This window comes from Kocuria sp. LHG3120, assembly GCF_049897445.1.
In the GTDB taxonomy this organism is placed as follows: domain Bacteria; phylum Actinomycetota; class Actinomycetes; order Actinomycetales; family Micrococcaceae; genus Kocuria; species Kocuria rosea.
This window is the reverse complement of record NZ_JAFCWG010000004.1, coordinates 330,765-385,350: the sequence shown is the minus strand read 5'-3', so window position 1 is coordinate 385,350 and position 54,586 is coordinate 330,765. Positions and strand designations below refer to the sequence as shown.

Annotated in this window: 51 protein-coding genes, 3 tRNA genes and 1 pseudogene (1 of these 55 running past the window's edge); 38 read left to right on the top strand and 17 right to left on the bottom strand. The window is 75.0% G+C overall.

Going from position 1 to position 54,586, the window contains the following annotated elements; translation table 11 throughout:
* The first annotated feature begins 158 nt into the window (after positions 1-158).
* The 5 genes from ACP7CD_RS10830 (at position 159) to ACP7CD_RS10810 (ending at position 3,719) form a co-directional block, all read left to right on the top strand.
* A complete protein-coding gene (locus tag ACP7CD_RS10830) occupies positions 159-476 on the top strand; it encodes a thiamine-binding protein (protein ID WP_017833001.1) in 318 nt (105 codons plus the stop codon).
* Between the two features lie 188 nt (positions 477-664).
* The gene (locus tag ACP7CD_RS10825) at positions 665-1,015 is read left to right on the top strand and encodes a GNAT family N-acetyltransferase (protein WP_426120177.1); all 351 of its coding nucleotides are present in this window, start codon (positions 665-667) and stop codon (positions 1,013-1,015) included.
* Complete coding sequence (locus ACP7CD_RS10820) at positions 1,012-1,911, top strand: spermidine synthase (protein ID WP_017833003.1); 900 nt, start codon at positions 1,012-1,014, stop codon at positions 1,909-1,911. The genes ACP7CD_RS10825 and ACP7CD_RS10820 overlap by 4 nt, the downstream gene beginning before the upstream one ends.
* Positions 1,901-2,800 carry a macrolide 2'-phosphotransferase gene (locus ACP7CD_RS10815; protein WP_426120176.1) on the top strand — a complete coding sequence of 300 codons (900 nt, stop codon included), beginning with the start codon at positions 1,901-1,903 and terminating at the stop codon, positions 2,798-2,800. The genes ACP7CD_RS10820 and ACP7CD_RS10815 overlap by 11 nt, the downstream gene beginning before the upstream one ends.
* A 43-nt stretch (positions 2,801-2,843) precedes the next feature.
* On the top strand, positions 2,844-3,719 hold the full coding sequence (locus ACP7CD_RS10810) for a helix-turn-helix domain-containing protein (protein WP_426120175.1): 876 nt from the start codon (positions 2,844-2,846) through the stop codon (positions 3,717-3,719).
* Positions 3,720-3,791: 72 nt separating this feature from the next.
* Here ACP7CD_RS10810 and ACP7CD_RS10805 read toward each other — a convergent pair whose 3' ends face one another.
* From ACP7CD_RS10805 to ACP7CD_RS10790, 4 genes are all read right to left on the bottom strand, one after another.
* Positions 3,792-5,681, bottom strand: a complete 1,890-nt coding sequence (locus ACP7CD_RS10805) for a pectinesterase family protein (protein WP_426120174.1) — start codon at positions 5,679-5,681, stop codon at positions 3,792-3,794.
* Positions 5,678-7,048 (bottom strand): pectate lyase family protein, encoded by a 1,371-nt coding sequence (locus tag ACP7CD_RS10800; RefSeq protein ID WP_426120173.1) that lies wholly within the window; start codon positions 7,046-7,048, stop codon positions 5,678-5,680. Before ACP7CD_RS10800 ends, ACP7CD_RS10805 begins: the two co-directional genes overlap by 4 nt.
* 330 nt (positions 7,049-7,378) lie before the next feature.
* Positions 7,379-8,314: an alpha/beta fold hydrolase gene (locus tag ACP7CD_RS10795; RefSeq protein WP_426120171.1), complete on the bottom strand. Its 936-nt coding sequence runs from the start codon at positions 8,312-8,314 to the stop codon at positions 7,379-7,381.
* A complete protein-coding gene (locus ACP7CD_RS10790) occupies positions 8,311-9,858 on the bottom strand; it encodes a flavin-containing monooxygenase (RefSeq protein WP_426120170.1) in 1,548 nt (515 codons plus the stop codon). Before ACP7CD_RS10790 ends, ACP7CD_RS10795 begins: the two co-directional genes overlap by 4 nt.
* A 54-nt stretch (positions 9,859-9,912) precedes the next feature.
* Here ACP7CD_RS10790 and ACP7CD_RS10785 point away from each other — a divergent pair, with 54 nt between their 5' ends.
* The 3 genes from ACP7CD_RS10785 to ACP7CD_RS10775 all read left to right on the top strand — a co-directional run bounded on the left by ACP7CD_RS10785 (position 9,913) and on the right by ACP7CD_RS10775 (position 12,324).
* Positions 9,913-10,953, top strand: coding sequence for an AraC family transcriptional regulator (locus tag ACP7CD_RS10785; protein ID WP_426120169.1), 1,041 nt, complete (start codon positions 9,913-9,915; stop codon positions 10,951-10,953).
* A 111-nt stretch (positions 10,954-11,064) separates the two neighbouring features.
* Positions 11,065-11,949, top strand: coding sequence for an SDR family NAD(P)-dependent oxidoreductase (locus ACP7CD_RS10780; protein ID WP_017833009.1), 885 nt, complete (start codon positions 11,065-11,067; stop codon positions 11,947-11,949).
* Positions 11,950-11,958: 9 nt separating this feature from the next.
* Positions 11,959-12,324 (top strand): VOC family protein, encoded by a 366-nt coding sequence (locus tag ACP7CD_RS10775; protein ID WP_426120168.1) that lies wholly within the window; start codon positions 11,959-11,961, stop codon positions 12,322-12,324.
* Positions 12,325-12,334: 10 nt separating this feature from the next.
* Here ACP7CD_RS10775 and ACP7CD_RS10770 read toward each other — a convergent pair whose 3' ends face one another.
* Together ACP7CD_RS10770 and ACP7CD_RS10765 are read right to left on the bottom strand one after the other, a co-directional pair.
* Positions 12,335-12,724: a YchJ family protein gene (locus ACP7CD_RS10770; RefSeq protein ID WP_426120167.1), complete on the bottom strand. Its 390-nt coding sequence runs from the start codon at positions 12,722-12,724 to the stop codon at positions 12,335-12,337.
* The gene (locus ACP7CD_RS10765; RefSeq protein WP_017833012.1) at positions 12,721-14,190 is read right to left on the bottom strand and encodes an NCS2 family permease; all 1,470 of its coding nucleotides are present in this window, start codon (positions 14,188-14,190) and stop codon (positions 12,721-12,723) included. Before ACP7CD_RS10765 ends, ACP7CD_RS10770 begins: the two co-directional genes overlap by 4 nt.
* Positions 14,191-14,478: 288 nt before the next feature.
* On the opposite strand from ACP7CD_RS10765, the gene ACP7CD_RS10760 reads away from it, so the two are divergent.
* The 8 genes from ACP7CD_RS10760 (at position 14,479) to ACP7CD_RS10725 (ending at position 23,698) form a co-directional block, all read left to right on the top strand.
* The gene (locus tag ACP7CD_RS10760) at positions 14,479-16,173 is read left to right on the top strand and encodes a nitrite/sulfite reductase (protein ID WP_017833013.1); all 1,695 of its coding nucleotides are present in this window, start codon (positions 14,479-14,481) and stop codon (positions 16,171-16,173) included.
* Positions 16,170-16,937 (top strand): phosphoadenylyl-sulfate reductase, encoded by a 768-nt coding sequence (locus tag ACP7CD_RS10755; RefSeq protein ID WP_017833014.1) that lies wholly within the window; start codon positions 16,170-16,172, stop codon positions 16,935-16,937. Before ACP7CD_RS10760 ends, ACP7CD_RS10755 begins: the two co-directional genes overlap by 4 nt.
* A 26-nt stretch (positions 16,938-16,963) precedes the next feature.
* A complete protein-coding gene (gene cysD / locus ACP7CD_RS10750; RefSeq protein ID WP_031282790.1) occupies positions 16,964-17,896 on the top strand; it encodes a sulfate adenylyltransferase subunit CysD in 933 nt (310 codons plus the stop codon).
* 2 nt (positions 17,897-17,898) lie between these two features.
* Positions 17,899-19,290: a sulfate adenylyltransferase subunit 1 gene (locus ACP7CD_RS10745; protein ID WP_017833016.1), complete on the top strand. Its 1,392-nt coding sequence runs from the start codon at positions 17,899-17,901 to the stop codon at positions 19,288-19,290.
* 1 nt (position 19,291) lies between these two features.
* Positions 19,292-20,428, top strand: coding sequence for an ABC transporter substrate-binding protein (locus ACP7CD_RS10740; protein ID WP_017833017.1), 1,137 nt, complete (start codon positions 19,292-19,294; stop codon positions 20,426-20,428).
* The gene (locus tag ACP7CD_RS10735; RefSeq protein WP_017833018.1) at positions 20,425-21,198 is read left to right on the top strand and encodes an ABC transporter ATP-binding protein; all 774 of its coding nucleotides are present in this window, start codon (positions 20,425-20,427) and stop codon (positions 21,196-21,198) included. The genes ACP7CD_RS10740 and ACP7CD_RS10735 overlap by 4 nt, the downstream gene beginning before the upstream one ends.
* Entirely contained in the window at positions 21,188-22,171 is a 984-nt protein-coding gene (locus ACP7CD_RS10730; RefSeq protein ID WP_035925516.1) for an ABC transporter permease, read from the top strand. The genes ACP7CD_RS10735 and ACP7CD_RS10730 overlap by 11 nt, the downstream gene beginning before the upstream one ends.
* 99 nt (positions 22,172-22,270) lie before the next feature.
* Positions 22,271-23,698 (top strand): FAD-dependent oxidoreductase, encoded by a 1,428-nt coding sequence (locus ACP7CD_RS10725; protein ID WP_017833020.1) that lies wholly within the window; start codon positions 22,271-22,273, stop codon positions 23,696-23,698.
* Positions 23,699-23,784: 86 nt separating this feature from the next.
* Here the strand turns inward: ACP7CD_RS10725 and ACP7CD_RS10720 are convergent, their stop codons facing one another.
* On the bottom strand, positions 23,785-25,146 hold the full coding sequence (locus ACP7CD_RS10720; protein ID WP_017833021.1) for a D-arabinono-1,4-lactone oxidase: 1,362 nt from the start codon (positions 25,144-25,146) through the stop codon (positions 23,785-23,787).
* Positions 25,147-25,326: 180 nt separating this feature from the next.
* Here ACP7CD_RS10720 and ACP7CD_RS10715 point away from each other — a divergent pair, with 180 nt between their 5' ends.
* Positions 25,327-26,406: a universal stress protein gene (locus ACP7CD_RS10715; RefSeq protein WP_017833022.1), complete on the top strand. Its 1,080-nt coding sequence runs from the start codon at positions 25,327-25,329 to the stop codon at positions 26,404-26,406.
* A gap of 10 nt (positions 26,407-26,416) precedes the next feature.
* Here the strand turns inward: ACP7CD_RS10715 and ACP7CD_RS10710 are convergent, their stop codons facing one another.
* Complete coding sequence (locus tag ACP7CD_RS10710) at positions 26,417-26,770, bottom strand: metallopeptidase family protein (protein WP_017833023.1); 354 nt, start codon at positions 26,768-26,770, stop codon at positions 26,417-26,419.
* Between the two features lie 156 nt (positions 26,771-26,926).
* On the opposite strand from ACP7CD_RS10710, the gene ACP7CD_RS10705 reads away from it, so the two are divergent.
* The 6 genes from ACP7CD_RS10705 to ACP7CD_RS10680 all read left to right on the top strand — a co-directional run bounded on the left by ACP7CD_RS10705 (position 26,927) and on the right by ACP7CD_RS10680 (position 28,575).
* Positions 26,927-26,999 (top strand) — tRNA-Glu (locus ACP7CD_RS10705).
* Positions 27,000-27,078: 79 nt separating this feature from the next.
* Positions 27,079-27,152, top strand: a tRNA-Asp gene (locus ACP7CD_RS10700).
* A gap of 63 nt (positions 27,153-27,215) precedes the next feature.
* Positions 27,216-27,288 (top strand) — tRNA-Phe (locus ACP7CD_RS10695).
* Between the two features lie 106 nt (positions 27,289-27,394).
* Positions 27,395-27,856, top strand: coding sequence for a hypothetical protein (locus tag ACP7CD_RS10690; protein WP_017833024.1), 462 nt, complete (start codon positions 27,395-27,397; stop codon positions 27,854-27,856).
* Positions 27,857-27,922: 66 nt separating this feature from the next.
* Complete coding sequence (locus tag ACP7CD_RS10685) at positions 27,923-28,081, top strand: hypothetical protein (protein WP_426120166.1); 159 nt, start codon at positions 27,923-27,925, stop codon at positions 28,079-28,081.
* Positions 28,078-28,575, top strand: a complete 498-nt coding sequence (locus tag ACP7CD_RS10680) for a hypothetical protein (protein WP_284563206.1) — start codon at positions 28,078-28,080, stop codon at positions 28,573-28,575. Before ACP7CD_RS10685 ends, ACP7CD_RS10680 begins: the two co-directional genes overlap by 4 nt.
* A gap of 143 nt (positions 28,576-28,718) precedes the next feature.
* Here the strand turns inward: ACP7CD_RS10680 and ACP7CD_RS10675 are convergent, their stop codons facing one another.
* Positions 28,719-30,425 carry a glycoside hydrolase family 13 protein gene (locus tag ACP7CD_RS10675; protein WP_284563207.1) on the bottom strand — a complete coding sequence of 569 codons (1,707 nt, stop codon included), beginning with the start codon at positions 30,423-30,425 and terminating at the stop codon, positions 28,719-28,721.
* A 70-nt stretch (positions 30,426-30,495) separates the two neighbouring features.
* The gene (locus ACP7CD_RS10670) at positions 30,496-31,512 is read right to left on the bottom strand and encodes a DMT family transporter (RefSeq protein WP_136341625.1); all 1,017 of its coding nucleotides are present in this window, start codon (positions 31,510-31,512) and stop codon (positions 30,496-30,498) included.
* Positions 31,513-31,745: 233 nt separating this feature from the next.
* Between ACP7CD_RS10670 and ACP7CD_RS10665 the strand changes: the two genes are divergently transcribed.
* Positions 31,746-33,272: a carboxylesterase family protein gene (locus ACP7CD_RS10665; RefSeq protein WP_081994317.1), complete on the top strand. Its 1,527-nt coding sequence runs from the start codon at positions 31,746-31,748 to the stop codon at positions 33,270-33,272.
* Here the strand turns inward: ACP7CD_RS10665 and ACP7CD_RS10660 are convergent.
* The 5 genes and pseudogenes from ACP7CD_RS10660 to ACP7CD_RS10640 form a co-directional block, all read right to left on the bottom strand.
* Positions 33,215-34,165, bottom strand: a pseudogene (locus ACP7CD_RS10660) (Gfo/Idh/MocA family protein); the annotation flags it as partial. The gene ACP7CD_RS10665 and the pseudogene ACP7CD_RS10660 sit on opposite strands and share 58 nt — an antisense overlap.
* 60 nt (positions 34,166-34,225) lie before the next feature.
* Positions 34,226-35,473 (bottom strand): MFS transporter, encoded by a 1,248-nt coding sequence (locus ACP7CD_RS10655; RefSeq protein ID WP_109221790.1) that lies wholly within the window; start codon positions 35,471-35,473, stop codon positions 34,226-34,228.
* 60 nt (positions 35,474-35,533) lie between these two features.
* Positions 35,534-35,839, bottom strand: a complete 306-nt coding sequence (locus tag ACP7CD_RS10650) for a DUF4193 domain-containing protein (protein ID WP_035925540.1) — start codon at positions 35,837-35,839, stop codon at positions 35,534-35,536.
* 313 nt (positions 35,840-36,152) lie between these two features.
* On the bottom strand, positions 36,153-37,025 hold the full coding sequence (locus ACP7CD_RS10645; RefSeq protein WP_241482840.1) for a hypothetical protein: 873 nt from the start codon (positions 37,023-37,025) through the stop codon (positions 36,153-36,155).
* A gap of 6 nt (positions 37,026-37,031) precedes the next feature.
* Complete coding sequence (locus ACP7CD_RS10640) at positions 37,032-37,838, bottom strand: exodeoxyribonuclease III (RefSeq protein WP_017833035.1); 807 nt, start codon at positions 37,836-37,838, stop codon at positions 37,032-37,034.
* A gap of 112 nt (positions 37,839-37,950) precedes the next feature.
* On the opposite strand from ACP7CD_RS10640, the gene ACP7CD_RS10635 reads away from it, so the two are divergent.
* The 4 genes from ACP7CD_RS10635 to ACP7CD_RS10620 all read left to right on the top strand — a co-directional run bounded on the left by ACP7CD_RS10635 (position 37,951) and on the right by ACP7CD_RS10620 (position 41,439).
* A complete protein-coding gene (locus tag ACP7CD_RS10635) occupies positions 37,951-38,349 on the top strand; it encodes a GntR family transcriptional regulator (RefSeq protein ID WP_017833036.1) in 399 nt (132 codons plus the stop codon).
* Complete coding sequence (locus tag ACP7CD_RS10630) at positions 38,346-39,269, top strand: ATP-binding cassette domain-containing protein (RefSeq protein WP_109268552.1); 924 nt, start codon at positions 38,346-38,348, stop codon at positions 39,267-39,269. Before ACP7CD_RS10635 ends, ACP7CD_RS10630 begins: the two co-directional genes overlap by 4 nt.
* A 13-nt stretch (positions 39,270-39,282) precedes the next feature.
* Positions 39,283-40,008 (top strand): hypothetical protein, encoded by a 726-nt coding sequence (locus ACP7CD_RS10625; protein WP_017833038.1) that lies wholly within the window; start codon positions 39,283-39,285, stop codon positions 40,006-40,008.
* A gap of 138 nt (positions 40,009-40,146) precedes the next feature.
* Positions 40,147-41,439, top strand: coding sequence for a CAP domain-containing protein (locus tag ACP7CD_RS10620; RefSeq protein WP_051063742.1), 1,293 nt, complete (start codon positions 40,147-40,149; stop codon positions 41,437-41,439).
* A gap of 264 nt (positions 41,440-41,703) precedes the next feature.
* Here the strand turns inward: ACP7CD_RS10620 and ACP7CD_RS10615 are convergent, their stop codons facing one another.
* Complete coding sequence (locus tag ACP7CD_RS10615) at positions 41,704-43,446, bottom strand: DUF222 domain-containing protein (RefSeq protein WP_426120165.1); 1,743 nt, start codon at positions 43,444-43,446, stop codon at positions 41,704-41,706.
* 115 nt (positions 43,447-43,561) lie between these two features.
* Positions 43,562-44,386: an ammonia-dependent NAD(+) synthetase gene (gene nadE / locus ACP7CD_RS10610; RefSeq protein WP_035925543.1), complete on the bottom strand. Its 825-nt coding sequence runs from the start codon at positions 44,384-44,386 to the stop codon at positions 43,562-43,564.
* A 153-nt stretch (positions 44,387-44,539) separates the two neighbouring features.
* Between nadE and ACP7CD_RS10605 the strand changes: the two genes are divergently transcribed.
* The 10 genes from ACP7CD_RS10605 to pyrE all read left to right on the top strand — a co-directional run.
* On the top strand, positions 44,540-45,403 hold the full coding sequence (locus tag ACP7CD_RS10605) for an enoyl-CoA hydratase (protein ID WP_229587642.1): 864 nt from the start codon (positions 44,540-44,542) through the stop codon (positions 45,401-45,403).
* 50 nt (positions 45,404-45,453) lie between these two features.
* The gene (locus tag ACP7CD_RS10600) at positions 45,454-47,808 is read left to right on the top strand and encodes a glycoside hydrolase family 65 protein (protein WP_126346904.1); all 2,355 of its coding nucleotides are present in this window, start codon (positions 45,454-45,456) and stop codon (positions 47,806-47,808) included.
* A complete protein-coding gene (gene recQ, locus ACP7CD_RS10595; protein WP_426120164.1) occupies positions 47,805-49,610 on the top strand; it encodes a DNA helicase RecQ in 1,806 nt (601 codons plus the stop codon). The genes ACP7CD_RS10600 and recQ overlap by 4 nt, the downstream gene beginning before the upstream one ends.
* A 61-nt stretch (positions 49,611-49,671) precedes the next feature.
* Positions 49,672-50,070 (top strand): TOBE domain-containing protein, encoded by a 399-nt coding sequence (locus ACP7CD_RS10590; RefSeq protein ID WP_017833044.1) that lies wholly within the window; start codon positions 49,672-49,674, stop codon positions 50,068-50,070.
* A gap of 7 nt (positions 50,071-50,077) precedes the next feature.
* Complete coding sequence (gene modA, locus ACP7CD_RS10585) at positions 50,078-50,836, top strand: molybdate ABC transporter substrate-binding protein (RefSeq protein ID WP_017833045.1); 759 nt, start codon at positions 50,078-50,080, stop codon at positions 50,834-50,836.
* Positions 50,833-51,639, top strand: a complete 807-nt coding sequence (locus ACP7CD_RS10580; RefSeq protein ID WP_017833046.1) for an ABC transporter permease — start codon at positions 50,833-50,835, stop codon at positions 51,637-51,639. The genes modA and ACP7CD_RS10580 overlap by 4 nt, the downstream gene beginning before the upstream one ends.
* 29 nt (positions 51,640-51,668) lie before the next feature.
* Complete coding sequence (locus ACP7CD_RS10575) at positions 51,669-52,307, top strand: sulfate/molybdate ABC transporter ATP-binding protein (RefSeq protein ID WP_229587645.1); 639 nt, start codon at positions 51,669-51,671, stop codon at positions 52,305-52,307.
* A gap of 124 nt (positions 52,308-52,431) precedes the next feature.
* Positions 52,432-53,640 (top strand): acyl-CoA dehydrogenase family protein, encoded by a 1,209-nt coding sequence (locus ACP7CD_RS10570; protein ID WP_109242991.1) that lies wholly within the window; start codon positions 52,432-52,434, stop codon positions 53,638-53,640.
* 65 nt (positions 53,641-53,705) lie between these two features.
* Positions 53,706-54,464, top strand: coding sequence for an SDR family NAD(P)-dependent oxidoreductase (locus tag ACP7CD_RS10565; RefSeq protein WP_035925563.1), 759 nt, complete (start codon positions 53,706-53,708; stop codon positions 54,462-54,464).
* A 25-nt stretch (positions 54,465-54,489) separates the two neighbouring features.
* On the top strand, positions 54,490-54,586 hold the 5' portion of the coding sequence (pyrE, locus tag ACP7CD_RS10560) for an orotate phosphoribosyltransferase (RefSeq protein WP_017833050.1). It continues 485 nt past the right edge of the window; 97 of the gene's 582 nt are visible here — the first part of the coding sequence; the start codon lies at positions 54,490-54,492; the stop codon falls past the right edge of the window.

Here is a 54,586-nt window from a genome sequence, read left to right as displayed (position 1 = left end):
TGCTGGCGCAGCCCCCCGCCCTGTTCTCGGTCCTGTGCTCCGCCGGGCCGACCCGGCGGACTGATCCGCCGGCCCCGCCGCCCCGCCGTTCGCGGGGCGGCGGGGCCGGCGTCGTCCCCGGGGTTCACCCGGACGCCGCCGGGTGGGAGGATGGGGGCATGCTGGTTGCCTTCTCCGTCTCCCCGTCCGGCGGCGAGAACCCGAGCGGTTCCGTCCACGACGCCGTCGCCGCCGCCGTCCGCGTGGTCCGCGAGTCCGGACTGCCGCACGAGACCGACGCCATGTTCACCACGATCGAGGGCGAGTGGGACGAGGTCATGGACGTCGTCAAGCGCGCCACCGAGGCCGTGGGCCGCTACGGGCCCCGGGTCTCGCTCGTGCTCAAGGCCGACATCCGCCCCGGCCACACCGGTGAGCTGCAGGGCAAGGTCGAGCGCCTCGAGGCCGCGATCCAGCGGCAGGCCATAGAGTCCTGAGCGCTGCCCCCGCGGCGGTCCGCCTGCGGACCGCAGGACCGTCCGACGCCGGGGTCTGGTCCGCCCTGCACCTGCGCTGCCTCGACGAGACCTACCGTCCGCTCTTCGGGGACGCCTTCGCCGACCGGCAGCAGGCCGCGGCCGAGCGCACCGCCGGCTACGACCTCGCCCTCCTCGCGGACCCGCACGTGCGCACCATCCTCGCGGTCGACGACGACGGGGCCGCCCTCGGGCTGGTCTCCGCCGGCCCGGCCCCCGCCGCGTGGGAGGGGCGGGCCGGGGTGCCCGCCCCGCTCGTCCCGCTGCAGCTGTTCCAGCTCTACGTGCTGCGGGCCGCCCACGGCACGGGCCTCGGCGCCGCCCTGCAGGAGGCCGCGATCGGCTCCGCGGACGCGTACCTGTGGATCATGGACGGCAACGCCCGCGCGGAGCGCTTCTACGCCAGGCACGGCTTCCGGGCCCTGGCCGAGTCCTTCCCCGCCGGCGGGCCCTGGACCGGGCAGCGCATGCACCGCATGCTGCGGACGGGGACCGCGTGAGCCGGGCGTCCCGCCGCTCGCGCACGGCGCCGGCGCCCGCCGGGCCCACCGGCCCCGCGGCCGGGAGCTACGAGATCTCGACCGGCACCGCCGAGCTCGTCCCGGACGCCTACGCCCCCGGCTCCTGGGTGCTGCACGTCAACGGCGTCCCCTCCTCCCACGTGGACCCGGAGCACCCCGAGCGGCTGGACTTCGAGTACATGCGCTGGATCGCCGCGGTCGTGGACGCCCACCTCGCCGCCCACCCGGACCCGGAGCGGCTGCGGGTGCTGCACCTCGGCGGCGGCGCCTGCTCGCTCGCCCGCTACCTCGCCCACGCGCACCCGGCCGCGCGGCAGGTCGTCGTCGAGCTCGACGGGCGGCTCGCCGAGCTGGTCCGGGAGTGGTTCGACCTCCCGCGCGCCCCCCTGCTGCGGATCCGGGTGGGGGAGGCCCGCGCCGTCACGGAGTCGCTGAGCCCGGCCACCCGGGACGTCGTGGTCCGCGACGTCTTCGCCGGGGCCGTGACCCCCGAGCCGCTCACCACGGTGGAGTTCGCCCGGCACGTGCGGCGCGTCCTGGCCCCCGGCGGGCTGTACGTGCTCAACTGCGGCGACACCCGGGACCTCGCCGGGGCGCGCGCCGAGCTCGCCGCGCTGTCCGAGGTGTTCGAGCACGTCGCCGCCGTGGCGGACCCGGCGATGCTCAAGGGCCGCCGCTACGGCAACATCGTGCTGGCCGCCTCCTCCGCCCCGCTGCCGCTGGAGGGCTCGCCCGGGGCGGCCGCGCTCGGCCGGGAGCTGCTCGGCGGCGCGGTGCCCGCCCAGTACAAGGACGAGGCGTGGGTGCGCTCCTTCGTGGGCGGCACCCCGCCGCGCCACGACCCGGTCGCCGAGGGGGCGCGCGATGGCGCCTGAGCCCGCGACCGAGCAGGACGTGCGCGGCCTCGCCCGGCGGCACGGCCTGGACCTGGAACCGGGGACCGTCCGGTTCGAGGAGGCGGGTCTGGACTACCGGGTGGCGTTCGCCGCCGCCTCCGGGACCGGCGAGCAGTGGGTGCTGCGGATCCCGCGCCGCCCCGACGTCGCGGCGAAGATGGCCGACGAGCTGCGGATCCTGGACTTCGTGCGCCCGCGGCTCCCGGTCGCCGTGCCGGACTGGCGGATCGCGGGGCCGGAGCTCGTCGCCTATCCGCTGCTGCCCGGCCGGCCCGGTCTCACCCTCGACGCCGCGGGGCAGCCGGTCTGGCACTACGACACCGCCTCCCCGGAGCATGCCCGGTCCCTGGCGGAGGTCGTCGCGTCCCTCCACCGCCTCGACCCCGCCGCCGCCGCGGCGGCGGGGGTCTCCGCCGAGACCCCCGAGCAGGTGCGCCGGCGGTGGGCGGCCGACCTCGAGCGGGTGCTCGGGGAGTTCGACGTCGCCGCGGAGCTCGCGGCCCGGTGGCGGGCCTGGCTCGACGACGACGGGCTGTGGCCGCGCCGCACCGTCCTCACGCACGGCGAGCTCTATCCCGCCCACCTGCTGCTCGACGACAGCAGCCGCATCCTGTCCGTCCTGGACTGGACGACGGCCGGCGTCGGCGACCCGGCCCTGGACCTCATGTACCAGCAACTCATCGCCCCGCCCGAGTCCTTCGCGGCGACCGTCCGCGCCTACGAGGAGCTCACCGGCCGCCACGAACGCCGACTCGCCGACCGCTGCGAGGCCCTCGTGGCCGCAGGACCCCTCAACTACGCTCTCTTCGCCCTGGCGTCCGGGGAACCGGGCCACCGCGAGGCCGCCGCCGCACAGCTGCGCCCCTGAGGTCCCCACGCTCCACCGTCCGGCCGCGCCCTATCCTGGCGGGATGGACAACCGCACCGAGGTCCGCGACTTCCTCGTCTCGCGCCGGGCCAAGCTCACCCCGGCCCAGGCCGGTCTGCCGGCCGGGGGCAACCGCCGGGTGCCGGGGCTGCGCCGCTCCGAGGTGGCGGCCCTGGCCGGGGTGAGCGTGGAGTACTACGCCAAGCTCGAGCGTGGGGCGGTCACCGGGGCCTCGGCCTCGGTCCTGGAGGCGGTCGCCGCCGCCCTGCGCCTGGACGAGACCGAGCGAGCGCACCTGCTCGACCTGGCGCGGGCGGCCGACGGCGTGTCCGCCGCACGGCGCCCGCGCCGCCGGGCGTCGAGGCAGGCGAGCTCCCGGCCGGGGCTGCAGTGGGCGCTGGAGGCGATCACCGGCGGGGTGGCGTTCGTGCGGAACCAGCACCAGGACCTGCTGGCCACCAACGCCCTGGGGCGCGCCTTCTACGCCCCGCTGCTCGGGGACGGCGGACGCACCCCCAACCTGGCCCGGTTCCAGTTCCTGGATCCGGCCTCCCGGGAGTTCTACCCGGACTGGGAGGTGTTCGCGAGCATGTGCGTGGCGATCATGCGCGCCGAGGCCGGCCGCGACCCGCACGACCGGGCGATGCAGGACCTGGTCGGGGAGCTGTCCACCCGCAGCGAGACCTTCCGCACCCTGTGGGGCGCCCACGACGTGCGCACCCACGGCACCGGCACCAAGCGCTTCCGCCACCCGGTGGTGGGGGAGCTGACGCTGGCCTACGAGGAGCTGGCCGTCACCGCCGAGCCCGGGCAGGTCCTCATGATCTACACCGCCGAACCGGGCTCGCCCTCGGCCGAGCGGCTCCGGCTGCTCGGATCCTGGGCGGCCGACCGGCACGCCGCCGTCCCCGAGCGCTGATCCGCGGCTGCGGCACGCGCCCGGCGCGGCACCGGTGCGAGCCGCTCGCACCGGTGCCGCGCGCATCCTGGGTCAGTCCTGCAGCGCGAGCAGCGCCGTGCTGTCGGCCGCCGTGCCCGCCAGCTGCGGCGCCCACCCGTCGTCGCCCTCGAGGTAGGTGCGGACCGTGAACCGGGCCTCCTCCGCGGCCGGCAGCTGCGGGCGGTCCGGGGTGACCTGCGCCCCCGGGCCCCGGTTGCGGTGCTCCGCGAAGCGCGCCTCGCGCCACGAGAAGCCGCTCATGTCCGTCCACGGGCTCGCCGCGACGTGGGCGCCGAGCCACGAGTCGCGGACCAGGACCTGCGCGACGGCCCGCGGATCCCCGCTCGGGTGCCACGGCCGGCCCAGGTGCACCGTGCCCGCGGCTGCCCCGGACGTGAAGCGGCACCGGTCGAAGAGGTAGCCGTGCGCGATGCCGAGGTCCTGGCTGCCGGCCGTGACGTAGCCGTTGTTGCCGGCGGAGCCGCGGTCGAGGGACCGGATCTCGCAGTCCCCGAAGACGGCCGTGCCGCGGCCGAAGACGAAGTCGACGTCGCCCTCGACCCAGCACCGGTCGAACCAGGACCTCGAGGCCACACCGCTCGCCGGCGAGTTGACCAGCAGGGTGTCCTGGTTGCCGAGGAAGCGCACCCCGGACAGGACCGCCCGGTCGCCCGTCAGGTGCAGGGCCACGGCCTGGCGGTTCTTCATCTCGGGGTGCGCGGCCTCGTCGAAGTCGTTGGCGAACGTGAGGTTGCGCGCCACGAAGTCCGCCCCGTCGACCCGGGCGGACGCGCTGCCGAACGTGCCGAACGGTCCGCTGCCGTCGGGCTTGACGGTGCCGGAGGCGTTGTCGTGCACCAGCACCACGTCCTCGGGGCGCTCGCCCATCCCCACGAACGAGATCCGGGGCTTGCCCGACGGCACGAGCAGGACCTCCCGGTACTCCCCGGGCTGGATCCGGATCACCGTCCGGCGGGCGCCGCCCGGCTCCGCCGCGTCCACGGCGGACTGCACGGTCCGGAACGGCCTGCCGGGGCCGACGTCGAGCACCGCGGGGGTGTCCACGGGGCGCTCGCTCGGCCAGAACATCCGGGCCAGGGGGTCCGTCACGGCGTCGGGATCCGGGAACCAGCCCGGCGGCACGATCCGCTTCGACCGCAGCTCGCGCGCGACCAGCCGGGCCACGGCCAGCGCGCCGAGTGCCTGGAAGTGGGTGTTGTCCTCGGAGCCCTGCGGGTACTGCGGGTGCTGCCCCGGGGCCAGGTGCAGGAAGTGGGACGTGGTCCCGTCCGGGCCGAGGCGCTGCCACAGGTCCTTGGACGAGGTGGTCAGGTCCACGAGGGGCGTGCCGGTGGCCGCGGCGAGCTCGCGCACCGCCTGCGGATAGGCGCCGTGGGTGTCCCGCGCGGCCCCGAAGGCGTCGAAGCGGCGGCGCTCCACGGGGGTGACCAGCACGGGCTGCGCCCCACGCGCGGCGGCGCCGTCGAGGTAGCGGCGCAGGTACTCCTCGAAGGTGGAGCCCGGCAGGGTGCCGCGGGCCGGGTCCTCGACCTTCTCGTCGTTGTGGCCGAAGGAGATCAGCAGGTGGTCGCCCGGCTGCAGCAGGGACAGTGCCCGGTCCAGCAGCCCGGCGTCCGCGTAGCTCTTGGACGAGGCCCCGGACCAGGCGAGGTCGAGCACGCCGGCCTGGGGGCCCAGCAGCAGGGGCAGGGCCTGGCCCCACCCGGCGCGCGGGCGCTCGGAGTGCTGGTACGCGGACGACGTCGAGTCCCCGACGACGACCAGCGCCGGCCGGGTGCGCCGCGTCCCGCCGCTGTTGCCGGTGGCCCCTGTCGTGGCGAGGGCGGGGGAGGCCGTGGCGCCCGTCAGCGCGGCGGAGCCGGCCGCCAGGGCGAGCGCGGTCAGGACGGTGCGGCGGCTCGGCGCCCCGGGGGCCCTCACCGGTCGCCGCCGGTGCTCAGGACGGGGCCCGCGGTGCGGGCGAGCAGTGCCGGCACGGCCTGGGGCGCGTGGACCTTCGTGCGCAGCACGGGCGTCCAGGAGGTGTCGTGGGTCAGCCGCTCGGCCTCCGGGACGGCGGCGTTGTACGCGGCCCGCACATCGACCTTCTTGCCGTTCACGGTGTTGTCCACGGTGGCGATGGTCGTGCCCTTGTACCGGCCGATGATCTCCGCGGCGTCCGTGCCGGCGGGGAGCGTGAAGGCGTTGACCTCCGCGTAGAGGTGCGACTCGATCCCCGCGCCCAGCGAGTACACGTATGGCACGGAGCCGTCCTCCGGCACCACGTAGTGGTTGTTGTAGACGTCCACCTGGCCGTAGCGCACCCGGGGCGCCCGCTGCCCGACGTCCTCGAAGACGTTGTGGTGGACGGTCACCCGCAGCCTGCCCGGGTCGCCCCGGTTCGTGGAGTCGGTGGAGCCGATGAGCATCAGCTTGTCGTGCTCGGTGAACCGGTTGTAGGACACGGTGACCAGGTCGGATCCGTTGGTCACGTCGACCGCGCCGTCGTGCACCTGATAGGGGGTGCCGAAGTAGGAGGGCTGCTCGCTGTCGAGGTTCGGGGCGTCGGTGAACTCGGAGTGGTCGATCCAGACGTGGGTGGCGCCGTTGATCACCTGGAGCAGGTCGTACTCGCTGTTCCAGGCCCCGGTGCTCCCGTCGCCCGGGTCCCAGGCGGGGAAGCAGTCGGAGGAGTCGGAGAACGTGAGGTTGCGCAGGATCACGTTGTCGGCCCCGTTGATCCGCAGGGCCGCGCCACGGATCTCGCTGTCCGCGCCGGCGCCGACGATCGTGGTGTTGCTCGGGATGTCCCAGCGGATCGTCCGTGCCTGGTTCGTGGCCGCGGCCCGGCGGGCCTCCTCCTGCGCCCCGGCCGGGTCCCGGTCACGGCCCCACGTGGCTGGGTCGTAGGCCTCCAGGTACTGCTCCAGGGAGTAGCCGGTGCCCGCCGCGTAGTCGTCGCAGCTCAGCGGAGAGCCGTCCGGCGCGGTGTTGGCGTCGATCCGGCCGTGGACGCGGACGATCTTCGGGCGCTCGCCCGCGGCGTCGAACGCCGCCAGCAACTCGGTCCGGTTCGTGACGTCGTAGACGTCGGCGGCCTCCGCGGCCGAGCCGCCGGTCGTGCCGGGGCCCAGGGAGGCCCACCCGTCGTCCTCCGGCAGGACCTGGCGCTCGAGCGCGGTGCGGGAGGTCTGGGCCTCGGGGGCGGCGAGGGGGCTGGGGGCGGCCGACGCAGGAGTCGCCGCGAGGAGGGCGGCCGTCACGGCCACGGCGGTGGGAATGGACAGGTGCGCAGTGCGTTTCCGCATGGTTCCTCTTCCGTCATCGGGGGGACGCCCTCGGGGGAGGTGCTGTAGTTGTGTGACAGGGGTCACGGGAGGGCGTTGAGCAGGACGGTATCAGAAAGCGCTTTCCCAGAGAAGGTGCACAGGCGTTCGGGCGGTGCTGCCCACGCCTCGTCACGCCCCTCGTGGCTCCCATCGTCGCTCCCTTGTGGCCGAGGGGTCGCCATCGGCGAGAACATGCCGCGCTGAACGTCGGAACGCGACCCGCCGCGTGTACTGAACGTCGGAACGCGACCCGCCGCGTGTGCTGGGCGCGGAGGCGACCCCGCGGCGGCGTTCCGGTGGGCTCGGGGATCAGCGGGAGGCGCGCGAGGCCTCGACCGACGCCACGAACTCCCGGGCCAGCTCCACCAGCTCCTGGGTGCGCTCGATCTGCGGCATGTGCCCGGTGTCCGGGAAGACGTGCAGCCGGGCGCCGGGCAGGGCGGCGGCCGCGGCCTCGGCGTGGTGGGCCGGCAGCACGGCGTCGGCCTCGCCCCACACCACGAGCACGGGCAGGCCCGAGGCCCGCACCTTCTCCAGCAGCGCCCTCCGCCAGCCGGGCAGGACGCCGATCACCGGCAGCCCGATGCTCCGGTAGGTGCCCAGGAACGTGGCCCGGAAGTCCGGCTGGGCGCCCACCCGCGCCGCGTGCCGCAGCAGCTCCGGGGTGGCCAGGGCCGGGTCGAAGAAGCAGTTCTGGTTCGACCGCACCGCGGCGGCCCGCGCCATCGGCCGGAACCGGCGGCCCACCACGGGCAGCCGGGACAGCCCCGCCCACACCATGGGCAGGGGGGAGACGTTGGCCTCCCGGCCGAACCCGGCGCTGTTGGCGAGCAGCAGCCCCGCGACCCGCCCTGGGTGCTCGGCGGCCACGGTCATGGCCACGGCGCCGCCCAGGGAGTTGCCCATGAGGTGCACCGGCCGCTGCTCGCCGAGCGCGTCGAGCACGCCGACCACGGCGCGGGCGAACGTCCCGAGCCCCGGCCGGTCCGCGCCGGCGGGGGTGAGCCCGAAGCCGGGGAGGTCCGTGCTCAGCACGCAGTGGTCCCGCGCCAGCAGGTCGTGGGCGGCCGACCAGTCCTCGAGGCTCCGGCCGATGCCGTGCAGCAGCACGACCGGCGGCGCCTGCGCGGGCCCGGAGCGGCGGATGCGCACGGGCCGGCCGGCGACCTCCACCGTCGTCGTCGTGGCCTCCGGGGTGCCGGCGGGGGAGTCCGCGGCGGGGACGGGCGCGTGTCGGTCGGTCATGCGTGGGTCTCCTGCGGGCGGGCGCCGCGGCGGGCCGCGGTGCGGGGGATCAGGTCGAGGGTGCGGGACAGCGGGGTGCGCAGGGTGGTCGCGGAGTCCAGCAGGTAGTTCTGCCGCACCCGCCACGGGTGCCGGTCGCCCTGGCGCGGGAAGGCGCCGATCGCGCGCCGGACGTAGCCGGAGCTGAGGTCCAGCAGCGGCTGCTCGGCCATGCCCCGGGGCGCGCGCGGCACCACGGCCCCGGCGTCGTGGCGCTCCAGGTGCCGCAGCACCCTGCACACCAGCCGGTGGGTGAGGTCCGCGCGCAGGGTCCAGGACGCGTTGGTGTAGCCGATGCACAGCGCGAAGTTCGGCACGCCGGTCAGCATCGCCCCGTTCCACACGAACTGCTCGGCGAGCTCCACCGGCGTCCCGTCCACGGTCAGGACGATCCCGCCGAAGGGGAGCAGCCGCAGGCCCGTGGCGGTGACCACGAGGTCGGCCTCGAGGACCCGGCCCCCGCTCAGCCGGACCCCCTCGGGCACGAACGTGTCGATCGTGCCGGTGACCACCTCGGCCCGCCCCCGCTTCAGCGCCTTGAACAGGTCCGCGTCCGGAACGGCGCACAGCCGCTGGTCCCAGGGGTCGTAGGACGGCGTGAAGTGCTCGGCCACGAGCTCCTCGGAGCCGAGGATGCGCGCGGCCCGGGACGTGAAGAACGCCCGGGCCGCGGCCGGGCGGCGGCGGCAGAACTGGTACACGGCCGTGCTGAACAGGATGTTCTTGGCGCGGATGACCCGGTGGGCGAGCCCCGCGGGCAGGAGCCGGCGCAGCGCGTCGGCCCGCCGGTCCCGGCCGGGCACGGCGCTGATCCACGTGGGGGAGCGCTGCAGCATGGTCACGCCCGCGGCGGTCCGCGCCATGGCCGGCACGAGGGTCACGGCGGTGGCGCCGCTGCCGACCACCAGCACGCGCCGGCCCGTCCAGTCCAGGTCCTCGGGCCAGAACTGCGGGTGCACCACCCGGCCGCCGAAGTCCTCCAGGCCGGGCAGCGCGGCGTCGTGGCCGCGGTCGTAGTCGTAGTAGCCGGCGCACGAGTACAGGAACGAGCACGTCATGCTGCGCCGGTGGACGGCACCGTCCTCGTCCCGCACCTCGAGGCCCAGGCTCCAGCGCTGCTCGGCGCCGGACCAGTCGGCCGAGACCACCCGGGTGCGGAGGCGGAGGTGCCGGTCGATGCCGAACTCCTCCGCCGTCTCGTGGATGTACGCGAGGATCGACGGGCCGTCCGCGAGCGCCTGCGGGTCCCGCCACGGCTTGAAGGAGTAGCCGAGCGTGAACATGTCCGAGTCGGAGCGCACGCCCGGGTAGCGGAACAGGTCCCAGGTCCCGCCGAGGTCGTCCCGGGCCTCCAGCACGGCGTAGGACAGCTCGGGGCGCTCGGTCTGCAGGCGGTAGGCCGCGCCGATGCCGGACAGGCCGGCTCCGACGACGACGACGTCCCGGTGGTCGGTGCCGCCGGGGATCTCACGGGGCGGCTCGCTGGCGGTGGAAGGTGCTCGCATGCTTCCAGGATCGCCCGGCGCGCCCGCCAGGACTTGACGCTGCGCGACGATTGCTTGACCCTGGGCGACATGACGGTCATCCGGTCCGCGGGTCTGCGCGGCTTCCGCGCCGCGGTCGCGGAGCTCGGCGGGAACGCCGAGGCCCTGGCCGACGCCGCCGGGCTGCCCCGGTCGGCCCTGGACACCGACGACCTCCTGGTCCCCGAGCGGGCCGTCGCGCGGGTGCTGGAGACCGCCGCCCAGGAGCTGGCCTGCCCCGACCTGGGGCTGCGGGTCGCCGCCCGGCAGGACCCGGGGGTGCTCGGCCCGCTCGCGCTCGCCGCCCGCCACTCGGAGACGGTGCGCGACGCCCTCGAGTGCACCTCCCGCTACCTCTTCGTCCACGCCCCGTCCCTCGAGCTGGCGCTGGTGCCGGACCCCTACGGGGCCCGCGGGGTGACGGCGGTGCGCTACGGCGGCTCCGCCGCGACCGCCCGGGACCCCGGGCGCGGCAGCCCGCAGGGCACCGACCTGGGCCTGGGCCTGCTGCACCGGGCCCTGAGCTCCCTGGTGGGGGGCCGCTACGGGCTGCGCACGGTCGAGCTGGCCCACCGGCCGGCGGCGCCGCTGCGGGTCTACGAGGAGTTCTTCGGGGCACCCGTGCGCACCGGCCGCCCCGACGTCCTCCTGCGGATCCCCACCAGCACGCTCGCCCGCCCGCTGCACGGGGACGCCGGGGTCCGGCAGGTGGCGCTCGCCTTCCTCGACACCCAGCTCCCCGGGCCCGGCTCCGCGTGGGCGCCCCGGGTCCGGGGCGTGCTGGTGCAGCTGCTCGGCACCGCGGCCCCGGAGATCGAGGCCGTGGCCCGGGTGCTGGACCTGCACCCCCGCACCCTGCAGCGCCGGCTCGCCGAGGAGGGCACCACCTTCGGCGCCGTCCTGGACGGGACCCGGCGCAGCGCGGCCCTGCGCTGGCTCACCACCACCGACGTCCCCCTCGGCCAGATCGCCGGGCTCGTGGGGCTCTCGGAGTCCTCGGCGCTCACCCGGTGCGCCCGCCGCTGGTGGAGCGCCCCGCCGCGGGACGTCCGCCGCCGGGGCGTCCCCGCCGGCTGAGGGTGTCGCCGCGCGTCAACTTCCTGTCGCGGTGGGTCAAGCGGTGCCCGGTGCCCGCCCGCACACTGGACAGCAGGCCCCGATCCACGACCCCGACCCCAGGAGCAGCCCGTGTCCCCGTCCGCACCCTTCCGCTTCGCCGGCGCCACCGCGGTGCTCACCGGCGCCGCCTCCGGCATCGGCGAGCAGCTGGCCCACGGCCTCGCCGCCCGCGGCACCCACCTGGTGCTCCTCGACCGGGACGCCGCGGGACTCGAGACCGTCGCCGGGGCGATCCGCGCGGGGCACCCGGACCTGCCGGTGCGCACGGTCGTGGCCGACCTCGCCGAGCTGTCCGCGCTGCCGGGCGTGGCCGAGCGGATCCGGGCCGAGCACCCGCGGATCGACCTGCTGGTCAACAACGCCGGGGTGGGCCTGGGCGGGACCTTCGAGCAGGTCTCCGCCGAGGAGTTCGACTGGCTCATGGACATCAACTTCCGGGCGCCGGTGGTGCTCACCCGCGAGCTGCTGCCCGCCCTGCTCGCCGCCCCCGGCAGCCACCTGGTCAACCTCTCCAGCCTGTTCGGCCTCATCGCCCCGCCCGGGCAGGTGGCGTACTCCGCGAGCAAGTACGCCCTGCGCGGGTTCTCCGAGGGCCTGCGCCACGAGCTGGCGGGCCGGGTGGGGGTCACCGTGGTGCACCCGGGCGGGGTCCGGACCAGGATCGCCGAGACCGCCCGCACCCCGGCCGGGGTGTCGGAGGAGCGGGCGCGGAAGGACCGGGAGGACTTCGCGGCGCTGCTCAGCTATCCGGCGGAGCGTGCGGCCGCCGACATCCTGGGGGCGGTGGAGCGGCGCCGGAACCGGCTGCTCGTGGCGCCCAGCGCCGTGCTGCCGGACCTCGTGGCGCGAGTCCTCCCGGGCTCCTACTGGCCGGTCCTGCGGCACGCGCCCCGGGTCCTGAAGCATGCGCCCCGGGTCCTGCGGCGTCTTCCCGGGCGGCGGCGCCGGGCCTAGGCTGAGCGCATGACCAGCACCCTGTCCTCCGTCGTCGTCGACTGCCGCGATCCCGAGACCCTCGCCCGCTTCTGGTGCGCCGCCCTGGGCTACGTCGTCCATGCGGAGGCCGAGGGGTTCGTGGGCATCGTGCCCGCGGAGGGCAGCGGCCCGCACCTCGACTTCGTGGTCGTCCCCGAGCCCCGGACCGTCAAGAACCGGCTGCACCTCGACCTGCGCGCCGTGGACAGCGACCGGGACTCCGAGGTCGCCCGCCTGGAGTCCATCGGCGCCCGCCGCGTGGACGTGGGCCAGGGGCCCGAGGTGACCTGGGTGGTGCTGGCCGACCCGGAGGGCAACGAGTTCTGCGTGCTCTCCGACCTCGAGGAGGACTGAGCCGGCGGGCTCAGGCGAGCACGCCGTCCACGTAGTACCACCGGCCGTCCTCGCGCCGGAACCGGGAGTTCTCCCGCTGGGCCCCCCGGGCCCCGTGTGGGCCGCGCCGGTGCGCGGTGAAGTCCACCCACCCCTCGTCGTCGAAGGGGCCGCCGCCCGTCACCCCGTGGACGTCGAGCCGGGTCCAGCGCAGCGCGGGGTCCAGGTCCACGGACCCAGGGCGCGTGCCCGGGTGCCACGTGGCCAGCAGATAGGCATCGTCCCCGGCGGCGAAGGCGCTGAACCGCGAGCGCATCAGCAGCTCGGCCGTGGGCGCCGGGCGGCCGCCGTGGAAGCGCCCGCAGCACGCGCCGTAGGTCTCCCCGGTGCCGCAGGGGCAGCGGGCGTCGTCGTCGATCACGCCATCCAGCCCTCGACCACGCCCTTGCCGAAGAACACCACGAAGGCCGCCGCCACCACGTACATGAGCGGGTGGACCTCCTTGCCGCGGCCCTGCACGAGGCGGATGAAGACGTAGGAGACGAAGCCCGCGCCGATGCCGTCCGCGATCGAGTAGGTGAACGGCATGACGGCGAACGTCAGGAAGGACGGCACGGACAGGCCCCAGTCGTCCCACTCGATGCGCACGACCTGCTTGGCCATGAGGAAGCCCACCACGACCATGGCCGGGGCCACGGCCTCGAACGGCACCACGTTGACCAGCGGGGTGATGAACATGGCGAGCAGGAACAGCACGCCGGTGACCACGTTGGCCAGGCCGGTGCGGGCGCCGTCGGCGATGCCGGTGGAGGACTCCACGAAGATCTGGTTGGAGGACACGGAGCCCGCGCCGCCGGCGATCGCGCCGGCGGCGTCCACCAGCAGGATCTTGTCCACGTTCTGGATCTGCCCGTTGCGGCCCACGAGCCCGGCCTGCTGGGAGAGCCCGACCATCGTGCCCATCGCGTCGAAGAAGATGGAGAGCAGGATCGTGAAGATCAGCAGCGCCGCGGCGAGCGCCCCGAGGCTCCGGAACGCCTCGAGCGGGGCGGCCGAGCCCACGAGGGAGAGGTCCGGCAGCGCCACGAAGGAGGTGGGGGCCGCGGGCACGACGAGCGACCACCCGGTGGGGGCGTCCACGGAGGAGCCGGACGGGACGACCGCCTCGAGCACGTGGGCGAGGATCGTGGTGGCGACCACGGCGATCAGGATCGCGCCGCGGACGTTGCGGACGATGAGGGCCACGGTCAGGAGCAGGCCGACCACGAACGTGAGCATGGGCCAGCCCAGCAGCGTCCCGCCGTCGCCGAGCTGCACGGGCACGGTGGTGCCGGCGGCGTCCGGGATGCGGCGCACGAAGCCGGCGTTCACGAAGCCGATCAGGGCGATGAACAGGCCGATCCCCACCACGATGGCGGTCTTCAAGGACGCCGGCACGGCGTTGAACACGGCGGTGCGGAAGCCGGTGAGCACCAGGACGAACATGATCAGGCCCGCCCACACGACCAGCCCCATCACCTGGGGCCACGTGAGCTGCGGGGTGGTCACGATCGTCACGGCGAGGAACGCGTTGACGCCCAGGCCCGTGGCGATCGCGAAGGGCGCGCGGGCCACGACGCCCATGAGGATGGTCAGCACCCCGGCGACGAGCGCCGTCACGGCCGCGACCCGCTCACCGCCAAGGATGTTGCCGGCGCCGTCCGGGCCGTAGCCGAGGATCAGCGGGTTGAGGACCACGATGTAGCTCATCGCGATGAACGTCGCCACGCCGCCGCGGACCTCGCTCGCCACCGAGGAGCCGCGCTCGCTGATCTTGAAGAAGCGGTCCAGGCCGTTGCGCGGCGGACCGGAGGGGGTCTCGGTGGAGACGGAAGCGGAGGATGCCATGGCGGTCCTTCAGGCACTCGACGGGAGGGAGCACGACTCCACAGGGGACGCTCCCGGGCTGACGGCGGCACCGGCGTGCCACCGGGACGACACTACCTCCCCGCGTCCGGGCGCGCCGGGGCCCGTCCCCGCCGGGACGGGACGCCGCCGGGACGACGCCGGGCCGCGGGCCCGGTGTCCTTGCACACGCCGGGCCCCGTGTCCACCCCTGTGTCCCGTCACGACGGTTCGTGGCGGTTTGTGACGACCGGCGTGACTGTCCAGCGGGACGCGCGAACAATCGAGCGCATGACACAGACGACGCGCGCGCCCCGCGCTGCCCGGAAGCCGAAGGCCGAGGGGCAGTGGAAGGTCGACGGCCGGGACCCCCTGAACCCCAACGAGGTCTTCAAGCAGGCCGACGACGGGCTCAACGTGCGCACCCGGATCGAGGAGGTCTACTCGAAGCACGGCTTCGCCTCGATCGACCCCCAGGACCTGCACGGGCGCTTCCGCTGGTGGGGCCTCTACACCCAGCGCCGGCCGGGCATCGACGGCGGGCGGACGGGCTCGCTGTCCGACGCCGAGATCGAGGACGAGTACTTCATGATGCGCGTCCGGCTCGACGGCGGGGCCCTGACCCGCGAGCAGCTGCGGGTGCTCGGGCAGATCTCCGCGGACTTCGCGCGGGACTCGGCCGACATCACGGACCGGCAGAACATCCAGTACCACTGGATCCGGGTGGAGGACGTCCCCGAGATCTGGCGCCGGCTCGAGGACGCGGGCCTGGACACCGTCGAGGCCTGCGGGGACGTGCCGCGCGTGATCCTGGGCTCCCCGCTCGCCGGGATCGCCGAGGACGAGATCATCGACCCCACCCCGGTGATCGAGCGGATCAAGTCCACCTGGATCGGCTCCCCGGAGTTCTCCAACCTGCCGCGCAAGTACAAGACCGCGATCACCGGCCACCCGTCCCTGGACGTGGTGCACGAGATCAACGACTGCGCCCTCGTGGGCGTGGTCCACCCCGAGCTCGGCCCCGGCTACGACCTGTGGGTCGGCGGCGCCCTGTCCGTGGTGCCGTTCCTCGGCAAGCGCCTCGGCGCGTTCGTGACCGAGGAGCAGGCCCCAGAGGTGTGGAAGGGCGTCACGAGCATCTTCCGCGACTACGGCTACCGGCGGCTGCGCAACCGCGCCCGGCTGAAGTTCCTGGTCCAGGACTGGGGCCCGGAGAAGTTCCGGCAGGTGCTCCAGGACGAGTACCTCGGCTACGCGCTCGCGGACGGCCCCGCGCCGGAGAAGGCGGCCGTCCCCGGCGACCACATCGGCGTGCACCGGCAGAAGGACGGCCGGTTCTACATCGGCGTGGCCCCGCGCGTGGGCCGCGTCTCCGGGGCGAAGCTGCTGGCCCTCGCCGACGTGATGGCGAAGTACGGCTCCGACCGGCTGCGCACCACCCCGCACCAGAAGCTCGTGCTGCTCGACATCGAGGAGGCCGACGTCGAGAACGCCGTCGCCGACCTCGACGCCCTGGACCTGCAGGCGCGGCCCTCCGCGTTCCGCCGCTCGACCGTGGCGTGCACCGGCATCGAGTACTGCAAGCTCGCGATCGTCGAGACCAAGCAGACCGCCTCGGACACCATCGACGAGCTCGAGCGGCGGCTCGACGGCGTGGAGCTGCCCCACCCCATCTCGATGCACGTCAACGGCTGCCCCAACTCGTGCGCCCGCATCCAGACCGCGGACATCGGGCTCAAGGGCCAGCTGCTGCCCACCGAGGACGGCGGGCAGAAGCCCGGCTACCAGGTCCACCTGGGCGGCGGGCTCGCCGCGGACGACCGTGCGGAGGCCGGCCTGGGCCGGACCGTGCGCGGGCTGAAGGTCTTCCAGGACGACCTCGCCGACTACGTGGAGCGGCTGGTCCGGCGCTTCCTGGCCCAGCGCACCGAGGACGAGAGCTTCGCCGAGTGGACCCACCGGGTCGAGGAGAGTGAACTGGCATGACCGGCACGGACACGGGCACCCGCCCCGCCCTGCGGGACGAGCAGCAGCTGCGCGACCTCGCGGCGGCCGGCGCCGCCGCGCTGCACGCCGAGCTCGACGCCGAGGGCCGGGTCCCGGCCGAGGGGGAGGCCTCCACGGAGGAGGCCATCCGCTGGGTCGCGGAGAACTTCGACCTGCGCAGCGTCACCGTGGCCTGCTCGATGGCCGACGCCGTGCTCCCGGCCCTGGTCGCCGAGCAGCTGCCCGGCGTGGACGTGCTGTTCCTGGAGACCGGCTACCACTTCCCGGAGACCATCGGCACCCGGGACGCCGTGGCGCACATGCTCGACATCACCGTGGTCGACGCCCTCCCGGAGCTGACCGTGGCCGAGCAGGACGAGAAGCACGGCAAGGACCTCTTCGCCCGCGACCCCGGCCTGTGCTGCGCGATCCGCAAGGTGGCCCCGCTCAAGAAGTCCCTGGAGGGCTACGAGGTGTGGTTCACCGGCGTGCGCCGGGACGAGTCCTGGACCCGCACCAACGCCCCGATGGTGACCTTCGACGAGACCCACAAGCTCGTCAAGGTCAACCCCATGGTGCGCTGGAGCCTCGACGACCTCGTCGAGTGGTCGCAGGACCACGGCGTGCCGACGAACCCGCTGATGGCGGAGGGCTACCTCTCCATCGGCTGCGCCCCCTGCACGCGGCCCACCGCCCCGGGCGAGGACCCGCGCGCGGGCCGCTGGGCCGGCCAGGACAAGATCGAGTGCGGTATCCACCTGTGAGCGCACCCACCACGACGGAGGCGAACGTGACCACCCCCACCACCGCCCCGGCCCCCGCGGAGGCCGGCGTGCACAGCAGCCTCGACGCGCTCGAGGCCGAGTCCATCCACATCCTGCGCGAGGTCGTGGCGGAGTTCGACCGCCCGGCCATGCTGTTCTCCGGCGGCAAGGACTCGGTGGTCATGCTGCACCTGGCCGCCAAGGCCTTCTGGCCCGGCCGGATCCCCTTCCCCGTGCTGCACGTGGACACGGGCCACAACTTCCCGGAGGTGCTGGAGTTCCGGGACCGCACCGTGGAGCGGCTCGGCCTGCGGCTGGTCGTGGCGAGCGTGCAGGACTACCTCGACGACGGCCGGCTGCTCGAGCGCGCCGACGGCACCCGCAACCCGCTGCAGACCCTCCCGCTGCTGGACGCCATCGCGGAGCACCGGTTCGACGCCGTGTTCGGCGGCGGCCGCCGCGACGAGGACAAGGCCCGCGCGAAGGAGCGGATCCTGTCCCTGCGCGACGAGTTCGGCCAGTGGGACCCGCGCAACCAGCGCCCCGAGCTGTGGAACCTCTACAACGGCCGGCACACCCCCGGCCAGCACGTGCGGGCGTTCCCGATCAGCAACTGGACCGAGCTGGACATCTGGCGCTACATCGAGCGCGAGAACATCGAGCTGCCGCCCATCTACTACGCCCACGAGCGGGACGTCTTCCGCCGGGACGGGATGTGGATGGCCGTGGGCGAGTTCTCGGCGCCGGCCGGGGCCGAGGCCGTGGAGCGGCAGACCGTGCGCTACCGCACCGTGGGGGACATGTCCTGCACCGGCGCCGTGCTCTCCGGGGCGCGCACCGTGGCCGACGTGGTGGCCGAGGTCGCCGTGTCCACGCTCACCGAGCGCGGGGCCACCCGCGCGGACGACAGGATCTCCGAGGCCGCCATGGAGGACCGCAAGAAGGACGGGTACTTCTAGACATGACTTCCCCCAGCACCGTGACCGGGCACGCCCCCGCGGCCGAGCACGTCCCCACGATCGATCCCGGCTCGCTGTTCCGCTTCGCGACCGCCGGCTCCGTCGACGACGGCAAGTCCACCCTGGTGGGCCGGCTGCTGCACGACGCCAAGGCGATCCTCGCCGACCAGCTCGAGGCCGTGGGCCGGACCTCCGCCGAGCGCGGCTTCGGCGGCGGCACGGGCCGGCTCGACCTCGCCCTGCTCACCGACGGCCTGCGCGCCGAGCGGGAGCAGGGGATCACGATCGACGTGGCCTACCGCTACTTCGCCACGGACCGCCGCTCCTTCATCCTCGCGGACTGCCCCGGCCACGTGCAGTACACGAAGAACACCGTCACGGGCGCCTCGACGGCCGACGCCGTCGTGCTCCTCGTGGACGCCCGGCACGGCGTGGTCGAGCAGACCCGGCGGCACCTGGCCGTCGTGTCCCTGCTGCGCGTGCCGCACGTGGTGGTCGCCGTGAACAAGATCGACCTCGTCGACTACGATCAGGAGGTCTTCGACCGGGTCGCGGCGGACGCCACGGGCATCGCCGCCCGGCTGGGTGTCGAGGACGTGCACGTGGTGCCCGTCTCCGCCCTCGAGGGCGACAACGTGGTGGAGCCCTCCGCACGGACCCCCTGGTACTCCGGGCGGCCGCTGCTGCGGGTGCTCGAGGAGCTGCCCACGGTGGACGAGTCCGGCCGAGGCACCGCCCGCCCCTTCCGCTTCCCCGTCCAGTACGTCATCCGCCCCCAGGGCGGCACGGCCCCGGGCGCGGACGCCGAGCGGCTGCGGGACTACCGCGGCTACGCGGGCCAGATCGCCTCGGGCACCGTGGCGGTCGGGGACGAGGTCGTGGTCCTGCCCGCGGGCCGGCGCACCACGGTCACCGGCATCGACGTGGCGGGCACCGCACCCGCCCCCGGAGCGCCCCTGCCCGGCGAGCAGCTCACGGAGGCCGCGGCGCCGCTGTCCGTGACGCTGCGGCTGGCCGACGACATCGACATCGCCCGCGGCGACCTCGTCGCGAGCGCCGACGACGAGCTGCCGGAGCCCGTCCGGGACCTCGTGGCCTCCGTGGCCTGGCTCGGCGAGCGGCCCCTGCAGCCCCGCGCCCGCGTGCTCGTCAAGCACGGCGCCGCCACGGTCCAGGCCATGGTCGTCGAGCTCGAGGGGCGGCTGGACCTCGAGGAGCTGGTGCTGCGGGACGCCACCACTCTCGAGCTCAACGACATCGGGCGGGTCCGGCTGCGGCTGGCCTCCCCGCTGCCCGTCGACCCCTACGACCGGCTGCGGCGCACCGGCGCCTTCCTGGTCGTGGACCCGGCCACGGGCAACACGCTCGCCGCCGGGCTCGTGCGGGACGCCTGAGGTGGGCGGGCAGCAGCCGCCCGCCCTCGTCACGGTGACCGCCGGTGACGGAGGGCGCGCCGCCTCGGGCCGCCGCCGCCGGGGATGGCCGCTGGTGCTGACCGCGCTGGCGCTACTGGCCGCCCTGACGGTCGCCGCCACCGCGCTGCGCGACAACGGGACGCTCGCGGCCTGGGAGGCGGACGCGGTCGAGACCTCGGACGCCGCCGAGCTGCGGCTGGGCTACTTCGGCAACCTCACGCACGGCCCCGCCCTCGTCGGACTGGAGAACGACTACTTCGCCCAGGAGCTGGGGGACACCGCGCTGTCCGCGCAGGTCTTCAACAGCGGCCCCACAGCGGTGGAGGCCATGAACGCCGGGTCGATCGACGCCGCGTTCGTGGGCCCCAACCCGGCGATCAACTCCTTCGTCCGCTCCCAGGGCCGCTCGCTGGCCGTGGTCGCGGGCGCCGCCTCCGGCGGCGCGCAGTTCGTGGTGCGCCCCGCCGTCACGGGCCCGGAGGACCTGGCCGGGCGCACCGTGGCGAGCCCCGAGTTCGGCGGCACCCAGGACGTGGCCCTGCGCACCTGGCTCGCCGAGCAGGAGTACGACGCCGACGGCGAGGGGGACCGCGCCGTGGCGATCACGCCCATGGCCAACGGCCAGACCATCTCGATGCTCCGGCAGGGCCGCGTGGACGGCGCCTGGCTGCCCCAGCCCTGGGCCACCCGTGCCGTCCAGGACGGCGCCCGGGTCCTCGTGGACGAGCGGGACCTCTGGGCGGACGGGCGCTATCCCACGACCGTCCTGGTGGTGCGCAAGGACTACCTCGAACGCCACCCGGAGACCGTCGAGGAGCTCGTGCGCGGTCTGCAGCGGTCCGTGGACTGGCTGCACGAGCACGAGGCGGAGCCCGAGCTGCTGGCCTCCACCCTGAACGAGGGCCTGGAGAGCGCGCAGACCGAGACGCTGCCCGAGGCGACGGTCGCGGGTGCGCTCGAGGCCGTCGAGTGGACCACCGACCCCCTCGCGGACACCTACCCGCAGCTGCTCGCCGACGGCGTGGCGGCGGGGACCACGGAGGAGGCCCCGCTCGAGGGGCTCGTGGACACCACGGTCCTGGACCGGGTCCGCGCCGGCTCGGAGGGGGGCGCATGAGCACCACCACCGCGATCCGGCTCCGCGGCCTCGGCAAGAGCTTCGCCCCCGAGGACGGCCCCGTCCTGCAGGACGTGGACCTCGACGTGGAGCGCGGGCAGTTCGTCGCGCTGCTCGGCGCCTCCGGCTGCGGGAAGTCCACCCTGCTGAACATCGTCGCGGGTCTCGAGGAGCCGACGGAGGGCTCCGTGACGGTCCCCGCGGAGGGCGCGGCCCTGATGTTCCAGGACGCCGCGCTGTTCCCCTGGCTCACGGCGCGGCGCAACGTCGAGCTGGCCCTCGAGCTGCGCGGGGTCCCCACCGCCCGGCGGCGGGACCAGGCCGGGGAGCTGCTCGAGCTGGTCCGGCTGCCGCACGCGGCGGACAAGCGCCCGCACGAGCTCTCCGGGGGGATGCGCCAGCGGGTGGCCCTGGCCCGGGCCCTGGCCCAGGACCGGGAGGTCCTGCTCATGGACGAGCCGTTCTCCGCGCTCGACGCCATCACCCGGGACCTGCTGCACGAGGAGCTGCTGCGCGTCTGGCGCACCACCGGCCGGACGATCGTGTTCATCACGCACAACGTCGCCGAGGCCGTGCGGCTGGGCCAGCGGGTGCTGCTGATGTCCTCCCGCCCCGGTCAGGTGGTCCAGGAGTGGGACACCCGCCCGTGGAAGGACCCCGAGTCCTACGGCTTCGAGGGCAGCGCGCAGTCGCTCGACGACACCCTCGGCGAGCTGACCCGCACCATCACCGCACGTCTGCGCGAGGAGATCAGCCGCCATGCGAAATGACACCGCCCTGCCCGGCGTCCCGGCCGCGCCGCCGGTGGCGCCCGCGCCCCCGGCACCCCGCCGCGGCGCGGAACGGGCCGTCCCCGGACCCGCCCCGGACCGGGCCGGCGACCCGGCCGGGACCGGTGAGGAGCTCGCCGGGCTCGACGCGCTGCAGACCGAGCGCACCCGGAAGACCTCGCTGGGCGAAGTGCTGCGCACCAAGGTCGCCCCGCCCCTGGTCGCCCTGGTGGCCGGCCTGCTGCTGTGGCAGCTGCTCGTCGCGCTCCTGGGCACCCGCCCCGACGTCGTGCCCGGCCCGCTGGACGTCGCGCGGCAGTTCGGCGCGCTGGTCGGCGACGGCACCGTGCTGGGCGCCCTGGGAACGAGCCTGTGGCGGGGGATCAGCGGCTTCCTGGTGGCGGCGGCGGTTGCCACGCCGCTGGGGCTGCTCATCGCCCAGTGGCGAGGGCTGCGCAACGCCGTGGGCCCGATCATCTCCGGGCTCCAGGTGCTGCCCTCGATCGCCTGGGTGCCCGCCGCGATCATCTGGTTCGGCCTGTCCGACGCCACGGTGTACTTCGTGGTGCTCATGGGCGCCATCCCCTCCATCATCAACGGCATGCTCGCGGGCGTGGACCAGATCCCGCCGCAGCTGCGCCGCGCCGGGCACGTGCTCGGCGCCCGGGGGTGGACCATGGCCAGCAAGGTCGTGCTCCCCGCCGCCCTGCCCGGGTACCTCGCCGGGCTCAAGCAGGGGTGGGCCTTCTCCTGGCGCTCGCTCATGGGCGCCGAGCTCATCGCGATCGGCGGCTCCATCGGGTTCGGCCTCGGCTCCCTGCTGGAGCAGGGCCGGACGGTCTCCAACATGGCGGTGGTGATGGTCGCCGTGCTGTCCATCCTCGTCGTGGGCATCCTCGTGGAGCTGCTGTTCTTCAACCCCGTGGAACGGCGCCTGCTGCGCGGGCGAGGGCTGCTCGGCCACCGCTCGTGAGCCTCCGCACCCAGGAGATTCTGCGCCGGATTCACTACCCTTGTACCCGGTCTACGATGCGCGCGGCGGACGCCGTGCGCGCAATCGAAAGGAAGCCACGTGGCTGACACCACCACCCGCCCCCTGCGCGTCGCCATCATCGGCGCCGGTCCGGCCGGCATCTACGCCGCGGACATGCTCACCAAGTCCGAGCCCGTGAAGAACGGGGAGCTCGAGGTCAGCATCGACCTGTTCGACCGCTACCCGACCCCGTTCGGTCTCATCCGCTACGGCGTGGCCCCCGACCACCCCCGGATCAAGGGCATCATCACCGCGCTGCGCGCCATCCTGGGGCGCGGCGACATCCGCTTCTTCGGCAACGTGGAGTTCGGCCGGGACCTGACCCTCGCCGACTTCGGCGCCCACTACGACGCCGTGATCTTCGCCACCGGAGCCGTCTACGACGCCCCGCTGAACATCCCCGGCAACGACCTCCGGGGCGTGCACGGGGCCGCCGAGTTCGTGGCCTGGTACGACGGCCACCCGGACTTCCCGCGCACCTGGCCGCTCGAGGCCCGCGAGATCGCGGTCATCGGCAACGGCAACGTGGCCCTCGACGTCGCCCGCGTGCTGTCCAAGCACGCCGACGACATGCTCCTCACCGAGATCCCCGGCAACGTCTACCAGGGGCTCAAGGCGTCCCCGGTCACGGACGTGCACATCTTCGGCCGCCGCGGCCCCGCCCAGGTGAAGTTCACCCCCCTCGAGCTGCGCGAGCTCGCCAAGTCGCGGGACGTCGACATCGTCGTCTACGACGAGGACTTCCAGTACGACGAGGGCTCCGAGCTGGCGATCGCCGAGAACAACCAGGTCAAGGTCATGGTCAAGACCCTCGAGAAGTGGCGGGCCGACGACTCCCCGAAGACCGCTTCCCGGCGGCTGCACCTGCACTTCCTGCAGAGTCCCCGCGAGGTGCTGGGGGAGGACGGCCGGGTCACGGGGCTGCGCATGGAGCGGACGCGCCTCAACGGCGACGGCTCCGTGTCCGGGACCGGCGAGTACGTCGACTACCCGGTGCAGGCCGTCTACCACGCGGTGGGCTACCTCGGCTCCCGCCTGCCCGAGCTGCCGTTCGACGACGGCCGCGGCGTGATCCCCAACGCCGAGGGCCGCGTGCTGGCCGAGGACGGGACCGTGCTGCACGGCCTCTACGCGACCGGGTGGATCAAGCGCGGTCCGGTCGGGCTGATCGGCGCCACCAAGTCCGACGCCCTCGAGACGGTCACCCACCTCCTGGAGGACCGCGCCGTGCTGCCGGGCGCCACCCGCCCGGACCCCGCGTCCGTCAACGACGTGCTCGAGGCCCGCGGCGTCGAGTACACCACCTGGGAGGGGTGGCTGGCCCTCGACGAGTACGAGCAGGGCCTCGGCCAGTCCTCGCACGACGCCGAGGGCAACCCGCGCGAGCGCGTCAAGGTGGTCGAGCGCGAGGAGATGGTCAGCGTCTCCCGCGAGGGCGTGGCGGAGCCGGTCTCCTCGCCCGTCTGAGCCGCAGCACCGCACGCACCGCCGTGCCGGGCCGCGAGGGGCCGCGTCCTGCCGAACGCGGCCCCTCGCGTTGCCGGACTCCGGGCCTACAGGCCCAGCAGCCCGCGGACGTGGTCGTTGAGGAACACCCCGTCCGGGTCCACGGACGCCCGGGCGTCGAGGAAGTCCTGGAACCGCGGGTACACGGAGCGCAGGTACTCGGCGTCCTGCGTGTGCACGGTGCCCCAGTGGGGGCGGCCGCCGTGGGCCACGAAGATCTCCTCGGCCGCGGCGAACACCTTCGGGTCGTACCGGCGCCAGTACTGCCGCAGCGCGATCCAGCCGGTCTCCCGGCCGTGGGCGGGGGCGAGCCAGGCGTCCTCGGCCGCGGCGCAGCGCACGTCCACCGGGAGCGAGAACGAGTAGTCGCGCCGCTCGATGAGCGTCTGCAGCTCCCGGAAGGCCACGACGAGCTCCTCGACCGGCAGGGCGTACTCGGAGGAGACGAACCGGGTCCGGCGCGGCACGGTGAACACCCGGAAGGACAGGTCGCTGTACTGCCGCGGGCTGTTCGTGAGGGCGTCGAGCCGGTTGAGCCCCGGCGTGGAGCGCGGCAGGGCCGTGGCCAGCTGGTTGAGCCCCGCGGTGAGGGTGTTGCGCAGCAGGGCGTCGTCGAGCCGGCGCACGGTGCGGGCCACGGGGGAGCCGGGCCGGGTGTAGGAGTCCGGGAGCTTGTGCAGGCGCGTGAGGATCCGGGTCTGGGCGGTGGCGGTGCCCGGCGTCCAGAAGAACTCGAAGTGGTCGGCCCCGGCCATCCGGCTGCCCAGGGTGTCCACGAGCTGGCCGAGGGGCTCCTTGAGCTCCGCCGCGTGCAGCCGGAACGTCGGCTCGCACACCAGGGTGACGCTCGCGAGGACCCCCATGGCGCCCAGGCCCACGCGCGCGGCCTGGAACAGCTCGGGGCGCTGCTCGGCGGAGCACTCCACCAGCTCGCCGTCGGCCGTGACCAGGCTCAGGGCCACCACCTGCTGGGAGAGGGAGCCGAAGGCCAGGCCGGTCCCGTGGGTGCCGGTCGAGACGGCGCCGGCGACCGTCTGCCAGTCGCTGTCCGGCAGGTTGGTCACGGCCAGCCCGTGGGCGTCCAGCTCCTGGTTCAGGTCACGGATCGTGGTGCCCGCGAGGACCGTGACCCGCTGGTTCTCCCGGTCGACGGCCGGCAGCCCGGACAGCCCGGAGAGGTCGACCATGACGTCGGGGGCCAGGGGCAGGGCCGAGAAGCTGCACCCGGAGCCCACCGCGCGCACGCCCAGTCCGCGGCGCACGGCGGCGGCGACGCCCTCCGCGAGCTCCGGGACGGAGGTGGGGCGCAGCACGTGCCGGGGGGTGACGGAGTGCGTCCTGCCCCACGTGGCCCACTCTCTCGTCCCGGTCTCGCCGGGCAGGGCGTCGGGCAGCGAGACCTCGCTCATCGGCGGGACCGTCCTTCCTCGCAGGCAGGTGCACAGTGCGCCCTCATCATGTCATCCCGAGGGCGCTCCGGCGCCCTCGACGACCCCGTCCTGCGGCCCCGCCGCGCGTACCATCGGAGGCGAAGCCCGCGGCGGGATCCGGAGCACCGCGGACCGAGGACGCGCACAGGAGGCAGCACCATGACCGATCACCCGTCCCCGGACCGGGAGCGCGAGGAGCCCCACGAGACCACGCTGGGCGAGGAGGCGGTGCGCGACCGCGTCCCCTCGGGCGGCGGGCAGAGCCGGTCCCTCGACGCCACGGGGGAGATCGTCGTGGGCATCGACGGCTCCGAGCAGAGCCTCGGGGCGCTGCGGTGGGCGGCCCGGGAGGCCCGCCGCCGCGGTCGTCCGGTGCGGCTGGTCACCGCGTACAGCCTGCCCGTGTTCTCCGGCTCTGGGTTCGACACCGGCTACGCCACCGTGGACGAGGCCGCCCTCACCCAGGGCGTCGAGGAGCTGCTGAACCACGCGGCGGACCAGGTCCGTGACGTGGGGGTCGAGCTGCGGGCGACCGTCGAGACCGGGGACCCCTCCGGGGCCCTGCTCGAGCTGAGCCGCACGGCGGAGCTGCTGGTCCTCGGCTCCCGCGGCCGGGGCGGTCTGCTGGGCCGGCTGCTCGGCACGGTCTCCACGGCGGTGCCGGCGCACTCGAAGTGCCCCACGGGCGTGGTCCCCCTGCCGTGGGCGCAGCAGCACCTGGGCGCGGAGGAGCTCACGAGCACCCGGGCCCTCGTGGACCGCGTGGTCGTCGGGTCGGACGGCTCCACCCAGGCCCGGGCGGCCATGCTCTACGCCGCGGAGGAGGCGCGCCTGCTCGGCGTGCCCCTGACGGTGCTGTGCGCGCTCCCGCCCGTGAGCGGGGCGCTCGCGTGGATGCCCACGGCGGTGGACTTCGAGGTGATGTACGACGACGTCGCGCGGGCGCTCAACGGCGGCGTCGCCTGGCTCGAGAGCTGGTTCCCCGACCTGCAGATCGGCTCGGAGCTCGCGGACGGCGCGCCGGTGCAGGTGCTGGTCGAGCAGACCCGGCGCAACGGGCTCGTGGTGATGGGCACGCGCGGCCGGGGCGGCTTCGCGGGGATGCTCCTGGGCTCCACCTCGCAGGGCGTGCTGCACAACGCCGCGGGACCCGTGCTGATCGTCCCGGACCGCTACGACGAGCGGATCGAGACCCGCAAGGACTTCGACTCCGACGACATCCGCCCCTGGGACGCCTGAGCGGGCCGGCTCAGCCCCACCCCAGTTCGTGCAGGCGCTCGTCGTCGATGCCGAAGTGGTGGGCGACCTCGTGGATGACGGTCACCGTGATCTCCTCCACGAGCTCCTCGCGCTCCGCGCACATGCGCTGCAGCGGACCCCGGTAGACGAAGATCCGGTCCGGCAGGGAGCCGGCGCCCCACCCGCCGTCCCGGGCGGTCAGGGGCACGCCCTCGTAGAGGCCGAGCAGCCCGGGGGAGTGCTCCGGCGGCTCCTCCTCGACCAGGATCACCACGTTGTCCATCGCCCGGAACAGGGCGTCCGGGATCAGGTCGATGGCGTCGTCGACGGCGCCGTCGAACTCCTCGCGGGTCATCTCGATCACGCTCTCCTTCCTACCCCACGAGCCCGGGCGCCGGCTGGGTCCCCGGGGGCAGTGCGGGAATTGTGCGGGATCCGCGCGAGCCTCTAAGCTGTACTCGGTTTCTCCCGTGTCACGGTCCTCGGTCGCCGAGGTCGTGGTCGTCGACGCGGGTGTCCGGCCCCCATCGTCTAGTGGCCTAGGACACCGCCCTTTCACGGCGGCGACACGGGTTCGAATCCCGTTGGGGGTACGCGATCGGAGGGTCCGCCCACCGATTTGCACAACCGGCGAGGAATGCTGGTAAGATCAGTCCTCGTTGGAAACAGCAAGGCCCTGTAGCGCAGCTGGTTAGCGTGCCGCCCTGTCACGGCGGAGGTCGCGGGTTCAAGTCCCGTCAGGGTCGCTCAGACGGCGTTCATCGAGTCGATGCGGCGCCGTCGCGGCATATCCGCTGCGGATGTGCCGGGGCTCTGTAGCTCAGTTGGTAGAGCGTACGACTGAAAATCGTAAGGTCACCGGATCGACGCCGGTCGGAGCCACCGCGGAAACCGCCGGTCCCCTCGAGGGGCCGGCGGTTTCTTCGTGCCGGGGGCCCTGCCGCCCGCTGCCAGCGGACACGGAGGTTCGCTCCCTACCCTGGGAGCCGTGACCCGGTATCCCCGTCGCCCGAGCCCCCGCGGGGCAGCAGCGGCCGCGCTGACCGCCCTGAGCCTGCTGGCGCTCACTGGCTGCGGCGCCGGCCCGCAGTCCTCCGGGCTCGTCCTCGAGCCGACCGCGGGCTCGCCCGCCCCGGTGCCGGCCGGGCCCACCGCGGAACCGGAGGCCTGCTTCGACGTGGCGAGCGCCTACACGGCGCTGACCCTCGTGCCGCTGTCCGGCGACGAGCCGGACCCCCACTTCCGCCCCCAGGGGGCGGCTGCCTCCGTGCGGGACCTCACCTCCCGGCTGCCCGCCGAGCTGCGCCCCGCGTTCGAGGACGCCGTGGCCGCCCTGGACGCCGCGGGCTCGTCCGTGCAGCCCGCCGAGCTGGCCGATCTGCAGCGGACGCTCGCGCCGGTCGGCGACTGGCTCCGCCGGGCGTGCGCGGAGCCCACCCCCTCGAACTGATCAGCAGCCTGTCTAGACTGGGGGGCAGGTCGCCCGGCCCGGGTGGCCCCGACGGGAGGAGCCGACATGACCGAGCGCCGACGCGAGCAGGAACCGGGGCACGGGCCGGTCGACGACCAGCGCGAGGACGGCGTGGTCGTCGAGCCCGGCGCCGAGCTCGACCGCGACCTGGAGCAGCAGGGACTGGGCACCGAGCGGCCAGGCGACGAGCAGGGGCGGCCGTGACCGGCCCCGCCCGGACGAGCGCGCTCGGACGGGCCGCGGCGACCGGCGCCGCGGCGGGGATCGCCGGGGCCGCTCTGATGGTGCTGGGGGAGAAGGCGGAGCAGGCGCTCACCCACCGGCCGGACTCCTACGTCCCCGCGCGCGCCCTGCTCACCCTGCTGGGACGCCACCCCGGGGACCGCGAGCAGCCCACGGGCTGGAACTCCGCCATGCACTACGGCACGGGCGCCGCCCTCGGCGCCCTGCGCGGCGTGTGGGCCGTGACCGGCATCCGGGGTCCGCACGCGAACGCCTGGCACACGGTGGTGCGGCTGGCCTTCGACCAGACCGTGGAGAACGCGACCGGGGTCGGGGCCCCGCCGTCGACCTGGCCGGCCGGCGAGCAGGCCGTGGACGTCCTGCACAAGGCGGTGTACTCCGTGGTCACCGGCGTGCTCGCGGACCGGCTGGTGGCGCCGGTGCTCGTGTCGGGCCGGGGGCGCACCAGCCACTGACCGGCGTGCCGGTCCGGGCGTCCGCGACGAGCGGTCGTCCGCGGCGTGCCGGCGTGCGGCGCCGCACGCCGTGCGCCAGGACCGCCGGGTTCCCCGAGGCCGGGGGGCCCCGAGGCCGGGGCCCCGAGGGCCGGCAGGACGGCTCAGGGGGCCAGACGCCACCACACGGCCCGCTCGGGCCGCAGGACGCCGTCCTGCACGGCGTCCCGGCGGCTGAGCACGAGCGGCTCTCCGGCGGGCAGGGGGACCGGGGCGCCGCCCAGGTTCGCCGCCACGAGGACCCGCTCCCCGGCGCCGGTGGTGTTCACGAAGGACAGCAGGCCCGTCGCGGCGTCGTGGCTCGCGTGCCACGCGAAGGAGCCGCGGCCGAGACCGAGCTCCCGGCGCACCCGCAGCGCCGTGCGGTACACCGTGTGCGTGGAGTCGGGGACCCCCACCTGCCGGTCCGCCGCGAGCTGCGCGAACTCCTCGGGCTGCGGCAGCCACGGGTCGGCCCCGAAGCCGTGGCCGGGCTCTCCCGTGGCCCAGGGCAGCGGGACCCGGCAGCCGTCGCGGCCGATCTCCTCGCCCCCGGTCCGGGCGAACGCCGGGTCCTGGCGCAGCTCGGCGGGCAGGCGCGTGTGGTCGGGCAGGCCCAGCTCGTCCCCCTGGTACAGGTAGGCGGAGCCGGGCAGGGCCAGCTCCACCAGCGCGGCGGCGCGGCCGCGGGCGAGACCCTGCTCGTGGTCCGGCTGCTCGCCGTCCGCGTCGATCCCCTTGGGGTAGGCGATGGGATCCGTGAGCCCGAAGCGGGAGACGTGCCGGACGGTGTCGTGGTTGGACAGCACCCACGTGGTGGGCGCGCCGACGTTCGCCGACTCCGCCAGGGAGTCCTCGATGGCCCGGGACATCCGGGCCCAGTCCCACCCGGCCACCAGGAAGTCGAAGTTGAACGCCTGGTGCATCTCGTCGGAGCGGACGTACATCGCCAGCCGGTGCGCCGGCTCGACCCACGCCTCGGCCACCAGCATCCGGTCGCCGTCGTACTCGGCGAGCACCCGGTGCCAGTCGCGGTAGACCTCGTGCACGCCGTCCTGGTCGAAGTAGGGGCTGCCGGTGCTCAGCGGGGTGTCCGGGGCGTCGTGCTCCCGCGCGTCGTGCTCGCCCTCGACCATGTGCACCTGGTGGTCCCAGTCCGGCAGCCCCTCGGCCTTCACGAGGCCGTGGGCCACGTCCACGCGGAAGCCGTCCGCGCCCCGGTCCAGCCAGAAGCGCAGGACGGAGCGGAACTCCTCCCACACCTCCGGGTTCTCCCAGTTGAGGTCCGGCTGGGTGCTGTCGAACAGGTGCAGGTACCACTGCCCGTCCGGCAGCCGGGTCCAGGCCTCGCCGCCGAACACGGAGCGCCAGTTGTTCGGCGGCAGCTCCCCGTGCTCGCCCCGGCCGTCCCGGAACATGTACCGGTCCCGCTCGGGGCTGCCGGGCCCGGCGGCCACGGCGGCCCGGAACCACTCGTGCTCGCTCGAGGTGTGGTTGGGCACCAGGTCCACGATCAGCCGCATCCCGAGCTCCGCCATCCGGGCGCGCATCCGGTCGAAGTCCTCCAGGGTGCCGAAGCGGGGGTCCACGTCCCGGTAGTCGGAGACGTCGTAGCCGGCGTCGTGCTGCGGCGAGACGTAGAACGGGGACAGCCACAGGGCGTCCACGCCGAGGTCCGCGAGGTAGTCCAGCCGGTCGACGATCCCGGGCAGGTCGCCCAGACCGTCACCGTCGGAGTCGTTGAAGGACCGGGGATAGATCTGGTAGATCACCGCGGAGCGCCACCACTCGCCCTCCTCGGTGGCGGGGGACTGGCTGACCTGCTGCGTCATGGGGGTGCTCCTCGGGTGCTTCGTCGGGGGTGTCCGGTGCGGGCGGCTCCGGTGCGGGGGCGTCCCCAACCTAGTCAGTCCCCGGGCGCGGTGTCACGGCGGCCGGCGCTGGGGCGGCGGCCGGGGCAGCCGGTGTCCGGCCGGGACCGCCCGGCCGGTGCGCGACCACGTTGGTGGGGGCGAGGGCCAGGACGACGAGCGCGGCGGCGAGGACCGCCAGCCCGGTCCAGCCGGCGCCCGTCAGCCGTTCGCCGACGACGACGACGGCCAGGACCGCCGCGACGGCCGGTTCGGTCAGGGTGAGGGTCGTCGCCGTGCTCGGGCGCACCCGGGCGAGTCCCACGCCGAACAGGAAGTACCCGAGGAACATCGGCACCAGCGCCATGTACGCGGCCACGGCGAACGCCTGCCCCGTGGCCAGCAGGGGCGCCCCCGTGAGGGCGAGGACCGGGAGCAGGAGCGCCCCGCCGGCGCCGAAGACGGCGCCCATCGAGGCCGCGCGCCCCACCCCGTGGCCCATCAGCCGGTGCACCACCCACGAGTAGAGCGCGTACGTCGCCCCGGCCACCAGTCCGAGCCCGATGCCGGCGGCGGTGTCCGCGGCCGAGGCCCCGGACCGGCCGTCCCTCGACAGGCACAGCAGGCCGCTGCCGAGGACGCCCAGGAGCGCGGCGGTCATCCACCACCGGCTCAGGGGGCGGCGCTCGAGGACGCGCTCCAGGACGCCCGAGGCCAGCGGCGCGGAGGCCAGGGAGACGACCGTGCCGATCGCGACGCCGCCCAGGTGCATCGAGCTGTAGAACGCCAGCGGATAGACGGCCACGGCCGCAGCCCCGGCCGCCACCAGCCCGGCGTGCGAGCGCAGCGACCGCCGCGAGCGGCGCAGGGCGGGCAGGGCGATCGCCGCCTGCAGCAGCCCGCCCACGCCCAGGGCGGCGGCCCCGATCGCCAGCGGACCCGCGCCGGGGGCGAAGGTCGCCGCGGTCCCGGTCGTGCCCCACAGGACCGCGGTGAGCAGGATGGCCGCGACGCCGAGGCCGGCGTGGCGCCCCGTGCGCCCCACGGCGCGGCTCACGGTGCCGTTCACGGTGCCGCTCACGGTGCGACCGGCACGTCGGTGGTCGTCGTGCGGGCGTGCGCGCGGACGCGGAGCGGCGCCGGGCGCTGCGGGTGTGCGGTCATGGGCGGGCTCCTGTCGGTCGACGGTCCAATCTACCCAGGGCGGGCGACGGGCGCCCCGGGCGCGGTGCGCCGGGCGCAGCCGCGTTCGCGGAAGCCGGCCCGCCCCCGTCCCGGGCGGGCCGCGTGGTAGAAGAGGGCATGACCACTCCGACGCGCGCGTTCGCGCCTCCCTGCGGGCCGGTGCGCGGCCGGGTCGACGGCGACGTCGTCCGGGCGACCGGGATCCCGTACGCCACGGCGGACCGGTTCGCCGCGCCCGTCCCGGTCGCGGACCGGGAGGAACCGTTCGACGCCACCCGCCCGGCCCCGGCCTGCCCCCAGGCGCACTCACCCTTCCTCACCGGGGTCCTCGGCGACACCCTCGCCGGGCTCCCGCGGGACGAGCACTGCCAGCGGCTGTCGGTGACCCTGCCCCTCGAGCGGGGGCCGGCGGAACGGCTGCCAGTGATGGTCTGGATCCACGGCGGCTCCTACACCACCGGGGCCGGGGACGCCCCGATCATGGATCCCCGCCCCCTGGTCGCCGAGCAGCGGGTCGTGGTCGTGAGCGTCACCTACCGGTTGGGACTGTTCGGCTACCTCGGCGCGGGCCGGGGCCGCCCCGCCAACCTCGGTCTGCTCGACCAGCTAGAGGCCCTGCGCTGGGTGCGGCGCAACATCGCGGCCTTCGGCGGCGACCCGGACCGGGTGACCGTGTTCGGCCAGTCCGCCGGGGGCGACGCCGTGGCCCATCTCATGGCCGTCCCGGGCGCGGAGCTGCTGTTCCGCCGGGCCATCCTGCAGAGCCCTCCGCTGGGCATCGCCCGCGGCCGGGCGGCGATGACCGCGGCGATGGCGGGCGCGGCCGGTGCCGTCACCGCGGGGACGCCGGCCGCGGAGGTGGTGGCGCTGCAGGCCGAGGTCGAGGCCGGTGCGTCCTCCTTCGGGCTCCGGGGCCGGATGCCGTTCGGCACCCAGTACGGCCACCACCCCCTGCCCGCCGAGGAGGGCGTCGAGGCGGCCTGGGACCGCGTGGCCCCGCACATCGACGTGCTCATCGGCCACACCGCTGAGGAGGCCCGGCTCTACCTGCCCACGCTGCCCCTCCTCCACCGGGTCACCCGCGTCCCGCTGCTCGGCCCCGTGCTCCGCCGCGCCGTCGTGGGGCAGGTGACCGCGGCCGTCCACGGCCGGGCCGTCCGCCGGTTCGCCGCCCGGCACGCCCGGGCCGGAGGCCGCGCCCACACCTACCTGCTCACCTGGAGCGCGCCGGGCAGCCCGTACGGATCCGCCCACACGGTCGACCTCCCGCTCCTGTTCGGCGACGAGGCCGCATGGGCCGGCACCGGGCTGCTCGCCGGGGCCCCGTGGGAGGGCGTCCAGGGCCACGGCCGGCGCCTCCGGCGGCTGTGGGCCGGCTTCGCCCGTGGGGAGCCGCTGGCGGACGCCGGGGCGGTCCCCGGCGTCCTGCGCTACCGCGCGGCCACGGGTGCACGACCCCTCGAGCGCGTCCTCGGCTGTGTCCTCGGCGCGGTGCGCCGCGCTCAGGGCGCTGCGGGCACCTCCCGCGCCCCGGTGCGGGCGCTGCGCCGGGCCGCGTCCAGCACGGCGGCGACGGCCACGGCGTCCCACGGGTCCACGGGGGCCTCGTCGTCGCCGAGGAGCCACCGGGCCACGGCCCGGTAGAAGTCGGCGGGCTCGCCGGGGGCGGTGGGCACGGGGTCGGTCCCGGTGCCCCGGACGAGCAGACCCGTCATGCCCTCCCCGGGGTCCAGCAGGTCGAAGGGGCCGGGGCTGTCGGCGTGCCCGGCCACGAGGTAGGCGCCGGCCGAGCCGAGCACCCGGGTCCGGGGCCCCGGCGCCCCCACGAGGCTCCCGGCCCACAGGTGGCTGATCGTGCCCGAGGCGTGGTCCAGGGCCAGGAAGACGTCGTCCTCGGCCGGGGTCGTCAGCGCGCGCAGTTCGGCCCGCACCGCGGCCACCGGCCCGAACAGCTGGATCGCCGCGTCCACGAGGTGCGGACCGAGGTCGAGCAGCAGCCCGCCGCCCCGGCCGACCGCGTTCTCCCGCCACCGGTCCTTGGGCACCGGGCGCCACCGCTCCCAGCGGCGCTCGAACCGGTGCACGTCCCCGAGGTGCCCCTCGGCGAGCACCCGGGCCAGGGTCAGCTGCTCGCTGTCCCAGCGCCGGTTGTGGAAGACCGTCAGCGGGGTCCCGGTCTCCTCGGCGCGGCGGACCACGGCCACCGCGCCCTCGTGGTCCATGGCCAGCGGCTTGTCGACCACCACGGGGATCCCGGCCTCCAGGCCGGCCAGCGCGTGCTCCACGTGCAGCCCCGTGGGCGAGGCGACGACCAGCACGTCGGGCCGCGAGCGCTCGAGCAGCCCGGGCAGGTCCCGGTGCACCTGCACCCCGGGCCAGTCGGCGCCCGCGCGGGCGGCCCGCTCCGGGTCGCCGGTGACGACGTCGGTGACCCGCCCGCCGGCCCGCCGCAGCAGGTCCCCGTGGAAGTCCCGCCCGGCCATGCCGTACCCGACGAGTCCGGCGGTGAGCACTCGTCCTGCACCCTGATCAGTCATGCGGTCACGATAGCCCCTGGCACCGGGCCGCACCGGGCCGCACCGGGCCGCACCGGGCCGCTACGGCCCGTCCGGGCCCGCGATCTCGTCGTCGACGAAGCGGGGCGCGGCCGCGACGCCGCCGGCGACGACGAGGAGCACCGCGGTGCCCATCAGCAGCAGCAGGGGAGCGGTCCAGCTGCCGGTGGCCTCGTGCAGGGCGCCGACGGCGAAGGGCCCGGCCGCCGCGAGCAGGTAGCCCACCGGCTGGGTGAACCCGGACAGCTGCGCGGTCACCCGGGGGTCCCGGGAGCGGGCCGTGAGCAGCGCCAGGGCGGTGGGGAACGCGAAGCCGCCCACCCCCAGGAGCAGGGCCCAGGCCCAGGGTGTGGTGGCGGGCGCCAGGAGCAGGCCGGAGTAGCCGGCGACCATGCAGACGCCCAGGCCCACGATCCACCGCCGCAGGCGCGGTGAGCGGGCCACCAGGACGGGCATGAGGAGCCCTCCCGGGATGCCCATGGCGGCGATGAGGGCGGCCATCAGCCCGGCTTGGGCCTGGCCCAGGCCGCCGTCGCGGTAGATCTGGGCCACCCAGCCGAACTGGACGTAGGCGTGCATCGACTGGATGCCGAAGTAGACGCACAGCGCCACGGCGGTGCGGGAGCGGAGGATCGAGGTGCCGCGGCCGGGACGCAGGGCGCGGCCGGGGGTCGTGGCGGGCTCGCGCCGGTCGCGGACGGTGACCAGGACCCAGGGGACCACGGCGGCCAGGGCCACGAGGCCCCAGAGGCCCAGAGCGGCACGCCACCCGTCGGGCCCGCTCGCGGCCAGCGGCCCGGCAGCCAGCAGGGGCAGCGTGGCGCCGACGGCCAGGCCGGTCGTGTAGAGGGAGTTCAGCGCCGCCGTGCGCCGGCCCCCGTGGCGCTTGATGAACGCCGGCACCAGGATGTTGCCGACGGCCATGCCGGCGAAGCCCAGCACGGACAGGAGCAGGAACACCGGCACCGATCCCGTGACCGACCGGGCCAGCAGCCCGGCGGCGACCAGGACCAGACCGGCGGTGACGGCACCGCTGATGCCGGTCCTGCGCGAGAGCGCGACCGCGCACGCCCCCGCCGCGGCGAACGTGAGCCCGGGCAGGGCGGTCAGCACGCCGGCCATCGTGGGGCTCAGCCCCAGTCCCTGCTGCACCTCCGCGAGCACGGGCCCCACGGAGGTGGCCCCGGGGCGGAGATTGACCGCCACGACCGCCACCGCGAGCACCACCAGCCACCCCGGCACGCGGGGCGGGACGGCGGAACGGTCAGGGGGCGGGGTGGACGGGCGCACCGGCCTGTTCTATCACGGGGTGCGGCGGCACCGGGGCGCGGGCCGGACGGAGCGGTCCGCTCAGCCCTCGCAGTCGGTGCAGTACCGCGTCTCGCCGGACTGGCGGGCCAGCTGGGAGCGGTGCCGGACCAGGAAGCAGGAGGCGCAGGTGAACTCGTCGACCTGTTCCGGGATGACGGCCACGGTGAGCTCTTCGTGGGAGAGGTCGGCGCCGGGCAGGTCGATGCCCTCGGCGGTGTCGAAGTCCTCGGCGTCGATGACCGCGGTCTGGGTGGTGGCGCTGCGCTGGACCTGGATCGCCTCCAGGGACTCGTTGGCCGGCTCGTCCTCGGGCCGGGTGCGCGGGGCGTCGTAATCGGTGGCCATGATGTGGTGCGTCCTCCTGGAACGGGGTGGTGCTGTGCAGAGGGTGCCCTGCACGGAAGGACCAGAGTGTACCCCTACGACATGGGCAACTGTCGAGTCCCCGCGCGTCCCGGCGAAGTGCGGCGTCTCGGGCGTGATCCTCGTCGCACCCCGGAGGGGCCCGGATCGGTCCCTGGTGCGCCGAGCACGGAGCACCCGCTCAGCGTCCGTGACCTCCTCATCGCCGTCCAGGGCCACTTCGACGAGATGGCCCTGGGTGCGTTGCACGCCATCCGGCGCGCCGCGCAGGACGCCGCCCGGCCCTGGTCCGGTGTCAGCTGGCGCTCTCCAGGTGCGCGAGGCGCAGCCAGCGGTGCATGAGCCGGCGGAACGCCACGGCGGCGCCGTGGGCGTCCCGCGCGGCCAGCAGCTCTACGGCGTCCGAGAAGTCCTGCGGGCTCTCGTCCGGCTGGAACGGGTCAGCGAGCGAGCCGTAGTGCAGGACCACGAGGGAGTTGGCGGAGAACGCCCCGAGCCACCGGCCCAGGTGCGTGAGGTCCTCGGCGAGGTCCTCGAGGTCCTCGCCGCCCGCGTCCTCCACCACCTGCGCGGCGCGCACCACGCGACGGGTCGCGAGGTCCATCGGCACCGCGCACCGGTGCACACGGTTGCCGTGGTGGAAGCTCTCGGTGTGGTCCTGAGCGGTGAAGAGGGAGAACCACGCCATGGGGACGGTGAACGCCGACTGGCGCGCGTGCACGGGCACGAAGTGCTCCCGGCTCACGCGATCGCCCGCGGCCCGGACGGCGTCCTCGGGGATGAGCAGGTTGGGCAGGGGCTGGCCGCCCTCCTCCTCGGCGAGCGCCACGAGCCGCAGCGAGCGCCGCAGCCGCTGCGGGGGGTGGTAGACGGGGAAGTCCCCGACCCCGGCCGCGAGCATGTCCCGGCCCCGCGGCGCCGCGGAGAACGGCAGGGTCCACAGCGGCTCCACGGCCGGGGGCAGGGGCTCCTGGCCCGGCTCGGCCAGGCGGGCGAGCTGCTCGGTCAGCTCGTTGACCCCGGCCTCCTCGGGGGACAGGGCCCGGGGCACCAGTGGGGCGTACACGGCATCGAGCTCCTCGGCGGGCACGTACACCCGCAGGGCGAACTGGTGGGGGATCCCGGTGGCCGAGCGGAACGTCCGGCCGACCTGCAGCAGCTGGGCCACGGCGGCTCAGGCGATCTCGACGACGACGGGGGCGTGGTCCGAGGCGCCCTTGCCCTTGCGCTCCTCGCGGTCGATCGACGCGTCGGTGACGCGGCCGGCCAGGGCGGGGGAGTAGAGCTGGAAGTCGATGCGCATGCCCTCCTTCTTCGGGAAGCGCAGGCCCTTGTAGTCCCAGTACGTGTAGACGCCCGGGCCGGGGTGCCGGGGGCGGACCACGTCCAGGTAGCCGGCCTCCTCGAGGAAGGCGCGGAAGGCTGCGCGCTCGGGCGCGCTGACATGGGTCAGGCCGTTGTCGAGGAAGAACTGCATGTCCCACACGTCCTCGTCCTGCGGGGCCACGTTCCAGTCGCCCACCAGGGCGACCTGCGCCGTGGAGTCCTCGTCGACCCACTGCTTGGCGTGGTCCTTGAGCACGCGCAGCCACTCCAGCTTGTAGGGCATGTGCGGGTCCTCCAGGCCGCGGCCGTTGGGGACGTAGAGGGACCAGACGCGCACGCCGGCGCACGTGGCGCCGATCGCCCGGGCCTCCTGCACGGGCTCCTCGCCGGGCTTGCCGAAGGCCGGCTGGTCCGGGAAGGTGCGCTCGACGTCCTCGAGGCCCACCCGGGAGGCGATCGCCACGCCGTTCCACTGGCTGAGGCCGAAGTGGGCGACGTCGTAGCCCATGTACTCGAAGAGCTCCCAGGGGAAGTTGTCGTCCTTCGCCTTGGTCTCCTGCATGGCCAGGACGTCCACGTCCGAGCGCTGCAGCCACGCCTCCACACGATCGGCGCGGGCGCGGACGGAGTTCACGTTCCAGGTGGCGATCCTCATGGGCCCCACGTTACCGGCTGCCCCGGACGGGAATTTTCAGCACCCCTTGCGCAGCACCGGTCCAGGTGCCATGGTTAGTTACATAACTAATGAACCAGTGAGGGGGAGGGCCGTGATCGCCGACGACCGCCCGATCTTCCAGCAGATCGCCGAACGGATCTGCGCCGACATCCTCGCGGGCGCCTATCCGGAGGAGACCCAGGTCCCGTCCACCAACGAGTTCGCCGCCTTCTACCGGATCAACCCGGCCACCGCCGGCAAGGGCGTCAACCGGCTCGTGGACCGGGGGATCCTCTACAAGCGCCGCGGCATCGGCATGTTCGTCGCCGCCGGCGCCCGGGAACGGCTCCTCGAGCAGCGGCGGCAGGAGTTCGCCGACCGCTACGTGGCACCGCTCGTCACCGAGGCGCACTCCCTCCGGCTCCCGCCGGGGGACGTCCTCGACCTCGTCCGCTCCGCCCTCGGCCGGTCCGAGGCCGCCGCACCGACCCGTCAGGAGTCCACCCCATGAACGGCACGCCAGCCCCCGTCGTCGCCCTGCGCGGCGTCTCCCGCACCTACCGGGAGACCCGGGCCCTCGACGGCGTCGACCTCGACCTCGCCCCGGACCGGATCTACGGACTCGTGGGGCGCAACGGCTCCGGCAAGACCACCCTGCTGTCCGTGATCGGCCAGCAGGTCCGCCCCGACCGGGGCGGGCGGGTCGAGCTGTTCGGCCGCCCCGGGTGGGAGAACCCCGAGGCGCTCTCCCGCACGGTGCTGCTGCGGGACCGGCAGCGCTACCCCGAGGAGTTCCGGGTCCGCCACGTCCTCGACGCCGCGCCGGCGTTCTACCCCGGCTGGGACGAGGAGCTCGCCCGCGGTCTCGCCGAGGACCTCCGGCTCCCGTCGCGGACCAGGATCAAGAAGCTCTCCACGGGTCAGCACACGGCCCTCGGCATCGTCCTGGGCCTCGCGTCCCGCGCGGAGCTCACGATGCTGGACGAGCCCTACGGCGGGCTGGACCCGGTGGCCCGGGAGCTGTTCTACGACCGGCTCCTCGAGGACTTCGCGCGGCACCCGCGCACCGTGGTGATCTCCACGCACCTGGTCGACGAGGTCGCCAACCTCCTCGACCACGTCCTGCTCCTCGACCGCGGGCGGCTCGTGCTGGACGCCGGTCTCGAGACCGCCCGCGCCAGCGCCCACACGGTCGCGGGGCCCGCCGCCGACGTCGCCGGCTACCTGGCCGAGCGGCGCCTCGAGCAGCAGGTCTCCCGCGAGCAGCGGATCGGGGCGCTGCGCACCGTGACCGTGGCGGCGCCCCACGACGACGACGCCCGGGCGGCCGCCGCGCGCCACGGGATCGAGATCGACGCCGTCTCCCTGCAGTCGGCCGTGGCCGCCCACGGGCTCGTCCCGGTGCCCGCCGACCAGCTCCAGAACGCCTGAGAGGACCTCCGCCATGTCACGACTCACCCCTGTCCTCAAGCTCAACACCGTCAACCGGTCCGCCGGGGTCTGGATGGTCGTGGGCGTGATCACGGTGTCCGGGCTGCTCAGTCTGCTCGCCGGGGTCGTGCTGCACGTGGTCCTGGGCGCCCCGCTGGGCGCCGTGGCCGAGGGCCTGCGCTACAACCAGGTCCTGCTCTGGTGGCCCGGGATCGCCCTGCTCGTCCACGCCGCCCAGGTGATCGGCACGAGCACGCCCCTCGCCCTGGCGCTGGGGGCCACCCGCCGGTCGATGTGGTGGGGCTCGGTGCTGACGTTCGTGCTCCACGCCCTGCTGGCCGCGGCCGTCCTCACCGCGTTCCTGCTCCTGGAGCGCGCCACCGGCGGCTGGTTCCTGGGCCTGCCCGCTTTCGACGTCCGCGTCTTCGCCGGAGGGTCCCCGGCGTGGGCCCTCCTCGTGGCGTTCCTGGTCTACCTCGGGGCGCAGCTGGTCGGGGCGGTCTTCGCCACGGTGTACGTCCGGGGCGGCCCCGTGGCGCTGACGCTGTCCATCATCGGGACCGTCGTGACGACCCTGGCCGTGCTGGTGTGGGCCGCCGCGACCGGAGCGGGCTCCGCCGCGGCCGTCGGCGCGGGTTCCGCGGGGGTCCCGGCGGGACTCGTGCTCCTGGCCGCGGCGGCGCCCGTGCTGCTCGCGCTGCTGGGCTGGGGCCTGTACCGCCGGGTCTCCGTCCGCTGAGCACCCCGGCGCGGCCAGCGCCGCCGCGCCGGGGGACCAGGGGTTTCCCCGCGCGCCCTTCCACCGGGTGGTTGCACATGCTAATTTCCTGCTGGCCCGTGCCCCCGGCGGCGCCGCCCCCAGCAGGGAGAGACCCCCATGAACCTCGCACGGACCGCGCTCGTCGTGTCCACCACCTTCGCCCTCCTCCTCGGCGGAGTTCCGGCGGCGCTCGCAGCCCCGACTCCTCCGGTCGATCTGCCCGAGCTGTCCGGTCCGGCCGAGCCGGCCGCCACCGCGGGCGCGCCCGCCCTGAGCCTGCACGGCGGCTCGGGCACCGACGCCGCCCCGGCCGGGGTTCCGGCGCCGGCGGCCGCGGAGGACCCGGCCGCCGGCGGCCTGGCCGGGGCGGCGTCGGCCGGCGCCCACCCGACCACGGTCGAGGACATCACCGAGGCCTTCAAGATCGTCAACGACCACCGCGGCCAGGCGAGGCGCGCCCCGCTGGTCTACAACACCGCGCTGTCCCGCAACGCCCAGCAGTGGGCGGAGACCATGGCCGGGGCCCGCAAGGAGTCCCGCAACCCGGACCCCTGGGCGGGCGCCCCTGCCGGCGGGATCCGGATGGACCAGTACTACGGGAAGGGCGTCTTCACCGGCCCCTTCGAGGGCGTCGAGGCGGTCGAGGCGCTCGCGCACTACCTGCTGGACTTCTTCCCCCGCAACGGGACCGACCAGTTCGCCCGGGACCTGACCCACCTCGGGATCGGGGTCAGTCACGTCGCCACGTCGGGCTCGGGTGGTCCCGGGTGGGAGACCTACCTGACGATCTACTACTACGCCTATCCGGCCGGGCAGGCCGTGCCCGGGACGGTCGCGAGCCCGGCGCAGGGGTTCGTGCCGCCGGTGACGGCACCCCCGGTGACGGCGCCGTCCTACGCAGTCCGGGGGGCGATCGGCACCAAGTACCACCGTCTGGGCGGGGCGGCCGTGCTCGGGGAGCCCACCATGAACGAGCGCGGCGGCCTGATCGAGGGCGGCGTCTACCAGCAGTTCCGGAAGGGCACCCGCACCACCACCGTCTACTGGGCCCCCGGCTACGGCGCGATGGCCGTGAAGAACTACGGATCCATCGGCGGCCGGTGGGTCGCGGCCGGCCGGGAGCACCACTTCGGCCTGCCCGTCACGGACGAGCGCCCGGCCACCAGTGGGGCGTACCAGGTCTTCCGCCGCGACGGTCGCTCCACCATGCTCCTGTGGAGTCCCGGGACGGGCTCCCGCGCGGTCAAGCAGTACGGGGCCATCGGGCGGGCCTGGAAGGCCGCCGGCTCCGAGCGCGGCTGGGGCTTCCCCGTCACCGACGAGTACCGCTACGGCGCCGAGGTGCGCCAGCGCTTCTCGAAGGGCGTCACCGTCCACTACGCCGCGGGGCGCACCTGGGCCACCCGCTGAGCCCGAAGCGGTTGAAGTCGGTCTCTCCGTGCGGTGGGATCGGCCGAGCCGGGGGTGTTCCGACGTGGCGCGCACGGTTCGTCGGATCGTCCGGCGGTTCCACCGCGGTTCCGGCCCTGGTGACCTGAGGGGATGCTCAGGGGAAACGGCTGCGGGTCGTTCCCGGCCGTGGGCAACAGGCGCGCTCGCGCGGCCGGTCCGGACCACCTCACCACGACACCGGCCTCGGGGAGCCGGGCCCAGGAGGCCGCGGGCTCGCCGGTCTCAGAACGGCGGGGGGTCATCGGGCGGGAGGTCGTCGAGCCGGAGGCCGCCGGGCGGAGGATCAGCGGCCGGACCCACGGGCGGAGGGTTGCCGGGCGGCCGGCCGGTGGCCGGGGCGCTCCGGCAGTCGGGTGCGGTGCCGGCAGCGGTGTGCTCGGGTTCGGGGCGGGCAGCCGTGTGCTCGGGTGCGGTGCGGTGCACGAGCCCGCCCGGTGAGGTCCACTCCAGGACCGCGGCGTGCCCGGCCGCGCCCCCGGCCGTTCCTCCGGGCGGGCTGCCGTCCGTGCCCGGGGCGGTGCCGTCGTGCGGGCCGGGGGTGATCCGCCGCACCGACCAGGCCCCGAGGTGGCCGTGGCGGTGCTTGACCCGGTGGTGGTGGCGGCACAGGGCGGCCAGGTTGTGCTCGGCCGTGGGCCCGCCCCGGGCCCAGGCCACCGTGTGGTCGAGATCGCAGGCCTCGGACCGGCGCCGGCACCCGGGGAAGCGACAGGTCCCGTCGCGCAGCTCGACCAGCCGGCGCAGGTCCCGGGGCACGGCGTAGACGGTCCGGTCGTGGTCGAGGACCACTCCGGTCACGGGGTGGGTCAGCACCCGGTGCCACGCCCCGGCCCCGGCGGCCAGCTGACGGGCCACCTCCGCGCTGATGGGCCCGTAGCCCGACAGCACCGGAACCCCGTCCCCGGCCGACTCGCCCCCGGCCGTGCCGGCGCACGTCAGCACCGAGATCGGGACCAGCACGCTCACCCGGGCCCGCACTCCGCGCGGAAAGCCCGGCTTCTCCGGCAGGACCCCGTCCAGCAGCAGGTCCGCCAGCACGTCGGCCCGCAGCTCCGACACCGAGCGCGGCACGGACTCTTCCTGATCCTGCGGTCCCGGCCGCCCCGATCGTGCGGGGTCCGGGACGTCCTGGCCCAGCAGCCGGGCCAGGTCCTCGAGCCGGTCGTGCACGGCCAGGGCCACCGGGGCCTCCAGCAGGGCGTGCAGCCAGGCCGTGCCGTCGGCGGCCGGCTCCACCCACACCGCCCGGGCCCTGCGCGCGGCGCGGCGGGCGCGTTCCTCGGCGCCGGCCACGAGCACGGCCCGCCGGGTGCGGGCGGTCGCGCGCAGCTGCGCGGCGGTGGCGTGCGGGGCCCGGTCCAGCAGCTCGGCGATCAGCCGGCCGACGGCCGCCACCGGCGGCGGGTCGCACCGGCCGGGGGCCCAGGTCGGGGCCTGGGTGATCAGCTCACGCCACTGATCGACCAGCACCGCGGCCTGGGGCGAGCCGATCCGGCCCTCCTCCAGGGCGGTGAGGACCTCCGGGAGCATCTCGGCCAGCAGCACGGCGTCCTCCACCCGCCGCCGGGCCGTGCCCGCCGGCAGCCGCAGGGCCGGACCGACCTCGGCCGCGACGTCCACGAGCAGCTGGTGCTCCGCCTCGGCCAGCGGGCTCAGCGGGTCCGGGCGGAGGAACCCGCCGGCGGCGATCTCGGCCTCGGCCTGCGCCATCGCCTGGAACCGGGCCGCCGTGCGCGCCGCCTGCCCGGCCAGCCACAACCGGTGGATGCAGCGCACCTGTGCGCCCACCGCCCGCGCCTCCGCCGCCGCGGCCTCCACCAGGCCCGCCGCGGCAGCCCGCACCTCGGCGGCAGGCCCGGGAGCGCCCTGCACCGCGGTGTCGTGCACCTCGGCGAGCACCGGCCGCGCCGGAGACTCCTCCCCGGCCACCGGGGTCCGGGTCCGCCGCTGCGCCGTCGCCGTCATGGAACCATTCTCCCCAGCACCTCAGACTCGCTAAGCCGTGGGGGCCCCGACGACGACGGAGCCGCGCACCCCGATCGGGGTGCGCGGCTCCGTGGTGGTGCGGGTGCTCCGGGCGTCAGGAGCGCCACCAGTCGTCGAGGATCGTGGCGGGGGTCGTGCGCTTGTGCCGGGTGATGCGCCAGCGGTGCTCGATCTGCTCGGCCACGGCGTCGGCGACCTCGCGGCCCTCGAGGTAGTCGTCGATGTCGTCGTAGGACAGCCCGAGCTCGGCCTCGTCGGTCTGGCCCGGGGCGTCGTCGAGCAGGTCGGCGGTGGGGGCCTTCGCCCACAGCCGCTCCTCGGCGCCGAGGGTCTTCGCGAGGAGCCGGTTCTGCCGCTTGTCGAGCCCGAACAGCGGCAGCACGTCCGCCCCGCCGTCGCCGTACTTGGTGAAGAACCCGGTCACGGACTCGGCGCCGTGGTCGGTGCCGATCACCAGGTAGTTGTGCTCCCCGGCGATCGCGTACTGCGCGATCATCCGCATCCGGGCCTTGATGTTGCCCTTGTTGAAGTCGGAGATCTCCCGGTCCGTGGCGCCCTCGAAGCCGTGCTCGAAGCCGTCCACCGCCGGGGCGATGTCGTAGGTGATGGTGCGGTCGGCGGCGACGAAGCGCAGGGCCGCCTGGGCGTCCTCCTCGTCGTGCTGCTTCCGGTGGGGCAGGCGCACGCCCACGAACTCCGCCTCGCCGCCCTCGGCGCGCACCCGCTCGACCGCCAGCTGGGCGAGCCGGCCGGCCAGCGTGGAGTCGAGGCCCCCGCTGATGCCGAGCACGAAGCCCTTCGTGCCGCTGGCCCGCAGGTAGTCGCAGAGGAAGCCGACGCGCGCCTCGATCTCCTGCTCGGGGTCGATCTCGGGCTTCACGCCCATCTCTTCGATGATTGCTGCCTGCAGTGTCCGCATGGGCCCATGCTAGTGCGGGCCGCGCCCGGGCGGGCAAGGGGAACACGGTCCCGGAACGGCGGGGCCCTTGCGTAGGATGCGGGCCATGCCCCCGCACCGGAGCCGCCCCCGGGAGCACCGGATCCGACCGACCGAGCGAACCAGGAGCGCAGCATGAGCGAGCAGCACGGGACCGACCGCCGGAACACCGCCGAGGACACCCCTGGGAACACCTCCGGGAACACCTCACGGAACGTCTCGGGGAGCACGTACGAGAACATCCTGGTCGAGACCCGAGGGAGGGTCGGGATCATCACCCTGAACCGGCCGCGGGCGCTCAACGCCCTCGACGCCGCGACCCTGCGGGAGGTCGTCGCCGCGTCCACCGCCCTGGACACCGACCCGGGGATCGGGGCGATCGTCCTCACCGGCTCGGAGAAGGCCTTCGCCGCCGGCGCCGACATCAAGGAGATGGCGGGGCGCAGCGCCCCGGAGATGTACCTCGCGGACTGGTTCGCGGGCTGGGACGCCTTCACCCGGGTGCGCACCCCCGTGGTCGCCGCGGTCTCGGGCTACGCCCTGGGCGGGGGGTGCGAGCTCGCGATGATGTGCGACCTGCTGATCGCCGCGGACACGGCCCGCTTCGGGCAGCCCGAGATCAACCTCGGGGTGATCCCCGGGATGGGCGGCTCCCAGCGCCTGGCCCGTGCGGTGGGCAAGGCCAAGGCCATGGACATGGTCCTCACCGGCCGGCACCTCGACGCCGCGGAGGCGGAGCGGGCGGGTCTCGTCTCCCGCGTGGTGCCCGCGGCGGACCTGCTGGCGGAGGCCCTGGACGTCGCCGGGACCATCGCGGCGAAGTCCCTGCCCTCGGTCCTCGCGGCCAAGGAAGCCGTGGACACCGCGTTCGAGACCACCCTCGCGCAGGGCGTGCACCTCGAGCGGCGGCTCTTCCACGCGCTGTTCGCCACCGAGGACCAGAAGGAGGGCATGGCCGCGTTCGCGGAGAAGCGCGAGCCGCGGTTCACGCACCGCTGAACCCCCGCCGCGGCCGGGTGCCGCCCGGCCGCGGGAGCTAACGTGGTGCCATGCCTCAACCGTCGAACGATGCCTCCGCCTGGCAGGTCCGCGAGTCCGCCCTCGACCCCGGCGCGCACGGCGCCCTGGAGTCCGTCTTCGCCCTGTCCAACGGGTACGTCGGGATCCGGGGCACGCTGGACGAGGCGCAGCCCAGCGCCTCCCGCGGGACCTTCCTGGCCGGGGTCTACGAGTACCACCCGCTGTCCTACCCCGAGGGCGGCTACGGGCACCCGGAGCACGGGCAGGCCATCATCGGCGTGGCCGACGGGAGCACCGTGCGCCTGCAGGTGGACGGGGTGCCGCTGGATGTCCGGGAGTCCCCGCCGGAGCAGCACGACCGCGTGCTCGACCTGCGCGCGGGCACGCTGCGCCGCGAGACGGAGTGGGTCACCCCGCGCGGCGCCCGGATGCGCCTGACGTCCACCCGCCTGGTCTCGCTGACCCAGCGCTCCGTCACGGCGATCCGCTACGAGGTCGAGGCGCTGGACCGCACGGTCCAGGCGGTGCTGCGCTCCGACCTGGTCGTCAACGGCACCCCGCCCAAGGTGGAGAACGAGGACCCGCGCGTGGCCGCGGTCCTGGAGCAGCCGTTCCGTGCCCGCCTCAGCCGCTGCCACGAGACCGGCGGCGTCCTGGTCCACCGCACCCACGGGAGCGAGATCGGGGTGGCCGCGGCGGTCGAGCACGAGGTCGACATGCCGGCCGGCGGCGCCGTGAGCACGCAGTGCGACGACGACCAGGTGGTCACCACCCTCGTGACCGACCTCCGGCCCGGGCAGCGGGTGGGGTTCGTCAAGTACCTCTGCCACGCGTCCTCGGACGCGGACCCCTCGGCCGACCTGCGGGAGCAGGTGCTCGCCGCGATGACCGGGGCGCGGCGGCGCGGCTGGGACGGGCTGCTCGCCGACCAGCGGGCGGAGCTGGACGAGTACTGGGACAGCGCCGAGGTGGAGATCGACAGCGACCCCGAGCTGCAGCTGGCGATCCGCTTCGACCTGTTCCAGCTCCTGCAGGCGGCGGCCTGCGTCAGCCGCGCCCCGGTCGGGGCGAAGGGGCTGACCGGCGGCGGGTACAGCGGGCACACCTTCTGGGACATCGAGGGCTTCGTGCTGCCGGCCCTGGCGCTGCTGCGCCCCCGGGACGCCGCACGGCTCCTGCAGTGGCGCTCCTCGACCCTGGACCGGGCCCGGGAGCGGGCGCAGGTCCTGGACCTGGGCGGCGCCTCCTTCCCGTGGCGCACCATCGACGGGCACGAGACGTCGGCGTACTGGCCGGCCAGCACCGCGGCCATGCACGTCAACGCCGACATCGCGCGGGCCTTCCGCTGGTGGGCCGACGCCACCGGCGAGGACCTCACCGAGGTCGGCGGGGTCGACGTCCTGGTGGAGACGGCGCGCGTGTGGGCGGCCATGGTGCACGAGGACCACGAGGGCGGCATCCACCTCCTCGGCATGACCGGGCCGGACGAGTACACCGGCGTGGTGGATGACAACGTCTTCACCAACCTCATGGCCCGGCGCAACCTCCGGGCGGCCGCCGACGCGTGCGAGGAGCACCCCGAGCACGTGGGGCGGCTCTCCGTGACGGCGGACGAGCTCCAGCGGTGGCGGGCCCTGGCGGACGCGATCCACATCCCCTACGACGCCGTGCGCGGCGTGCACCCCTCCAACGAGGGGTTCACGACCTACCGCGAGTGGGACTTCGAGGCCAAGCGCGACGGCTACCCCGTGGAGGAGCACTTCCACTACGCCAAGATCTACCGCCGCCAGATCGTCAAGCAGGCGGACCTGGTCCTCGCCCTGTGGTGGTGCGCCGAGGCGTTCACCCCGGAGCAGACCGCCCGGGACCTGGACTACTACGAGCAGCGCACCGTCCGCGACTCGTCCCTCTCGGCCTGCGTGCAGGCCGTGGTCTGCGCCCGCGTGGGCCACCTGGACCTCGCCCTCGAGCACCTGCGCGAGTCCGCCCTCGTGGACCTGCGGGACATCCAGCAGGACGCCGAGCAGGGCCTGCACCTGGCCTCCGCCGCCGGGTCGTGGCTGGCCGTGGTCTGCGGGTTCGGGGGACTGGACACGGACGGGGGCGAGCTGCGCCTGGCCCCCCGGCTCCCGGAGCGCCTGCACCGGATCGCCTTCCGCCTCCGGTGGCACGGCCGCCGGCTCGGCGTGGAGATCACCCGCTCGGGCACGACCGTGCGGGTCCTGGACGGGGATGCCGGCGAGGTGGCGCTGCGGATCGACGGCGAGGCCCTGGCCGTCACGGCCGAGCGCCCCGCGACCGCGCCGCTGCACACGCCGCACCCGCCCACCCCCGCCCCGCACCAGCCCCCGGGACGCGCCCCGCGCGCCCCCCGCACGCCGTGACGCGCCCCGCGCCCCTCGAGGTGCTCACCCGCGTCTGGGGCTACGACGCCTTCCGCGGGCAGCAGGCCGAGATCATCGACGCGGTCACCGGCGGCGAGGACGCCCTCGTGCTCATGCCCACCGGCGGCGGCAAGAGCCTGTGCTACCAGATCCCGGCGCTCGTCCGGGAGGGCACAGGGGTGGTCATCAGCCCGCTCATCGCGCTCATGCACGACCAGGTCGACGCCCTCGAGCAGGTAGGCGTGCGCGCCGCGTACCTCAACTCCACCCAGACCCTCGAGGAGCGCCGCGACGTGGAGCGTCGACTCCTGGCCGGCGAGCTCGACCTGCTCTACCTCGCTCCCGAGCGCCTCCCGGTCGCGGCCGACCTGCTCGACCGCGCCCGCATCGCGCTCTTCGCCGTCGACGAGGCGCACTGCGTGGCCCAGTGGGGCCACGACTTCCGCCCCGACTACCTCGGGCTGACGATCCTCCACGACCGCTGGCCCGGGGTCCCGCGCATCGCCCTCACCGCCACCGCGACCGCGGAGACGCGCGAGGAGATCGTCCGCAACCTCCGCCTGGACGACGCCCGGGTCTTCGTCTCCAGCTTCGACCGGCCCAACATCCAGTACCGGGTCGGGCCCAAGAAGGACGCCCGCCGGCAGCTGCTCCAGCTCATCCGGACCGAGCACGACGGCGAGGCCGGCATCGTCTACTGCCTCAGCCGCGCCTCGGTCGAGCGCACCGCGGAGTGGTTGGCCGGCCAGGGCGTCACCGCGCTGCCGTACCACGCCGGCCTGCCCGCCGAGGTGCGGTCGCAGCACCAGACCCGCTTCCTGCGCGAGGACGGCGTCGTCATGGTCGCGACCATCGCCTTCGGCATGGGGATCGACAAGCCCGACGTGCGCTTCGTCGCCCACCTCGACCTGCCCAAGAGCGTCGAGGGCTACTACCAGGAGACCGGGCGCGCCGGGCGCGACGGGCTGCCGTCGACGGCGTGGCTGGCCTACGGGCTGCAGGACGTCGTCCAGCAGCGCCGGATGATCGAGGACGGCGAGGGGGACCGGCAGCGCAAGCGCGCCCAGACGCTGCACCTGGACGCGATGCTCGCGCTGTGCGAGACGGTGCAGTGCCGCCGCCGGCAGCTGCTGCGCTACTTCGGCGAGGCGAGCGAGCCGTGCGGCAACTGCGACACGTGCCTGGACCCGCCCGAGGCCTTCGACGGCACGGTCCCGGCGCAGAAGCTCATGTCCACGATCGTGCGGCTGCAGCGGGAGCGGGGCCAGCAGTTCGGCGCCGGGCACCTGGTGGACATCCTGCTCGGCCGGGAGACCGAGCGGGTGGTGCGGATGCGCCACACCGAGCTCACCACGTTCGGCATCGGCACCGAGCTGAGCGACCAGGAGTGGCGCGGGGTGGTGCGCCAGCTGCTCGCCCAGGGCCTGCTCCAGGTGCAGGGCGAGTACGGCGTCCTGGCGCTCACCGAGGCCGCCGGGGAGGTGCTGCGCGGGCAGCGGGAGGTGCGCCTGCGGCGCGAGCCGGAGCGGGCCAGGACCGTCCGCACGCCGAGGACCGCCGCCGCGCCGCCGGTCCTCGACCAGCCCCAGCAGGAGCTCTTCCAGCAGCTGCGGGCCTGGCGCTCCGCCGTGGCCAAGGAGCAGGGCGTGCCCGCGTACGTCGTCTTCAACGACGCGACCCTCGCCGCGATCGCCCAGGCCCGGCCGAGCTCGCTGGGGGAGCTGCGCGGCATCTCCGGTGTCGGCGACGCCAAGCTCGAGCGCTACGGCGAGGCCGTCCGCCAGGTCGTCGCCGACACCTGATGATCCGCACCTGCGGATGCCGTGCCGGACGAATGACCGTAGATGCGGATAGCATGGCGCCATGACCGAGCTCAGGATCGCCGAGGCCGCCCGCTTCCTCGGCGTCAGCGACGACACCGTCCGGCGCTGGATCGACCAGGGCGCGCTGCACAGCACCCGGAGCGCGACCGGCCAGACCGTGGTGGACGGACTGGAGCTGGCCCGCCTGCTCAAGGAGCGCGCCGTCCGGCCCGAGGACCCCGCGCACGTCGCCAGCTCGGCGCGCAACCGGTTCGTGGGACTGGTCACCGAGGTCGTCTCGGACACCGTGATGTCCCAGGTGGAGCTGCAGTGCGGCCCGCACCGGGTGGTCTCGCTCATGAGCACCGAGGCCGTCCGGGACCTGGGCCTGGAGCCCGGCCGCGTGGCCACGGCCGTCGTCAAGTCGACCAGTGTCGTCGTCGAGACCCCCGGGGCGTGAGGCGGCGGTGCGCACCAGGGCCCCCGCCGCGGCCGTCCTCCTCGCCGCCCTCGGCCTCGGCGCCACCGGGTGCGGGGCCGGCGGGGACCCCGCGACCGTTCTCGACGTCCACGCCGCCGCCTCCCTCACCGGCACCTTCACCGAGCTCGCCGAGCAGTTCGAGGCGCAGCACCCGGGGATCGAGGTGTCCCTGAGCTTCGCCGGGTCCTCCACCCTGGTCCAGCAGCTCACGGAGGGGGCGCCCGCCGACGTCCTCGCCACCGCGGACGAGCGGAGCATGGCCGGGGCCGTGGCGGCCGGCCTCGTCGACGGCGAGCCCGAGGTCTTCGCGACCAACGTCCTGACCGTGGTCGTGCCCGCCGGCAACCCCGCCGGCGTCGCGTCCTTCCGGGACCTGGCGGAGCCGGGCGTGCAGGTCGTGGTGTGCGCCCCGCAGGTGCCGTGCGGCGCCGCCGGCGAGCGGGCCCAGGATGCCTCGGGCGTGCGGCTGAGCCCGGTGAGCGAGGAGGGCTCCGTGACGGACGTGCTCGGCAAGGTCGTCTCGGGCCAGGCGGACGCCGGCCTGGTCTACGCCACGGACGCACGCTCGGCCGGGGACGCGGTCGAGGTCGTCGAGGTCCCGCAGGCGGCGCAGGCCGTCACCCGTTCCCCCGTCGCCGCGCTCGCGGACTCCGACGAGCCGGAGCTCGCCCGGCAGTTCACCGAGCTCGTCGCCGGCGACCGCGGCCGGGAGGTCCTGGCCGGGGCGGGGTTCGGGGCGCCGTGACCCGGCGTCTTCCCCGCGGGTTCAGCACCGTCCCCGGCTGGGTGTGGATCCCGGCGGCCCTGGGCGCCCTGGTGGTGGTCCTGCCGGTCCTCGGGATGCTCGCCCGGGTGGACGGGGGCGGCTTCCTCGGGCTGATCACCTCCGAGTCCTCCCGCACCGCGCTGTGGCTGAGCCTGCGCACCGCGACCGTCTCCACCGCGCTGTGCGTGCTGCTGGGCACCCCGCTGGCCCTGGTGCTGGCCCGCGCCCGGCTGCCCGGGGCGCGGCTGCTGCGGGCACTGGTGCTGCTGCCGCTCGTGCTGCCGCCCGTGGTCGGCGGGATCGCCCTGCTCCACACCTTCGGGCGCCACGGGCTCGTGGGGCGCCACCTCGAGCTGGCGGGGATCAGCATCGCCTTCACCACCGTGGCCGTGGTGCTCGCCCAGACGTTCGTGGCGCTGCCGTTCCTCGTGGTCAGCCTCGAGGGCGCGCTGCGCAGCGCGGCGGCGGGCTACGAGGAGGTCGCGGCCACGCTCGGCGCCCGGCCCACCACCGTGCTGCGCCGGGTCACCCTCCCGCTGGTGCTGCCGGGGCTGGCCTCCGGCGCGGTGCTCTCCTTCGCCCGCTGCCTGGGCGAGTTCGGCGCCACCCTGACCTTCGCCGGCAGCCTGCAGGGGACCACCCGGACCCTGCCCCTGGAGATCTACCTGCTGCGGGAGACGGACCCGGACGCCGCCGTCGCCCTCTCGCTCGTGCTCGTGGTCGTGGCGGTCCTCGTCGTGGGGCTCTCCGCCCCCGTGCGCCGGACGGCGGGCCGGCGGTGACCGGGCCGGCGGCGACGGAGGGGCTGTCCGTGACCGCCCGGCTGGCCGCCCGGGACGTGGACCTCTCGCTGAGCGTCCCGCCGGGGGCCACCGTGGCGGTGACCGGCCACAACGGCGCGGGGAAGTCCACCCTCTTCGCCGTCCTCGCCGGGCTGCTCGTGCCGGACACCGGCCGGTGCACCCTCGACGGGACCGTGCTCTTCGACCTCGACGCCACGGGGCGCGGGCGCTGGGTGCCCCCGCACGAGCGCGGCATCGCGCTCATGGCGCAGGAGCCGCTGCTGTTCCCGCACCTGAGCGTGCTCGAGAACGTGGCCTTCGGCCCGCGCAGCCGCGGGGCGGGCCGGGCCCGGTCGCGGACCGCCGCCCGGCACTGGCTCGCCGAGGTGGGCGCCGAGCAGTTCGCCGACCGCCGCCCGGCCCAGCTCTCCGGCGGCCAGGCGCAGCGCGTGGCGATCGCCCGGGCCCTGGCGGCCGAGCCGCGGCTGCTGCTGCTGGACGAGCCGTTCTCCGCCCTGGACGCGGCCGCCCGGCCCCTCGTCCGCGAGCTGCTGGTCCGGGTGCTGGCGGGGCGCACGGCCCTGGTCATCAGCCACGACCCCGGGGACGCCGCCGCCCTCGCCGAGCACGTCGTGGTGCTCGAGCACGGCCGGGTCGCGGCGGGCTGAGCACCGCGCCGGAACGCTCCGGCGCCTCCCCGGCCCGCGCAGTACGATCGGGACCACCACCGTTTTCGTATGACCCGGCTCACACGACCCACCCCGTCGTGACGGGCCGACGAGAGGACCACCCATGACTCCCGTCCTGCGCGGCGAATCCCCGTCCGTGGAGCAGCACCCCGGCATCCCCTTCCCGGACGCCGACCTCTTCTGCTTCGCCGCCCTGCTCCCCCCGGAGGAGCGCGCCCGGCTGGCCGACCTGCACACCTTCCTCCAGGAGCAGGTCCGCCCCGTGGTCACGCCCTACTGGAACCGCGAGGAGTTCCCGTCCCACCTGCTCCCGGCGCTGGCCGCCCACGGGCTCGGCGAGCTCGAGCTCTCCGGGGCGAGCCGGCTCTACCGGGGCCTGGCCTACGCCGAGGTCGCCCGGGCCGACGTGTCGCTGAGCGCCCTCGTCGGGATCCACAACGAGCTCATCGTTGACCTGATCGCCGCCCTGGGCTCGGAGGAGCAGAAGAACCGCTGGCTGCCCGACCTGCGCCGCTTCCGGGCCCTCGGCGCCTTCGCCCTCACCGAGCCCGAGCACGGCTCCGACATCGCCGGCGGCCTGGCCACCACCGCGACCCGGGACGGGGACGAGTGGGTGCTCACCGGGACCAAGCGCTGGATCGGCGCCGGCACGATCGCCGACGTCGCGATCGTCTGGGCCCGCGACACCGCCGACGGGAAGGTCAAGGGCTTCCTCGTGGAGACCGACCGGCCGGGCTGGTCCGCCACGAAGATCGAGCACAAGATCGGGCTGCGGATCATGCAGAACGCCGACATCGTCCTGGACGAGGTCCGCATCCCGGCGGACAACGCCCTGCCCGGGGCGCAGGACTTCGCCGCGGCCAACGTGATGCTGCGCAACTCCCGCGCCTGGGTGGGCTGGCAGAGCGCCGGGGTCCAGCTCGCGATCTTCGACGTCGCCCGCGACTACGCCCTGACCCGGCGGCAGTTCGGCCGCCCGCTCGCGAAGTTCCAGCTCGTCCAGGAGCCCCTCGCCCGGATCCTCGGCAACGCCACGGCCGCCCTGGGCCTCATGGCCCAGATCGCCCGGCTCCAGGAGGACGGGGGCTTCGACATGCCCCACGCCGCGCTGGCCAAGGCCACCACCACGTCCCTGGCCCGCGAGTCCGCGGCCCTGGGCCGGAACCTGCTCGGCGGCAACGGCGTGGTCACCGACCACGAGATGGCCAAGCTCTTCAACGACGTCGAGATCCTCTACACCTACGAGGGCACCTACGAGATCAACGCCCTGATCGTGGGCCGCGCCGTCACCGGCGTCTCCGCGTTCGTCTGAGCCGGGTCCCCGCACCACCGTCCGGCCCCCACCGCCCCGAGCAGCTCCTTCCGAAAGGACCCCGCATGGACGTCACCGACACCTCCGCCCTCGTCACCGGCGCCGCCTCGGGCCTCGGCGCGGCCACCGCCGCGATGCTCGCCGGGCGCGGCGTGCGGGTCTTCGGCGTGGACCTCCCGGCCGCGCTCGAGAACGCCCCCGACGTCCCCGGCGTCACCCGCGTGCCCGCCGACGTCACCGACCGGGAGCAGGTGCGCGGGGCCGTCGCGGCCGCGGCCGGGGCCGGGCCCCTGCGCACCGTGGTCAACTGCGCCGGCATCGGCCCCTCGGCCCGGGTGCTGGGGAAGAAGGGGGTGCACGACCTCGACCTGTTCGAGACCGTGCTGCGCGTGAACCTCCTCGGCACCTTCACGGTCCTCGCCCTGGCCGCGGAGCGGATCGCCGCCACCGACCCCGTCGACGACGACGGCCAGCGCGGGCTGGTCGTCAACACGGCCTCCGTCGCCGCGTTCGAGGGGCAGGTGGGGCAGGCCGCCTACGCGGCGTCGAAGGGCGGGGTGCACAGCTTAGGGCTCACCGCGGCCCGGGACCTCGCGAGCGCCGGCATCCGGGTGAACACCATCGCCCCCGGCGTGATCGAGACGCCCATGCTCGCGGCGGTGGGCGAGGAGTTCCGGGCCGCGCTCGCGGCGGGTGTGCCGTTCCCGCGCCGGCTCGGCCGGCCCGGGGAGTTCGCCCAGCTCGTGGCGGCGTTCCTCGACAACGACTACCTTAACGGCACCACCGTCCGGATGGACGGGGCGCTGCGCATGGCGCCCCGCTGAGAGACCGCCCCATAGACTGGGGCCCATGACCACCGACTTTTCGCCCGTCGACCTCGCGACGGCCCGCGACCGCCTCCGCCAGCTGATCATCGACCTCGCCGTGGTGCGGGGCCGGGTCACGC

Bases quoted from the DNA above. Each gene is read 5' to 3' on its own strand.
- ACP7CD_RS10830 (WP_017833001.1), top strand. From the start codon at position 159: ATGCTGGTTGCCTTCTCCGTCTCCCCGTCCGGCGGCGAGAACCCGAGC.
- ACP7CD_RS10815 (WP_426120176.1), top strand. From the start codon at position 1,901: ATGGCGCCTGAGCCCGCGACCGAGCAGGACGTGCGCGGCCTCGCCCGG.
- ACP7CD_RS10810 (WP_426120175.1), top strand. From the start codon at position 2,844: ATGGACAACCGCACCGAGGTCCGCGACTTCCTCGTCTCGCGCCGGGCC.
- ACP7CD_RS10800 (WP_426120173.1), bottom strand. From the start codon at position 7,048: ATGCGGAAACGCACTGCGCACCTGTCCATTCCCACCGCCGTGGCCGTG.
- ACP7CD_RS10795 (WP_426120171.1), bottom strand. From the start codon at position 8,314: ATGACCGACCGACACGCGCCCGTCCCCGCCGCGGACTCCCCCGCCGGC.
- ACP7CD_RS10790 (WP_426120170.1), bottom strand. From the start codon at position 9,858: ATGCGAGCACCTTCCACCGCCAGCGAGCCGCCCCGTGAGATCCCCGGC.
- ACP7CD_RS10775 (WP_426120168.1), top strand. From the start codon at position 11,959: ATGACCAGCACCCTGTCCTCCGTCGTCGTCGACTGCCGCGATCCCGAG.
- ACP7CD_RS10765 (WP_017833012.1), bottom strand. From the start codon at position 14,190: ATGGCATCCTCCGCTTCCGTCTCCACCGAGACCCCCTCCGGTCCGCCG.
- ACP7CD_RS10760 (WP_017833013.1), top strand. From the start codon at position 14,479: ATGACACAGACGACGCGCGCGCCCCGCGCTGCCCGGAAGCCGAAGGCC.
- ACP7CD_RS10755 (WP_017833014.1), top strand. From the start codon at position 16,170: ATGACCGGCACGGACACGGGCACCCGCCCCGCCCTGCGGGACGAGCAG.
- ACP7CD_RS10745 (WP_017833016.1), top strand. From the start codon at position 17,899: ATGACTTCCCCCAGCACCGTGACCGGGCACGCCCCCGCGGCCGAGCAC.
- ACP7CD_RS10735 (WP_017833018.1), top strand. From the start codon at position 20,425: ATGAGCACCACCACCGCGATCCGGCTCCGCGGCCTCGGCAAGAGCTTC.
- ACP7CD_RS10730 (WP_035925516.1), top strand. From the start codon at position 21,188: ATGCGAAATGACACCGCCCTGCCCGGCGTCCCGGCCGCGCCGCCGGTG.
- ACP7CD_RS10720 (WP_017833021.1), bottom strand. From the start codon at position 25,146: ATGAGCGAGGTCTCGCTGCCCGACGCCCTGCCCGGCGAGACCGGGACG.
- ACP7CD_RS10715 (WP_017833022.1), top strand. From the start codon at position 25,327: ATGACCGATCACCCGTCCCCGGACCGGGAGCGCGAGGAGCCCCACGAG.
- ACP7CD_RS10685 (WP_426120166.1), top strand. From the start codon at position 27,923: ATGACCGAGCGCCGACGCGAGCAGGAACCGGGGCACGGGCCGGTCGAC.
- ACP7CD_RS10675 (WP_284563207.1), bottom strand. From the start codon at position 30,425: ATGACGCAGCAGGTCAGCCAGTCCCCCGCCACCGAGGAGGGCGAGTGG.
- ACP7CD_RS10665 (WP_081994317.1), top strand. From the start codon at position 31,746: ATGACCACTCCGACGCGCGCGTTCGCGCCTCCCTGCGGGCCGGTGCGC.
- ACP7CD_RS10650 (WP_035925540.1), bottom strand. From the start codon at position 35,839: ATGGCCACCGATTACGACGCCCCGCGCACCCGGCCCGAGGACGAGCCG.
- ACP7CD_RS10640 (WP_017833035.1), bottom strand. From the start codon at position 37,838: ATGAGGATCGCCACCTGGAACGTGAACTCCGTCCGCGCCCGCGCCGAT.
- ACP7CD_RS10630 (WP_109268552.1), top strand. From the start codon at position 38,346: ATGAACGGCACGCCAGCCCCCGTCGTCGCCCTGCGCGGCGTCTCCCGC.
- ACP7CD_RS10625 (WP_017833038.1), top strand. From the start codon at position 39,283: ATGTCACGACTCACCCCTGTCCTCAAGCTCAACACCGTCAACCGGTCC.
- ACP7CD_RS10620 (WP_051063742.1), top strand. From the start codon at position 40,147: ATGAACCTCGCACGGACCGCGCTCGTCGTGTCCACCACCTTCGCCCTC.
- ACP7CD_RS10615 (WP_426120165.1), bottom strand. From the start codon at position 43,446: ATGACGGCGACGGCGCAGCGGCGGACCCGGACCCCGGTGGCCGGGGAG.
- nadE (WP_035925543.1), bottom strand. From the start codon at position 44,386: ATGCGGACACTGCAGGCAGCAATCATCGAAGAGATGGGCGTGAAGCCC.
- ACP7CD_RS10605 (WP_229587642.1), top strand. From the start codon at position 44,540: ATGAGCGAGCAGCACGGGACCGACCGCCGGAACACCGCCGAGGACACC.
- ACP7CD_RS10600 (WP_126346904.1), top strand. From the start codon at position 45,454: ATGCCTCAACCGTCGAACGATGCCTCCGCCTGGCAGGTCCGCGAGTCC.
- ACP7CD_RS10590 (WP_017833044.1), top strand. From the start codon at position 49,672: ATGACCGAGCTCAGGATCGCCGAGGCCGCCCGCTTCCTCGGCGTCAGC.
- ACP7CD_RS10570 (WP_109242991.1), top strand. From the start codon at position 52,432: ATGACTCCCGTCCTGCGCGGCGAATCCCCGTCCGTGGAGCAGCACCCC.
- ACP7CD_RS10565 (WP_035925563.1), top strand. From the start codon at position 53,706: ATGGACGTCACCGACACCTCCGCCCTCGTCACCGGCGCCGCCTCGGGC.